Below are 56,912 nucleotides of genomic sequence, written 5' to 3'. Positions count from 1 at the left end.
TCGAGGCCATTGCCGCGAAGGCCGCGGCGCCGACGGTAGGCAATCCGCCGCCGCAGCCCAAGGACGTGCCGATCGACAAGGAGACGACGAAGGCGCCGCCTCCGAAGTCGGCTGAGCCGCCGCCGTCGCCGCCAACTCCCAAGCCGCCCGAGGTCGCCGAGCCGCCCAAGCCGCCGGCGCCGCCGAAGCCGGAGGAGAAACCGAAGACGGAGGCCGCGAAGCCGGTCGAGGATCTCGTGGCGCTGAAGCCCAAGGAGCCGGAACCACCGAAGGTGGAGAAGCCGCCGGAGCCGCCGAAGCCTGCGCCCGAGGTGAAGAAGCCTGAGCCGCCCAAGCCGCCGCCGCCGAAGCCGACGCCGCCCAAGCAGAGCGTCGATTCGATGATCGACGACATCCTCAAGAACAAGCAGTCGCCGTCGAAGGTGCAGACACCCGAGCAGCAGCCGAAGCCCGTGCAGCAGGTCACGCGCCAGGCCCCGGCCGCGCCCAACCTTGCCGCCGTGGTAACGGCCAGCGAGATCGAGGGTGTGCGCCAGAAGATCCGGCCTTGCTGGAATACGCAGGGCGGTGCCCGTGACCAAGCGATGATCATTACGCTCGTCGTGGAAATGAACCAGAACGGCACACCGGTGAAGGCTGAACTGCGCGATCCCGGCCGCTACAATAGCGATCCGGTCTATCGCGCCGCCGCCGACGCCGCCCACCGTGCAATCATGAATCCGCGTTGCCAGCCTTGGCCGCTTTCGCCAGAAAAGTTCACCAGCTGGAAGACCATCACCTTCAATTTCGACCCACGCGACTACTAGGCCCCTCCACCCTATAGAAACCTTGAGATGAAGAGGTCCGACATGATGCTTCCCCGACGGACGACCCTGCTGGGCGGCGTTGCGCTCGCCGCGGTTGGCACTGCGAGCACGGCTCGCGCACAGCTTACTATCGACATGACCCGACCGAGCTTCGAGCCGGTGCCGATCGCCGTCGTCGATTTCAAGGGCGACGCGGTCGGTGCGCAGATGGCGGGGGTCATCCGCAACAACCTGCAGAACTGCGGACTGTTTCGCGTCATCCCCTCGAGCGCCTACATCCAGAAGGATGTCGACGCGACCTCGCCGCCGCGTTTCCAGGACTGGCGAATCGTCGGTGCCGCCGGCCTTGTCGTCGGTCAGGTCACGTCGGTCGGCGGCAACATCAAGGTCGATTTCCGGCTCTGGGACGTCGTGACGAGCCAGCAGGCCACTGGCCTTTCCTTCACCAGCCAGCCCAGCAACTGGCGGCGCCTCGCGCACATCATCTCCGACGCGATCTACAAGCGCGTGACCGGCGAGGAGGGCTACTTCGACACCCGCGTCGCCTATGTCTCGGAGACCGGCCCGGCCAACGCCCGCGTCAAGCGCATCGCCATCATGGATCAGGACGGCGCCAACAATCGCTACATCACCGACGGCAGGACCATTGCGCTGACGCCGCGTTTCTCGCCGACGCTGCAGGAAATCGTCTACATGGCCTATGGCGAGAACAACGGCCCGCCGCGCGTTTATCTGCAGAACGTCGACAGCGGACGCCGCGAACTGCTGGGCAATTTCCCCGGCATGAGCTTCGCGCCGCGCTTCTCGCCGGACGGCAGCAAGGTCGTCATGAGCATTGCGGAGAACGGCCGCACCAACATCTACGAGATGGACGTGCGCGGCCGGCAGCTCCGCCGCCTGACCAACTCGCCGGCGATCGATACTTCGCCCTGCTTCTCCGCCGACGGTTCGCAGATCGTCTTCAACTCCGACCGCGGCGGCGCCCAGCAGCTCTACATCATGAGCGCCGGCGGCGGCGGTGAGCGGCGCATCAGCTTCGGCGAGGGCCGGTATGCCACGCCGGTCTGGTCACCGCGCGGCGACTTCATCGCCTTCACCAAGATCTCGGCCGGCAGCTTCGGCATCGGCGTGATGCGGTCGGACGGCAGCGGCGAGCGCATGCTGGCCAACGGCTTCCTCGTGGAAGGCCCGACCTGGGCGCCCAACGGACGAGTGCTGATGTTCTTCCGCCAGCAGCCCAGCTCGGGGGGGCGTGCGGGTTCGGCGTCGCTGCACCAGGTCGACATCACCGGTCGCTTCGAGCGGCAGGTGCCGACGCCGACCGACGCCTCGGATCCGGCCTGGTCGCCCTTGATTCCGCAGTAGCGAAATATATGATCTTTTCTGTCGACCCGTGCGTACCCTGCGCCCGGGTCGATTCTGTCAGGGAGTGGATCGAAAGATGAGCATGATCAAGGCCTTGTCGGCCCTCGCGGCGATGTTCCTCATCGCGGCCTGCAGCAACAACGACAACCAGACCGCCTCTGCCGCCAGCACGTCCGTAACGCCCGGCTCGGTGGGCGACTTCCGGCAGAATGTCGGCGACCGCGTGTTCTTCGACACCGACTCCTCGACCGTCCGTGAAGACGGCCGCCAGACTCTCAACCGTCAGGCCGAATGGCTGAAGAAGTACACGAACTACCAGATCACCATCGAGGGCCATTGCGACGAGCGCGGCACGCGCGAGTACAACCTGGCGCTCGGTGAGCGCCGCGCCAACGCTGCGCGCCAGTACCTGATCGCGCAGGGCATCCCGGCCGCGCGCCTCAAGACCGTCAGCTACGGCAAGGAACGACCGGATCCGGTCGGCTCCGATGAGGCTGCCTGGGCACGCAACCGCCGCGCCATCACCGCGCTGGAGTAGGGACCCGCCTCACCCCGAGGCGAGCAGGAGACGCCGGTCGCATGCGACCGGCGTTTTCGTTTGGAGCCTTTTCGTTTGGAAGCAGGGCGGTCATGCCTGAAAATGGCCGCGTTTGATGTGAAGATGGCGTCACTCATGAAGATCCTTTCGCCCCGGTTTGCCTTCCTGTTGGCACTTGCCCTGCCGACCGCCGCCGCGGCGCAACGCGGCGGCGACGCCGTCTACATCGAGGACCGGCTGAACCAGCTGCAGCAGACGCTGACGATGATGACCGGCCAGATCGAGCAGCTTCAGCATCGCAACGCGTCGCTGCAGCAGCAGATGGAGAAGATGCAGGCCGACTACGAGTACCGCATCGACCAGCTGGAGAAGGGTGGAGGCGGCAAGCCGGGCGGCGCGGGACCGCGTCCGGGCGGTCTCGCCGCCGCGCCTGCCGGTCCAGCCTCACCGACTCCGGCGCCCACACCGGGCGGGGCCGCGCCTGGCGGGGCGGCCGGCGAGCAACTCTACGACGAGGCTTTCAAGAAGCTTCAGGAGGGCGACTACGCCGCCGCCGAACGCGGCTTCAAGACCTTCGTGCAGCGCAATCCCCAGAACAAGCTCGCCGGCAACGCGCAGTACTGGCTGGGCGAGACCTATTACGCCCGGCGCGACTACAACAACGCGCTGACGGCGTTTGCCGAGGGCTACAAGGTCTACAAGACCAGCCCGAAGGGACCGGACAATCTCCTGAAGCTCGGGATCACGATGTCGAACCTGGGCCGCAAGTCCGACGCCTGCGCCGTCTTCGCCCGCTTCAACCAGGATTATCCGCGCGCGACGGACCTGCAGAAGCGCCGCATCGAACAGGAGCGGCAGAAGAACAGCTGCGGGTGAGCCACCATGCGATCACGGCGCCCGTCGACGGAGCGGCCTTCGCGCGCCTGATGGCCCCGTTCGGGCCGTTCGAGACCAATCCAGATCTTGCCGTCGCGGTTTCCGGCGGTCGCGATTCGCTCAGCCTGGCGGTGCTTGCGAAGGAGTGGGCCGCCGATCGCGGCGGTCGGGCCATCGCGCTGATCGTCGATCATGGGCTGCGGGTGGAGGCGGCCGAAGAAGCCCGGGCGACCGCCCGACTGCTCGCACGACAGGGACTCGACAGCGTCGTGCTGTGCTGGGACGGCCCCAAGCCGGTGACCGGCCTGCAAGAGGCCGCGCGCGAGGCCCGATACCGGCTGTTGCGGCAGGCTTGCCGTGAGCGGGGCATCCTTCACCTGCTGGTGGCGCATCACGCCGACGATCAGGATGAGACCATCGCGATGCGCGCGGCTCGGGCAAGCGGCCCGGATGGACTCGCCGGCATGGCGGCCCTCGTCGAATGGGCGGAGGTGCGACTGCTGCGCCCTTTGCTGGCGGTACGGCGGGCGAGGCTGACGGCGACGCTGGCGGCTCGCGGGATCGCGTGGATCGACGATCCCTCCAACGCCGACCCCCGCTTCGAGCGGGCCCGGTTACGGTTGGCCGGCGTGCCCGACAGTGCCAGAAGGGTTGCAGACCCTATGCGGACCGACCGCGAAGTGGCTGCTGCGAAGGCCGGAGTTGCGCTGATCGAGGCTCGCGACGACGGTGCCGTGACGCTCGATCCCGACGAGTTCGGACGGCTGTCCATCGGGCTGCGACAACGGCTTCTGAGCCATCTCGTCAGGTCCATCGGCGGCGGGCGCCATCCACCGCGGCGGGAGCGGCTGGACCGCGCGCTGGGCCGGTTGTCGGGCTCGCTGGAGCGCGGGAAGTCGGGCCGGGAACGGGATTTCACGCTGTCAGGATGTCAGTTCGCACTGCGTCAGGCGGCCGGCTCGCGGCGGCTTGTGTGGATTGTCCGCGCCGAAAGTGGCAGGAAAGGCGGGCAGCCCCTGATTCCCGCTGCATTTTTCGCTTGCGACCCGGCGGCCGCAACCCATCTTTGGACTTGGCCCTAGCTAACGGAAGCCCCTAAGTGAACCCGTTCAATCGTAACGCTGCCCTGTGGATCGTCATCGTCCTGCTGCTTGCGCTGCTCTACAGCGTGTTCCAGGGCGGCGCGACCCGGTCACCCGGAAACACGATCTCCTACTCCGATTTCGTCCGGGCGGTTGAACAGCGCCAGATCCAGGATGTCCGTATCCAGGGCAACACGATCAGCGGCACCTTCCGTGAGCCGCGTAACGGCATTCAGAAGTTCTCGACCTACGCGCCGAGCACCCCGCCCGACGACCAACTGATGCCGATGCTCATCAAGAACGTCGACCGGGTCGATGCCGGTCCGGCGGAGGAGGGCGTCAACCTCGGCAGCATCTTCGTCAGCTGGCTGCCGGTCCTCGTGCTGGTTGGCGTCTACATCTTCTTCCTCCGCCAGATGCAGAGCGGCACCGGCCGCGCGATGGGCTTTGGCAAGTCCAAGGCCCGTCTCCTCACGGAGAAGCATGGCCGCGTGACCTTCGACGACGTCGCCGGCATCGACGAGGCCAAGGGCGAACTCGAGGAGATCGTCGACTTCCTCAAGGACCCGCAGAAGTTCCAGCGGTTGGGCGGCAAGATCCCCAAGGGCTGCTTGCTGGTGGGTCCTCCGGGTACCGGTAAGACGCTGCTGGCGCGCGCCATTGCCGGCGAAGCGAACGTGCCATTCTTCACCATCTCGGGTTCGGACTTCGTCGAGATGTTCGTGGGCGTCGGCGCGAGCCGCGTGCGCGACATGTTCGAGCAGGCGAAGAAGAACGCGCCCTGCATCGTGTTCATCGACGAAATCGACGCGGTCGGCCGTCACCGCGGCGCCGGCCTGGGCGGTGGCAACGACGAGCGAGAGCAGACACTGAACCAGCTGCTGGTCGAGATGGATGGCTTCGAGGCCAACGAGGGCGTCATCCTGATCGCCGCGACCAACCGCCCCGACGTGCTCGACCCGGCGCTGCTGCGTCCCGGCCGCTTCGATCGTCAGGTCGTGGTGCCGAACCCCGATGTCGGCGGCCGCGAGAAGATCCTCAAGGTCCATATGCGCAAGGTGCCGCTGGCGCCGGACGTCGATCCGCGTGTGCTGGCTCGTGGAACGCCGGGCTTCTCGGGCGCCGACCTCGCCAACCTCGTGAACGAGGCGGCCCTGCGCGCCGCGCGCGTCGGCAAGCGTCTCGTGACCATGGGTGACTTCGAGTATGCCAAGGACAAGGTCCTGATGGGTACCGAGCGCCGGTCCATGGCGATGACCGACGAGGAGAAGACGCTCACCGCCTACCATGAGGCGGGCCATGCGCTGGTCGCCATGCATGTGCCGAAGAGCGATCCCCTCCACAAGGTGACGATCATCCCGCGCGGCCGCGCGCTGGGCGTGACCATGCAGCTGCCCGAGCGCGATCATCTCAGCCACACCAAGCAGTACCTCGAATCGCGTCTCGCCATCATGTTCGGCGGCCGGCTCGCCGAGGAGCTGGTGTTCGGGCCCGAGAACGTGACGACGGGCGCCGCCAGCGACATCCAGGTCGCGACCCAGACCGCGCGCGGCATGATCACCGCCTACGGTATGTCCGAGAAGCTCGGCCGCGTCCGCTATCAGGCCAACGAGCAGGAGGTTTTCCTCGGCCACGCCGTCACCCAGACCCAGAACGTTTCCGAGGCGACGTCGCAGCTGATCGATCAGGAGGTTCGCCGCTTGATCGAGGAGGCCGAGGGCCGTGCCCGCACGATCCTGACGGAGCATCTTGAGGACCTGCATACGATCTCCAAGGCGCTGCTCGAGTACGAGACGCTAAGCAACGACGAGATCGGCACGATCCTGCGCGGCGAGAAGGTCGTGCGCGACGATACCGGCGGCGCCGGTACCTCCGACCGCCGCCGCCGCGCCTCGGTGCCGACCAGCACCGGCCCGGCGCCGGGCGCCAACCCCGAGCCTCAGCCGGGCGTTTGACGCGACGCTTCGCGGGATTCGCCCTCGATCGCCCTCTTGTGATGGCGATCGTGAACGTGACGCCCGACTCCTTCTCTGACGGCGGTGAACGCTTCGACCCGGCGCGGGCCATCGACGATGGCTTGCGCTTCGTCGCGGAAGGCGCCGACATCCTGGATGTCGGCGGCGAATCGACGAGGCCGGGCTCGGTGGCTGTCTCTCCTGACGAAGAGCGCCGCCGCGTTCTTCCCGTGGTGGACGCACTCGCCCGTCAGGGCGCAATTGTTTCACTCGACACGCGTCGTGCCAGCGTTGCCGAGGCAGGGCTCGCCGCGGGTGCGCGGATCGTGAACGACGTCTCGGCTCTGCGGGACGACGCGGCGATGTTGCCGCTGATCGCACGGGCCGGAGCGGCCGTCGTGCTGATGCACCGGCGAGGGCGGCCGGAGGATCGATACGCGGGCTCGCCCTATGAAAACGTCGTCGAGGACGTCCGGCGCTTCCTGCTCGATCGGGCCGCCACCTGCGTGGGCGCTGGCGTCGATCGCCGGAGCATCGCCCTGGATCCCGGCCTGGGGTTCGGCAAGAAGGTCGACGAGGAACTGGCCTTGATCAAGGGCGCAGGACGGCTCGCAGATGCGGGCTACCCGGTGCTGATCGGCTCCTCGCGCAAGAGCTTCATCGGCCGTCTCACGGGAGTCGAGGCGGCGGCGGATCGCGATCCCGCTTCGGCCTTTCTGGCCGTCGAGGCCGTGCGCCACGGAGCTTCCATCGTGCGGGTGCACAATGTCCCGGCCACCCGCCAGGCTCTCGCCGTCTTCGAGGCGATGCGGTAAAACCGCCGTCATGGTTCGTTCACTTTTCGGCACGGACGGCGTTCGCGGTCGGGCCAACACCGCTCCGATGACCGCCGAGATGGCGATGCGCATCGGTATGGCTGCGGGCCAGGTGTTCCGCCGCGGTGCCCATCGCAATCGCGCCGTCATCGGCAAGGATACGCGTCTGTCCGGTTACATGCTGGAGCAGGCGCTGACGGCCGGATTCCTGTCGGTCGGCGTCGACGTCTTTCTCCTGGGGCCGATCCCGACGCCCGCCGTCGGCTTCCTCACGCGATCCATGCGCGCCGATGTGGGGGTCATGATTTCGGCATCGCACAATCCGTACGAGGACAATGGCATCAAGCTGTTCGGTCCGGATGGCTTCAAGCTGTCGGATGCCGTCGAGAGCCGGATACAGGCGCTCGTGATGTCGCCATCGAACATGACGCTTGCGGACGCCGCCGCCATCGGGCGGGCCAAACGCCTGGATGACGTTCAGGGGCGATACATTGAGGCCGTCAAGGCGTCGGCGCCGCGCGGACTGGATCTCAGCGACCTGAAGGTCGTCGTCGATTGCGCCAATGGTGCCGCCTACCGGGTTGCGCCGACCGTTCTATCGGAACTCGGTGCGGAGGTGGTTCGGGTCGGCGTGTCGCCCGATGGCTTCAACATCAACGGCAACTGCGGCTCGACTCACCCCGGCGTCCTGCAGGAGCAGGTGGTCGCCCATCACGCCCATATCGGCATCTGCCTCGACGGCGATGCCGATCGCGTCATCATGGTCGCCGAGAACGGCCAGGTGATCGACGGCGACCAGCTGATGGCGACCATTGCGGACCAGTGGATGCAGGCCGGCCGTCTGTCGGGTGGCGGTGTCGTTGCCACGGTCATGTCGAACCTCGGCCTCGAACGCTATCTCGACGCGCGCAAGCTGCGGCTCGTGCGCACCCAGGTCGGCGACCGCTACGTTCTCGAGCGCATGCGGGCCGACGGCTACAATCTGGGCGGTGAACAGTCCGGTCACATCATCATGACCGACCACGCCACCACCGGCGACGGGCTGATGGCGGCGCTTCAGGCGCTGGCCGCGCTGATCCAGACCGGCAAGCCGGCCTCCGAGCTGTTTCGGGCCTTCGAGCCGGTGCCGCAGCTTCTCAAGAATGTCCGGGTCGACGACGCGACGGCCGCCCTCGACTCGGCGCCGGTGGCCAGGGCGATCGCCTCGGGAGAGGCCAGGCTCGGGAAGAGCGGCCGGATCCTGGTGCGCAAGTCGGGCACGGAACCGCTGATCCGCGTGATGGCCGAAGGCGACGATTCGGATCTGGTTCGCAGCGTCGTCGACGAGATCATCGAGGCGCTGCCCCGGCAGGCCGCATGAACGGTCGGGTGCTGATCGTTGCCGGATCGGATTCCGGGGGCGGCGCGGGAATCCAGGCCGACATCAAGGCCGTCACCGCCATGAACGGTTTCGCCGCGACCGCGATAACGGCGCTGACGGCGCAGAACACCGAAGGCGTGCATGGGGTCGTCGGTATCGAGCCGGCCTTCATCGCGCAGCAGATCGAGGTGGTGCTCACCGACATCGGCGCCGATGCGCTCAAGACCGGCATGCTGCACAGCGCCGAGGTGATCGAGGTCGTGGCGGCGGCAATCGCCCGGCACGCCGCCGGTGCGCCACTGGTGGTCGATCCGGTGATGGTCGCCAAGGGCGGGCACAGGCTGCTGCTGACCGAGGCGGAAGCCGCCCTGCGTGACACGTTGCTGCCGATGGCGGCGCTGGTAACGCCCAACCTGCCCGAGGCAGAGGTGTTGGTGGGATTTCCCGTGCGTGTCGAAGCCGACATGAAGCGCGCGGCAGAACGGCTGGCGATTCTGGGGGCGGGGGCGGTGCTGATGAAGGGTGGCCATCTCGAAGGTGACCGCGTCGTCGACCTGCTGTTCCACGAGGGGCGCTTCGACCGTTTCGAGGATGCCCGCATCCCCAGCCGCAGCACGCATGGGACCGGCTGTACCCTGGCTTCGGCCATTGCCGCCGGGCTCGCCCAGAGGATGACGCTGCGTGATGCCGTGGCGCGGGCGCGCGACTACGTCCGCCGGGCCATCGAGACCGCGCCCGGTTACGGACGCGGGCACGGGCCGCTCAATCACGCGGTTACCGTCAGATGAGCCCGGCGCCCGCGGCGACCGGCAGCCGGCCGGTCCATTTGCCGGCCTCGCTCATGACGATGAAGTTCCAGAGCTCGCGGTTGAACGCATCGGGCTCCTCGATGTTCACCGCATGGCCGGTCTTGGCGAACATCGCCAGCCCGGCATTGGGCAGGACGCGCTTCAGGTAGAGGCTCGGCTGCAGGCAAGGATCGTCCTCGTCGCCGCAGATGATCAGCGTCGGGACGTCGAGGGTCTTCCATTCCTTCTCGAAGTCGTAAAGCGACGGCCGCTTGCCCTGGTAGTTCTCCATCGTGTTCGCTGCGCCGAGATTGGGATGCTCGGCAAGGTGCTTCGTGAATTCGGCGAAGCCGCGCGGGTCCTTCAGCTTGAAGCGCGAACGCGTGGGGTTGGTCGTCAGGCTCTCGGCATACCGTGCCATTCCGTCCTTGCGGATCAGCCCGGCCGTCGTCACCGCGTCCTTCTTGAACTGCTCGTGCCCATCGCGGCCGGCGCCGGAGCCGACACCCGCCAGGGTGAGCGACAAGGCGCGGTCCGCGTAGCAGCGGCCAAAATGTGCCGTCGCGAAAGCGCCCTGCGACAGGCCGACGATATGCGCCTTCGGAATCTGCAGGTGGTCGAGCACGTTCTTCGCATCTTCGACCGCATGCTGCTGGCCATACATGTCGGCCGCCAGCGGCACATCCGAGCCGGGATAACCTCGGAAGGAGTAGGTGATGCAGCGGTGCCTGCGCGAGAAAAAGCGCATCTGCGGCTCCCAGCTGCGCCAGTCACCACAGTATTCATGGACGAACAGGATCGGCGTCCCGCTGCCTGCTTCTTCGTAGTAGAGCTTCACGCCGTCGGGAGTGATTGCATGAGGCATGGTGCGAATCCTCGTCTGCTCGGTTGAAGGTGTTGGCCGATAGGCTAGCATCGCGCCCATGGCAAAGCACCGCATCTACACGATGAGCTTCGCGCGGGTTTACACGGCCTTGGTCGCGAAGGCTGAAGGAAGGGGCGGGGCAAGGCGGAGGTCGACCGCATCATCTCGTGGCTGACGGGCTACGGCGCCAAGGCACTGGAGGCCCAGCTGGCGAGGGATGCCGACGTCGAGACTTTCTTTTCCGAGGCGCCGAAGCCCAACCCGTCGCGCATTCTCATCAAGGGTGTCGTCTGCGGCGTGCGCGTCGAGGCCATCGAGGAGCCGATCATGCGTGAGATCCGCTATCTCGACAAACTGGTCGACGAACTCACCAAGGGCAAGCCGATGGAGAAAATCCTGCGGACGGCGTGACGCGGCCGCCGTCGACTTACACGCCGAACCGCTCCAGCCGCTCCAGCACGGTCGGGATCTTGTCGTCCGTGACGTTGGCGAAGGCGATGCGGATGAAGCGCTCCTGGCCCGCCCCGAACATGTCGCCGGGGATGGTGAGAAGATTCTCCTCGTCGGCCATGCGCTTCGATACCTCGGTTGATGGCGTGCCGGCGAAGGGATGCTCCACATAGGCGAAGTAGGCGCCGATGCTGACGAGGCGCCAGCGGTTGGAGCGTTCCAGCCCCTGGCCAAGCAGGTCCGCCCGCGCCTTCAGGCCGGCAGTGTTGTTCCGGGCCCACGGCAGGAGATGGCGCAGTCCATAAAGCGCGCCCTCCTGGGCGAGGCGGGGAGGACAGATCGAGACGCAGTCCATGGCCTTCTCGATCTCGGCCATCAATTCCGTTCCAGCGGTGACGGCGCCGACACGATAGCCCGTCAGCGCGAAGACCTTGGAGAAACTGTAGAGATGGACCAGCGTGCCGCGCCAATCCGGCCGGCTGAAGAGATCGTGCGGTCGCGTCCCCTCGGGAAGGAAATCCTTGTAGGTCTCGTCGAGCAGCAGGGCGATCCCGTGCTTCTTCGCCAGTTCGAAGAAGGCGTGGATCGTCTCCGGCGGATAGACCGCGCCCGTCGGATTGTTGGGCGAGATCAGGACGATGGCGCGGGTCCGAGGGCCGATCAGCTTCTCGGCATCTTCCGCGCTCGGCACGGCGCCTGACCCCGGACGGAAGTCGAGCGAAACCGGCTCGACGCCCTGCATGCGCATCCACATATCGTGGTTGAAGTAGTGTGGCCGCGGCAGGATCACCTGGTCGCCGGCCTTGGCGATGCTCATCAGGGCCAGGCAGAAGGCCTGGTTGCATCCCGATGTGATGCCGACCTCTGCCGGCGTGATCGGCGCGCCGTAGAATGCGGTGAGATGATCGGCGTAGGTCTCGCGCAGCACCGGCGTGCCGAGGATCGGCGTGTAGCCGTGCATGGTCGGATCGAGCAGCAGTTCGCCCAGGTGCCGGCGCAATTCGAGGGCCGGCGGGTAACCCGGCACCGCCTGGCTGAGATCGATCAGGGGACGTTCCGAGGGGAAGGTGCGGGCGAGGACCCAGCGCTTGGTCTCGCCGATGGGAGAGGGGGCGACGGCGGCGAGCCACGGATTGACGTTCGGAACGGTATGCATGAGGAGGCGTGCGCTTCTTTCGTTGAGCCTGGCGAACCTATTCTACAGTCGATTTTCGCAAGAGCGGCGAGGCCACTCCGGCGAAGAGCCGCGGAGCATCCAAGTCTCACCGCAGCCTGTCAAATCCGGCCTCCAACGCCCTTGCATGTCAAAATGAATTGCTTGCCCGGCGTCTTGTGCATAGCATCGCCCGCAAGGCCCCGCTGAGGGCCATCGCCTTGGCATCGATCCAGGCTGGTTCAATCGGCCGTTCGAAACGGCTCTGAGGAGGAAACATGATCTCGAGGAAAGTCGGTCGTCGTCGTTTCGTGGCTGGTACCGCTGTCGCATCGGCAGCCTTCGTGGCCGCCCCGTTCGTCCGTGGAGCCAATGCCGCCGGCAAGCTCTCCGTCGGTTTCTGGGATCACTGGGTGCCAGGCGCCAACAAGGCGACCGAGGCCCTCGTGAAGGAGTGGGGCGAGAAGAACAAGGTCGAAGTCTCGATGGACTTCATCACCTCGCAGGGCAACAAGCTGCTGCTCACAACCGCCGCGGAATCGCAGGCCAAGTCGGGCCACGACGTGCTCGCCTTCTCGACCTGGCTTCCCGCCCGCTACTCCGAGCAGCTCGTTCCGATGAACGATGTCATGGAGCCGCTCATCAAGGAGAATGGCGCGGTCAACGGCACCGTCGAGTATCTCGGCAAGCTGAATGGCAAGTGGCTTGCTGTCCCCGCCACTTCGGGTAGCCAGATCAAGGGCCCGTGCTCCCGGATTGACCTCCTGAAGAAGCATGCCGGAATCGACATCCAGGCGATGTACCCGGTCGGTGGTGCTCCGAAGGCGGACGCCTGGAACCTCGACAACTTCCTCAAGGCGGCCGAAGCCTGCCAGAAGGGCGGCAATCCCTTCGGTATCGGCCTTGGCACCACGTCGGATAGCGTCGATACAGCGGGCGCGCTGTTCCATGCCTTCGGCGCGCAGCTCGTCAACGCCAAGGGCGACATCGTCGTGAAGAACGACCAGGTCCGCCAGGTGCTGGACTACTACAAGAAGCTGATGCAATTCCTGCCGGCCGACGTGCCGTCGTGGGACGACGCTTCCAACAACAAGTTCCTGGTGTCGGGCCAGGGCTCGCTGATCATGAACCCGCCCAGCGCCTGGGCCGTCGCCAAGCGCGACGCGCCGCAGGTCGCCGAGCAGCTCTGGACGCACGGCTTCCCGGTCGGGCCGAAGGGCCGCTACGCGCCGTTCCTGCCGTATTTCTGGGGTATCTGGAACTTCAGCAAGAACCAGGCAGCGGCCAAGAGCCTGATCACCTTCCTCTCGCAGCCGAGCTCGGCGGAGAAGATGACGAATGCCTCGCAGGGTTACGACCTGCCGTCGTTCGAGAAGCTCACCACCTTCAAGGTTTGGGCGGAAGAGTCGCCCCCGAAGGGCACGCTCTATCACTACCCGAACCCGCACAACCACCAGACGCTCTCGATCGCCGCCGCGCCCGCGCCGCACAAGATCGCCGAGCAGATCTACACCCAGGCCATCCAGACCCAGATGGTCGTGCGCTACGCCAAGGGCGAGGCCATGGACAAGACGCTCGACTGGGCGGCCAAGGAGCTCGAGGGCTTCACCCGCAACTGAGCCGAGACGACCGCCGGACCCGTCAAAAGGGATCGGCGGTCGGCTTCGGGGTGGGCGTCCGGGCCGGTCCCATGGACCGGTCCCACGGACCCGGTGGCCCCGCCTTAAGGCGGGGCGCCCCTGGGTTCGACGTGACGGCCCGATCCCGGCGTTCTTCTTCTAGCGTTCTTCAACCTGGTGTTATCCGCTCGGCCCGACGGGCCTGGAGTACCCGATGGCAGATGTCGCCGCCCGCAACCCGGCCGCTCTTTCCGCACAGCCGCGCAGCGGCCTTCACAAGCTCATGCAGCGCAAGTCGACCATCGCCTTCCTGATGGCCCTGCCGCTGATCCTGCTGATCGCGATCCTGGTCGCCTATCCGGCGGGCTACGCGGTCTATCTCGCGACCCTCAACAAGGGGATGACCCGCTTCGTAGGCTTTGGAAACTTCGAGTTCCTGTTCGGCCGCGACACCTTCTGGCTGGTCGTCTACCAGTCCTGCCTGTTCGCCATCACCGCGGTGATCTTCAAGGCGATCATCGGCTTCGTGGTCGCCCACTTCGTCCACAACATTCCCTCGAAGGGCCAGCGCAAGTGGCGCGGCATGCTCCTCGTGCCGTGGGTCATCCCGCCGGCCATGAGCACGCTCGCCTGGCTGTGGCTGTTTGATCCGTCCTACAGCGCGTTGAACTGGCTCCTGGCGATCTTCGGCATCGAGGGCATTCCCTGGACCGGCGAGGCGGGATGGGCCCGCTTCTCCGTCATCCTGGTGAACGTGTGGATCGGCTCGCCGTTCTTCATGATCATGTATCTCGCGGCGCTGAAGTCGGTGCCCGACCAACTCTACGAGGCGGCCTCGATCGACGGCGCCACCTGGTGGCAGCGCATCTGGTACGTGACCCTGCCGATGATGCGCAACATCATCGCGATCACGGCCCTGTTCTCGCTGATCGTGACGTTCGCGAACTTCGACATCGTCCGCGTGCTGACGGCGGGCGGTCCGCTCAACAGCACCCACATTTTCGGCACCTGGGCGTTCCGCGTCGGCATCGAGGGCGGCGACATCCCGCTCGGTGCCGCCGTGTCGCTCTTCATGGTGCCCATCCTGGCCGTCGCCGCGACCTTCATCCTGCGCGACATCACCAAGCGGGGGAGTGAAGTCTGATGGCCGACGCATCGATCGCCAACGGGGCGCCGAGTCGCCCCAGGTACGGAAGCATGAGCCGGGACAGGGCCTGGGCGCTCCGCTGGTCCTATTTCTTCCTCGTGCTGTTCGCCATCTTCTTCCTGATGCCGCCGGTGTACATGCTGATCACCTCGCTGAAGACCAGCGCGGAGATCTCGGCCGCGACCAACCCGTGGTGGATCAGCAATCCGACCCTGCAGAACTACATCGACCTGCTCTCGCAGAACCAGTTCCTGGTCTTCTTCCGGAACTCGGCGATCGTGTCGATCTGCGTCGTGATCCTGACCATGATGATCAGCGTGATCGCGGCCTTTGCGCTCGCCCGCATGAAGTTCTGGGGATCGGCCACGCTGGCCACCGGGGTCTTCCTCACCTACCTGATCCCCGAAACGCTGCTGTTCATCCCGCTGTTCAAGATGTTCGCCTGGGTGAACGAGACGTTCGGCGTCCAGCTGATGAACCATTGGTGGACGATGATCATCCTCTACCCGACGCTGACGGTGCCGTTCGCCACCTGGATCATGATCGGCTACTTCGCGTCGATCCCGAAGGAGCTCGACGAGGCGGCGCTGATCGACGGCGCGACCTGGATGCAGACCCTGACCAAGATCTTCATTCCGGTGGCCCTGCCGGGGATCATCGCGGCCACGATCTTCACCTTCACGGTCGCGTGGGCACAGTTCCTCTACCCGCTGGCCTTCACCACCTCGACCAGCGAACTGGTGCTGCCGGTGGGCATCATCACCACTCTGATCAAGGGCGACGTCTTCAACTGGGGGCAGATCATGACCGGCGCGCTGCTGGGCGCCGCGCCGCCGCTCATCATCTACGCCTTCCTCATGGATTACTACATCGCGGGTCTCACCGCGGGCGCGACAAAGGGATAGTCGACACATGGCTCAGGTAACGTTGCGTAAGGTCGTCAAGAAGTACGACGAAGTCCTCGCTGTGCGCGGCATCGACCTCGACATCGCCGACAAGGAGTTCATCGTCCTGGTCGGACCGTCGGGATGCGGCAAGAGCACCACGCTGCGCATGATCGCCGGTCTCGAGGAGATCAGTGGTGGCGACATCGCGATCGGTGGCGACGTGGTCAACGACGTGCCGCCCAAGGACCGGGACATCGCCATGGTGTTCCAGAACTACGCGCTCTATCCGCACATGAACGTCTACGAAAACATGTCGTTCGGCCTGAAGCTCAAGAAGACGCCGAAGGACGTGATCGACCAGCGGGTGAAGCAGGCGGCGCAGATCCTGGACATCACCGAACTACTCGACCGCAAGCCCAAGCAGCTCTCGGGCGGCCAGCGCCAGCGCGTCGCCATGGGCCGCGCCATCGTCCGCGATCCCAAGGTGTTCCTGTTCGACGAGCCGCTGTCGAACCTCGACGCCAAGCTGCGCGTCCAGATGCGCACGGAGATCAAGAAGGTGCACCAGAAGGTGCGCACCACTACGGTCTATGTGACCCACGACCAGGTCGAGGCGATGACGCTCGCCGATCGCGTCGTCGTCATGAACGGCGGCCTGATCGAGCAGGTCGGCTCGCCGAACGATCTCTACCACTCGCCGGCGACGAAGTTCGTCGCAGGATTCATCGGCTCGCCGGCCATGAACTTCATCACGTGCCAGCTCGAACAGACGGCAGGTGCCCTGCGCGTGCGCCTGAACGACACGTTGTCCTTCCCGGTACCGGCTGACCGCACGGCCCGTTACACGGCCCATGTCGGCAAGCCCAGCCTGATGCTGGGCCTGCGCCCCGAGCACATCACCGAGACCAAGCCGCATACCGAATCGAACCAGCACGATTTCGATATGGTGATCGACGTCGTCGAGCCGATGGGCATGGAGACGCTGGTCTATTTCACGGTGAACGGCCGGGAGGTCTGCGGTCGCGTCAATCCCAACGCGGGAGCGGAAGCGGCGCGGTCCATGAAACTGAGGGCTGACCTCAGCAACATGCATCTGATCGACGACAGCACCGGCAAGGTGCTTTAATCGCCGCCTTTCGGCGTTGAGGAGAAATTCATGGGTGCGTTGACGGGCAAGGTCGCTTGGGTGACCGGTGCGGGCTCGGGTATTGGTCAGGCGGCGGCGGTGGCCCTGGCGAAGGACGGGGCGACGGTCATCCTCACCGGCCGTCGACGGCAGCCGCTCGAAGAGACGGCCGAGATGGTCCGTAAGGCGGGCGGCACGGCCGAGGTGAAGCCGGCGGACCTCATGAAGTCCTCCGCGGTCGAGAAGACCGTCGCGGCGATCGCCAAGAAGCACCGCCGCATCGACATTCTGGTCAACAATGCCGGCCTCAACATCCAGAAGCGGAGCTGGAAGCAGCTGACGCCCAAGGGTGTCGACGAGGTCGTGCACGGCAACCTGTCGAGCGCCTTCTACTGCACCTCGGCGGTGCTGCCGCTGATGCGCAAGAACAAGGGCGGCGTTCTGATCCACACCTCCTCGGTCGCCGGCAAGGTGCCGAGCCTGCTCTCGGGCCCGGCCTACTCGGCGGCCAAGCATGGCGTGGTGGCGATGAGCCACACGATCAACATGGAGGAATGCGTCAACGGCGTCCGCTCCTGCGTGGTTTGCCCGGGCGAGGTGGCGACGCCCATCCTGGACAAGCGGCCGATCCCGATCACGCCGGCCGAGCGCAAGCGCATGGCGCAGTCGGAAGATGTCGGCGACCTGATCCGCTACATCGCCTGCCTGCCGCCGCACATCGTCATCAACGAGGTGATGATCAACCCGACGTGGAACCGCGGCTACGTCGCGAGTCTGCAGCGCGGCAAGTCCTGACATGGGCAACGTGACGATCAAGGCGAAGGAACTGGAATCCTTCGTCGCGGACATCTTTGCCGCCGCCGGTTGCTCGAAGGATGAGGGCGGGCGCATCGGCCGCTATCTCGTGAGCGCCAACCTGTCGGGCCATGACAGCCACGGCGTCGTGCGCGTGCCGCGCTACGCCTCGCAGAAGAAGACCGGCACCGTGATCGCCGACGTGAAGGTCGATGTGCTGGTCGATACGCCGGTGATCGCCGTAGTCGATGGCAAATACGGCTTCGGGCAGACGGTGACGCCGCAGGCGGTACAGATCGGCATCGAAAAGTGCCTGAAGAACGGTCTGTCGGCGGTGACGCTGCGCAATGCCGGTCATGTCGGCCGGGTCGGCGACTGGGCGGAGATGGCGGCCGAGGCGGGTCTCGTCTCGGTACACTTCGTCAACGCTTCCGGCAGCGTCCTTGTGGCGCCGTTCGGCGGCGTCGAGCGGCGCTTCTCGACCGCGCCGTATTGCGTGGGCGTGCCGAGGCCGGGCGAGGATCCGCTGGTCCTCGATTTCGCGACGTCGATCGTGGCTGAGGGCAAGGTGCTGGTGACCAGCCAGGGCGGCAAGAAGCTGCCGGACGGCGCGCTGATCGGCCCGGACGGCAAGCCCAGCGCCGATCCGCACCTGCTCTACGGCGACTACACGCCGACGGGTCCGCGCGACCACAGCAAGGGTACCGGCGCCATCCGGGCCTTTGGCGACCATAAGGGCTCGGGCCTCGCCTTCATGTGCGAGATCCTGGGCGGATCGCTCTCGGGCACCGGCGCGACCGATCCCAAGCGCGGGCGCTTCGCCAACGGCATGCTGTCCTTCTACGTCGATCCCAAGGTGTTCGACGCCGAGGGCTTCTTCCCGACGGACATCGCCAAGTACGTCTCGTTCGTGAAGGGCTCCAAGCCTGCGACTCCGGGTGTCGAGATCCTAGTGCCGGGCGAGCAGGAATCGCGCACCCGCACGAAGCGTCTGGCCGAGGGCGTGCCCCTGCCGGACGATACCTGGGCCGCCATCGTGGAAACGGCGCGCTCGGTCGGACTCGACGAGAGGCGCATCCAGCAGGCCACGATGTAGCTCGTCAGCGACCGGCTGTTCGCTGCAGCCGGTAGATGGACCCGGCGACCGGATCGACAGAGACCGGCGTCGCGACATAGTCGGTGCGCAGCATGCGTTGCAGCGCACTGAGGCGGGCGGAATCGGCCACCATGCCGGTCTCGGTCAGCAGTTGAGCCTCGGGAATGTCCCAGAGGCGCACCACAACCACCTCGTAGCCGAGCTCCAGCGCGCGGTCGATCTGCTGGCGCAGTGCTGCAACATGCCGCTCGGTGCTCCAGTCTGGATGGCGCAGCACGTTGCCGGTGAAGCCGATCCACTTGAACTTCGGCTGTGCCTGCGGCGCCGGTCCGAGCTGCGATACGCCAGGCTCCGCCGTGCCCCAGTGCAGGGAGGCATAGACCATCGTCCAGTCGAAATCGTGCAGCAGGAACACGGTGCGGGTCGGGTCGCCCTGCTGCTCCAGCCGCTCGATGGCCTGCCGCCATTTGCTGTCGAGCCCGCGCAGGGGGGCGATGCTCCAGACGTTGTAGGCGAACAGCACGACGGTCAGGCCGACCATCGTGGCGAGGCCGCGTGCCGGCCATCGCCGCCCGACCGCCACCAGGGTCAGGGCCCAGGCGGGCGTGACCCATGCCATGACGTTGATCTGCATCTGTGGATCCTGTGGCTGGGAGTAGAGGTTGAACACCTCGCCCGCGACGAACGTGACGCCGAATACGGCCGCAAGCGCGCGCGCCCGGCTGCCGTCCCGTGTGCGCCACAGGATCGAGCCCGCGATCCAGGCCATGCCGATCAGCCAGAAGCTGGTGGCGAAGCGCCAGAGGTCCCAGCCGGGGAGAGCATCGAACGTCGTGATACCGGTGCCCAGCAGGTAGGCCACGATGCCGTCCCACAGATAGCCGACCTTGGGCCAGGTGAAGCCGGCCCACACCGAGCGCACCGCCTTGCCCGTCCAGATCAGATCGAATGGCCCAACGGCGCCTGCATGGCCCTGCCAGGCGAGCGCCACGAGCGTCGCGGTCGCGACCACGGTGGCGCAGAACAGCGTGATCCAGGCCAGGCGCAGCGCCCAGCGCCGCTCGCACAGCCACAGGGCGGCCAGCATTGCGGGCAGGGTGGGGAACATCAGCCGCCATTCGAACAGCCAGCCCAGGGAGAAGAGGACCGAGACGGCGATCACGCGCGGGGCGGTGGGGCGTGCGAGCCAGACCGCGCCCAGCGCCATCGCCGCGAACATCACCGTGTAGCTCGGCATGATGTCCTCGTTGACGATCGCGAGGAACATCACGTGGCTGGTCGCGAGATGGAACCCCCCCGTGAGCACGGCGATCGGGCGGTTGCCGGTGATCGCCCGGGCCAGCAGATAGGCGACGCCGACCGACAGGCTGGCGCTGAGCGCGTTCAGGATCGTGAGCTGCCGGCGGGGATCGCCGGCGAAGACGCCCAGCAGGTCGAGCAGGCGGCAGAGCGCGCCATAGACCGGATAGAAGAGATAGTTCGAGGCGTAGAGGGGCGCGTTTGCCGGATCGAGCACCCACGGCTTCAATTCGAGGCTCTTGAAGACGCCGTTGCCCGTCAGCCCGCCCTGCGCATTGTCGAACCACAGGATGATCCCGATGAGGACCGCGCTGCTGCCGATCACGAGCAGGGCGAGATCGACAAGGCGGCCTGTCGGCCGTTCTTCGGTCACTGGGAGGAAAGCGGATAGGGCCAAAAGTGACAGCCGATCGACACAGGCCGCAAAAGGCGGTCAGGCGGCCGGCTGGCGCTCCCTACGGGATTCGAACCCGTGTTTTAGCCTTGAGAGGGCCACGTCCTAGGCCTCTAGACGAAGGGAGCCAGGGCCAGAAGCGGGGTTGATAGTCGAATGGCCGCTCCAGCGCAACCCCGCTGATTTCGGCCGCAATCCCGCATCAGAATCGCGCCCGCGCAGCCAGCGGCGGTCGGGCTCATGCGGCTCGACTCTTCCGGTATCTGTGGCAGACTTTCTGCGGCTCTCGACAGCCGTCCTGCATATGGAATTGCGTATGAAGCGCGTCTGCGCCCTAGCCATCGCCCTGGTCGCCGTCTGCTCCTGGCAGACGCCCGCGAAGGCAGATTTGATTCCGGGGTCGCGCACCACGGTCGGGGGCTGGTCGCTCAGCGCCCATGATCGGGCGGGCAAGTTTTCCCATTGCGCGATCTCGGCGCCCTACAAGAGCGGCATCCGCATGCTGTTCTCGGTCTCCGGCGACCAGAGCTGGCGCGTGGGCTGGACCCACGAATCCTGGCGGTTCACCAAGGGGCAGACCGTCGATCTCACGCTGCTCGTCGACAATGCGGGCCCGTTCCCGTTGAAGGCCGTGGCCGCGACCGAGAACCTCGCGCTTGCCGAGTTGCCGGCGAAGGAGGAACTGTTCGATGTGATGCGCCGGGGCAACCGGATGACCGTGCGCGCCATGGGCAACACCTACGCCTTCAATCTGGACGGGACCTATGCGGCTCTCTCCGAGGTCCTGAACTGTACTGCGCGCTACGGCGGTGGCTCCGGCACGCCTCCGGGCACGTCGACGTCCGCCGTGACGTCGCCTCCCGCGCCCCCGGCCCCCGCCCCGACTCCGTCGGCCCCGCCGCTCATGCCGTCGCAGCCCCAGCCCCAAGCCTCGGCGCCGCAACCGCGGCCACCCAGCGCGCCGAACGTCGCCGATCGGTCGGGCAAGACCAGTGCGATCCGGCTGATCCTTGGCGACGGGACCGAACTGAAGCCGCACCAGGTGTTCGAGAAGTCGAGCGGCGCCGTCTACATCGTGAAGGCAGAGAGGTCGCAGGGGTCGGCGATCGCCGTGGGCGAGCGCGATCTGCTCACCAACTGCCACGTCGTCGAGAGCGCCACCACGGTAACGCTGGAGCGGGAGGGCGTGCGCTTCCCGGCCAACGTCGTTTCGGCGAACGCGAACGCCGACCGCTGCGTGCTGAGGATCGCCGCGACGGCGCCGCCGCTGCCCAATTGGGTGCGCGTGCGCCCCTATGCCGACGTCAAGGTCGGCGAGCGCGTGTTCACGATCGGCACACCGCGCGGGCTGGAGCTGACCCTCGCCGAGGGCATCATCTCCTCCAAGCGCGTGAAGGAGGGCGAACGCCTGCTGCAGACCTCTGCGCCGATCTCGCGAGGATCGTCGGGCGGCGGCCTGTTCGATGCCCAGGGCAACCTGATCGGCATCACGACCTTCATGATCCGCGACGCCCAGAACATCAACTTCGCCATCGCGGCCGAGGAATACGCCCGATAGGCTGGGTTAAAATCCTGCTGGAGGACAACGCCATGGACATGCCGCTCGCTTCCGAACTGCCGCTGACCGGCATCGACGTGAACTCGCTGCCGCCGGCCGACGGCGAGTGGGTGCTGCGCCGGCAGCTCGCGGCGGCCTACCGGCTGGTCGACCATTTTGGCTGGACCGAGCTGATCTACGGCCATCTCACGGCGCGCGTGCCGGGCGAGGCGCCGCACTTCCTGATCAATCCCTACGGGCTCAACTACGATGAGGTCACCGCTTCGAACCTGGTGAAGATCGATCTCGACGGCAACATCGTCGAGCCGAGCCCGCATCCCGTGAACTACGCCGGCTTCGTCATCCACTCGGCCGTCCACATGGCCCATGCCGACCGCCACAAGGTCGTGATGCATACTCATACGCGGGCCGGCATGGCGGTGTGCGCGCTGAAGGACGGGCTGCTGCCGGTGTCGATGGTCTCGACGGCGTTCCACGGCAAGCTCTCCTATCACGACTATGAAGGCCCGAGCCTCGATCTCGACGAGCGCGAAAGGCTGCTGAAGAACCTCGGCGACAACCAGGCGATGATGCTGCGCAACCACGGCCTGCTGACGACCGGGCGTTCGGTGCCGGAAGCCTTCCTGCGCCTCTACCGCCTGGAACGCGCCTGCCAGATCCAGCTCGATGCCGCCGCCGCGGGCACGCTCAACGTCATGGGTGACAATCTGGCCGCCAAGTCGGGCGCCGACATGGACCGCTTCTCCGAGATGGAATCCGCGGTGGGCATCGGCGATCTCGAGTTCGCGGCGCTGGTGCGCAAGCTCGACAAGACCGACACGAGCTGGCGGCACTGACCTCTACTTGAGTCTGTAGAGCGCCTTCAGCGAGCCGCTGGGCGCCTTGATCTCGGCGATGCGCCAGCCTGCGGGTGTGCGCACCAGTTCGAGGACGACTCGCTTCGGTGCTCCGGCGTTCTGAAACGAGACCCGCGCCGTCGCCGTGTCTGCGTTTGTCGTGACATCGATCGCCAGTTTCGCGATCTCCCAATCCTGCGCGTCGACGAAGGGATCGCCATTCAGAGTGGGCGGCTCGCTCCGGCGCTTGGCCTCGCGAAAGTCGCGCTCCATGGCCTGCGCCAGCGCCGGCGCAAAGAAGCGCGCCGTCTGTTCGTAGGGCTGCCCCGCGAAGCCCTGCTGCAGATAGGGCCGGTAGATGCCCTCGACGAAGGCCTGCGCCGTCGGAGCCTGCGCCGCGGCCTGCGTGGCGGTGAAGGCCACGAGGAGGGCGGCTCCCACGAAGAAGCGACGGCCCGATTGTTTCAAATCCAAGATCTGCTCCTGCCGCGTCAGGCCCGGAAAGCCGTACGGTCGGTGCCCGAATAGAGCGCCTTGGCCGAGCGTTCGACTGCCTCGCGATGCGCAATGAGAGCTTCGGCATCGAGATCGGCCTTGGGCGCCGGCTCGGGATCGAAATTCCCGAACGGATCGCGGCCGCGGACGAGGGTCGCGGAATCGCGCACCTTGAGTTGGCGCACATGCGGCGGGATGTAGCGCAGCGCGAGCCCAATGCGCCGGTCGTCGGTCGTGTTGGGTCCGGAGGCGTGGGCCAGCAGTACGTGGTGCAGGGACATTTCGCCCGCGCGCAGCGGGACGTCGACGCCGGCGCCCTCCGGCACGTCGACCGCGATCTCCTGGCCGCGGCTCAGCAGGTTGTTCTCGTCGAACGTATCGCGGTGCTCGAGCTGGTTCCTGAGATGGCTGCCGGGCCAGAACCTCATGGCGCCGCTTTCGACCGGTGCATCGGCGAAGGCGACCCAGGCGGTGACGACCTCGTCGGTGCTTAGTCCCCAGTAGGTGGCGTCCTGGTGCCACGACACGAAGGAGGGCGAGCGCGCCTCCTTGATGAAGAAGGTACTGCTCCAGCACAGGATGTCCGGGCCGATCAGGTCCTCCACCGCGTCGAGAATGGCGGGATGACAGGCGAGATTGTTTGCCCAGGTGAAGAGAAGATGCACCTTGTGGCGCATGTTGCCGGCGATCGGGCCGCCCGTGGTCCGCTCATGCTGCTCGAGCCGGTCGCGACAAGAGCGGGCTTCCTCGGCCGACAGTACGCGGACGGGGAAGTGGAAGCCGTCGCGGCGATAGCGGTCGACCTCGCCTTCCGTGAGACGCTTTTTCATGGCGTTTCCCTTCCTGGATGCACAACTGTGGCGGCCGTGCAGGACGGGCGCAAGACGGTGGGCCTCAGCCCGGCTTGCGCCCCGTAATCCGCGACAGCACGCCCGGCACGAAGGGATGGACGGTCACATCCACGAAGCCAGCGTCCTCCAAGTAGCCCTTCACCTCCGACTCGGTGTGGGCGCGCCCCGTGCTGTTCTGGATCGCTTCGTTCAGTCCCCACAGGGCGGCCGAGAGCGGGCCCGTCCGGTCGTCGTGCAGCGTCTCGCCGATCAGGTGCATCTCGCCCCCCGGCACGAGGGCGGCGAACGCCTTCGCCACGACCAGGCCGATCAGCGCCGGCTCGTATTGCGGCAGGTTGCTCGCCATCACGACCACGTCGACGCCCTGCGGAAACGCCGTCTCGGTGAAGTCGCCGGGAAGCGTGCTGACGCGCTCCGCTGCGCCATTGGCTGAGATGTACTCGTCGGCCACGACCGTGACAGGTGGCAGATCGAGAACGATGGCCTTGAGCCCCGGAAAGGTCCTGGTCGCGACGATGCTGTAGGCCCCCGAACCGCCGCCGAGATCAAGCATCAGTTTTCGGCCCGAAAGGTCGACGCTGCGGCTGAACAGGCGGGCGGCGCCCATGCCGATCGAGTAGGTGGCGGCGTGATAGCGTCGCGCATCCTCGACCGTGAAGTTCACGTAGGCGCCGAGCCTGTTCTCCTGCGGGTCGCGCAGTCGTTCCGAGAGTTCACCGAAGGCTTTCCAGCGCGGCTTGGTGAACAGGATCCAAGGACCGGCGTAGCGTTCGCCGTCCTTCACGAGGAAGCGCTGGACGTCTGCAGCATTTGCGAAGTGCTCGCCCTCTCGCGTCAGCAATGTCATGGCGGCCAGCACCGTCAGCAGTCTCTCGGCGTTACGCTCCGATATGCCGGTGGCCTGCGCCACGGCGGGGATCGTGTCGTGGCGATGCGCGATGGCGGTGAAGACCTCGAGCTCGACCGCAGCCATCAGGGCGGCACTCTCCCAATAGGCCTGGGCGATCTTCTGCAGCCGCGTCGTATCGAGGCGCTGGGGTTCCGGCATTCTGCGTCTCCTCTCCGTATTCCTGACAATAGCGCACGGCCGCGCCGCCCGCTGGCTTTCCGTCAGGATCAGAGTAGGCGCAGGAAAATCAGGACCATGGCCCCATAGGCCGCCAGGAGGAGAGCTGCGCCCTGGAGACCGACCCACCGTTCGCGGCCCGTCGCCGGCCGCAGCCACCAGCGGAAATGGCCGGCGACCCAGGGAACCAGGGCCCCTGTGATGACGACACTGACCACGTTCCCGAGGAAGAGCGACACGGCAAAGGGGAGATGGAACATGCGGTCGAAGACGGGGGTGCCGACGAAGACGCCGAACAGCATGACGACCGGGTACAGCATGAGGAGGACGAGCATGTTCATCTTCCAAGCTGGTAGCGACGCGCCCGCAGCGTCGTCGTCGCGGAACCATTGCTCGAACCCGGAGCTGGCGATACGGGAGTGGAATTCCTCGGTGAGGGGCGCGGCTTCCGCGACCAGCGCCTTGCGGACGGGCGAGTCCAACCACGCCTTGAGGTTGGTCTCGGTGTCGAACCGCAGGATGGCGACGTAGTCCTCCTGGATCCCCGGCACGGGTGGCTCGAACCGGTAGCCTTGGAGGCCCGGCGCCTTCGACTGGGCCGCCGCGATCTTGTGCTCCCAGGCTCGATAGGCGGCTTCGTGGCCGGGCTTCACCCGCGTGGAAATGATGGCCGAGACTGGCGCCGGCTTGATGCCGCTGGTTTCGTCCTGGACGATGTGGACGTCGTCCCGGCCGACCAGCATGGGGGCGGCGCCGGTGATGCGCTTCTGCCGCTCGGGCGAACCCAGCCAGCGCTGGGCATCGGCGAGCGTGGCGAAGCGCTGCAGGATCACCCAGTCCACCTGCAGCGGCGGATCCGGCGGCAGGAGGCGCTGCTCGATGAAGCCGGGGAAGTCATGGATGAGGCTGCTGGTCTCGCCCTGCCAGCGTGCGAAGTCTTCGGCGCACTCGGGTCGCACGCAGGTCTGCGTCACGATGCTGATGCTGCGCGCCGAAGTCGCCGTGCTCGTGCTCATGGCTTTTCCGCGAGCTCCGCGAAGATCCTGTCCGGCGTGAAGGGCAGATGGGCGAAGCGGATGCCGGTGGCGTCCGCGAGAGCATTCGCGACCGCGGGGGCGACCGGGTTGATGCCGCATTCGCCCTGGGATTTGGCGCCGAGCGGCCCGATCGAATCGACCGTGTCGGCGAAGAAGATGTCGGTGTGGGGGGTGTCGGCGTAGGCCGGGATGCGATAGTTGCGAAGCTGCGGGTTCACCATGTGGCCGGCCTCGTGAACCATGTTCTCGGTGAGGGCCCAGCCGTATCCCATCGCCACCGCCCCGTCGAGCTGGCCGCGGCACTGCATCGGATTGATCGGCCTGCCGATGTCGGCGGCGTGCACGCTGTGCAGGATGCGGATCTCCCCGGTGACGCGATGGACCGCGAGCCGTACGCCCTGCACGTTGAAGGCGATCGTGCGCGGCGACAGGTAGGCCTTGCGGCTTACCGCGAAGTGATGATCGGTCTTCGCCCCGGCGGCGTGCAGAGCATCGAGCGGGATCCGCTTGTCGCCGCAGACCACCGCATCGTTCTCCAGGCGACATTGCACCGGATCCATTCCGGTATGGCGCGATGCGAAGGCCAGGATGTCGTCGCGCATCGCCTCCGCAGCAATATGGACCGCCTTGCCGGCCACGACCGTGCCCGTGCTGGCGAATGTGCCGGTATCGTAGGGCGTACGGTCCGTGTCGGCATTGATGATCGCGATGTCGGTGGCGCGCACGCCGAGGACGGCGGCGGCCATCTGCTTGTGCGCGGTGGTGATGCCGTTGCCCATCTCCGACGAGCCGACGGCCAGATGATAGGTCCCGTCGGCCAGAAGCCGCATCTCCGCGCCGGAGCGATGCTCGGTGGGCGGGCCGCATTCCAGCATGGCCAGCGCCACGCCCGTGCCCTCCGCCCAATGGTCTCCGCCCGGCTTCGCGACGCCGTTGCCCTTGGCCAGCTCGCGCTCGACGATCTCCAGGCACTCCAGAATGCCGTAGCTGCCGAAGCTGGCATCGCTCGGCTCCTGCCAGATCGATTCGATGTTGTCGCCGGGGCGAACGACGTTCCTGCGGCGCATCTCCATCGGATCGATCGCGAGAAGGCGTGCCAGTTCGTCGATGGCGCATTCGATGGCGAAGGTCGTCTGGGACGCGCCGTAGCCGCGAAAGCCGCCGCCCGGCACCATGTTGGTGTAGACCGCGTAACCCGCGCCCCGCTTGTTATCGCAGCGATAGGCGGCGATCGGGCTGCCCATGGCCGCCGCCAGGGTCTCACTTCCGTGATTGCCGTAGGCGCCGGTATTGGAGACGACCCGCACGTCCATGGCGGTCAGCGTACCGTCCTTGCGGGCGCCAAGCTTGACGTGCGTGGTCATCTGATGTCGCGTCGTGCCGCCCAGGAACTCGTCCTCGCGCGTCCATTCCCATTTGACCGGTCGGCCGAGCTTCATGGCGGCGAACAGGACGAGATCCTCCGAGATCATTTCCTGCTTGCCGCCGAAGCCGCCGCCGACTCGCTCGGTGAACACGTGGAGGTCGCGGGCCTTGAGGCCCATCAGGTAGCAGAGCTTCTTCTGGGCGGCGAACGGCCCCTGCGAACTGGTCCGCACGTGCCAGCGATTGTCCTCGCCCCGCCAGGCGATCGACCCGTGGGTCTCCAGATGCACGTGCTGCACGCGCGACGTCGAGTAGGTCAGCTCGTGAATCGCATGCGCCTCCTCGAATCCCCGCGCGATGTTTCCAATCTCTCCCTTCAGGTCGCAGTAGACGTTGCCTTCCTTGGTGAGCACATCCTTGTCGTGGAGCAGGGGAGCCCCCGGTTCCATCGCCTCCACCGGATCGAAGACTGCAGGCAGCACTTCGTACTCGACATGGATCGCCCGGCACCCGGCTTCCGCTGCGCCCTCGCTCTCGGCGACCACGGCGGCAACGCGCTGTCCGGCGAAGCGGGCGACGTTGTCCAGCATGTAGGTATCGTCGGGATCGACCAGGTGATCCTCGTGGAGCGCCGTACTGTAGAGCCGGCGCGGCACGTCTTCCCACGTATAAACGGCGACCACGCCCGGTACGGCGAGTGCTGCGGTCCTGTCGATGCCGACGATGCGGGCATGGGCGTGAGGCGACCGCAGCACCTTGAGGTGAAGCATGCCGGGCATTGCCACGTCCATCGTGTACCGTGCCTTGCCGGTCAGGATGTCGTCGGTGAAGGGATTGGGCAGGCTGGCGCCGCACGCCTTGCCCGCGACGTCCGACTCGATGTTGCACTTGCCGTTCAGCGCATCCGTGATCGAGCGATAGCCGGTGCAGCGGCAGAGGTTGCCCTTAAGCGCATGTGGCAGGTCGGCCTTCTGATTCGCGCCCATGCTCGCGACCGTCATCACCATGCCGGCGGCACAATAGCCGCACTGGAAGGCCTGGGCGTCGTGGAAGGCCTTCTGGACCGGGTGCATCTCCCCGGAGGAAGCGAGCCCCTCGATGGTCGTGACCTTGCGCCCTTCGGCGCGAAACGCGGGCACGAGGCAGGAATGGAAGGGCTTGCCATCAATCCACACGGTGCAGGCGCCGCAGTCGCCCGCGTCGCAGCCCTTCTTGACACCGAAGACCTCGAGGTCGCGGAGGAAGGTGCGGAGGCATTGCCCGGGTTTGGGCTCCGCCGCGAAGAGGTGCCCGTTGATTTCGTATCTGCTCATGCGAGCTCCGCGCGGATCTGTTCGGCGAAGTAGGCGGTGACGTGCTGCTTGTAGGCGGCCGAGCCATGAACGTCCTGAAAGTAGCCGTCGGCCGGCAATCTCTCGTCGATGGCGTGGCGTAGCTCGGCCGCCGTCGGAATGCGCTCGAACCGCAGATGGATGGGCCGGGGTGTCGATGCGGTGATGGTCAGCAGGAAATCCCGTCCGTCGTCGTCGACGGTCGCGACGATCAGGGCGGCCGACTGGCCAAGACGGGTCAGGGACATCTGGCGCATGGCGTATCGCTTGGCAAGCGCCGTCGCCGGCAGATGGATCGAGCGCAACAGTTCTCCCGGCTGCAGGACATTCCTGTGGTTGCCGGTGACGAAGTCGACGATCGGAACCGTCCGGGGGGCACCGTCTCGCGGCCACAGCGTGCAGACGCCTTCGAGGGCGGCCGTCAGGGAGATCATCGCGCCGGCCGGCAGCGACATCACGATGTTTCCGCCGATCGTGGCGGCGTTCCATATCTTGAAGGACATCAGAAACGCATCGATGCAGTCGCGAAAGAGAGGCACCGCCTTCCATTCGGGCGGACCCTTGAAGGCATGCAGGTCGGCCACCCGGCAGGTGGCGGCGATCTCGAGCCCGTCCGGCGTTGCCGTGAGCGGAGTCCAGCCCAGCGAATCGAGGTCGATCAGCGTATCGGTCGCGATCTGCGGCTCGGAAAAGAGCCATGTCCCTCCCGCTAGCCACGCATAGCTGGGCCGCCATGAGCCGATCTCGTCGAGGGAGCCCGGCCGCCTGATCTTGGTGACGGTGTTTAGATTCATCGGACCATCATTCCTTGTAGACCTCGACGGTCTGCATCATGCCCATCTCTTCATGGTTCATCATGTGGCAGTGGAGCATGAAGATTCCGGTGTAGTCCAGAAACCGGGAGCGGAAGACGACACTGCCTCCCTTCCGCTCCACGATGACCGAATCCCGCCACAGCGGTTCCTTCTGCGGCACGCCGTTGATCTGCGTTACCTGAAACGGGTTGGTGTGGATGTGGAAGACGTGGTCGTCGTGCTCGTGGGTGTTGATGATCGTCCATTCCTCGACCGCGCCGAGCTTCACCCGCTGGTCTATGCGGTGGGGGTCGAAGGACTTGCCGTCGATCAGGAAACTGAATTCCTGCCAGTGGCCCGCCGCGTCGGCTTCCGGCGCGGTCGCCGACAGCACCAGCGTGCGGCCGCCGGTGAGTTCGCTGTCCTTGATATCCTCCAGCGGCGGCTTGGGCAGGCGTGCCGGCAGCTTCATCGGCATGGAGTCTCCGGAGACCACGACCCGTGCCAGTGGACCGACCGGGGAAGGATGACCCTGGTCATGGGGCAGCGCACGGAACTCGTACGTTCCGGGCGCACCGGCCTGCACCAGGATGTCGGCCCGCTGTCCGGGTGCGAACAGGAGCTTCTTCATCGACTGCATGTTGCGCACGGGAATGCCGTCGTATGCGATAACGTGGAGGTCGTGCCTCTCCAACTCCAGCATCATGTCGTCCTGGTATTGCGAGCCGATCAGCCGCCAGCGCTGCACCTCGCCCGGGCGCATGTCGATCGTCGGGCGCCGCTGGCCATTGATTGCGAGGAAGCGCGTCGCCGTCTCCGGAAACAGCGTGGAGAAATTCTCGATCATGCCGAAGGCGTCGAAGACCACCTGGGCCATCAGCATGACGCGCTCCCGTGCGGCGGTGATCTCCGGGACGTCGGCGAAGTCCCCCTCGACGATGATGGCACCGGACATGCCGCTCGCCATCTGCACATCTGCGCCGCCATGGTGATGCGGGTGATACCAGTAGGTGCCGCAGGTATGGTCCTTCGGCAGCGTGATCTCGATGTCGTACTTCTTGCCCGGTACCATCGAGCGCATGACATTGTCGGCGATGCCGCTCGGACTGCAGTGCGCGCCGTGGAAATGGAAGTTCGTATTGTTGAACTGGTGGGGGATCGCCATGTTCGCCGGCATGGGATCGCGATTCGGCGGAAAATCGTTCGTCAGCCGGATTTTCAGCGTCTCGCCCGGCTTCATCCGCAGGGTGGGGCCGAACGGCGCTCCTTCGTAGCTTCTCAGGTAGAGCCGCTGGCCGCCGATGTTCTTGTAGGCGTAGCGGCAGGCCAGCGTCGTTTGCAGCACGCCCTTGACTGACTGCCTCACCTCCGGCTCGACGAGCGGCTGATCCATGGCCGGCGGGGCCGGCTCGACGACCGGTCCGGGGTCCAGTCCCATGGCCGCATGGTCATGCGGGTGCGATGTCGGGCGGGGTTGCGCCTGCGTTTGCTGGAGCGGTGGAGGTGGTGGCGCGGGATGCTGATGTTGTGCTTCCGCCCCGCGCGAGAGGATCAAAGTGGCGCCCAGGGCGGTCCCGCCGTTCAGCAGGTATCGCCTCGGCAAGCCCGTCGCGGACGAACGGGAGGGTCCGCGCCCATCCTGTCGTGATTTGCTATCCATTCATGCCCCCAAGCGAATTTGCGAAGACCGGCGCCCCTTCGACGACCGGGTTGCCGTACCCGCGCTGCCTCATCCGATAACCTGTGTTGCGCGAGCGGCGAGCGATTCGGGTATGGCCAGCCCGAGGGCGCGTGCCGTGGCGCGGTTGATGATCAGTTCGACTTTCGTCGTCTGGTCGAACGGCATGACGGCCGGCTTCTCGCTCTTCAGGATCCTCGCGACGTACTGGCCTGCATGCCGGAAGCCCTCGGCATAGCTCTCGCCGTAGCTCATGAGGCCGCCGGCATTCGGGAAGGCTTCCTGGATGAAGATGGCCGGCAGCTTCGCGCGAAGCGTGCGAACGGCCAGCCCGGCGATGGTGGCGTCGTCGTCGAAGAAGGGGTGGGCGGCTATGTCGAGCGCGCCGATCTTCCGGTCGACTATTGCCGTCATCGCTGCATCGATCTCGGCGCGACTGTCGACCTTGAAGGGCACGAGTTGCCGCCCCAACGCGCGCGCCGCAGCATCGACGTTGGCGGTCTGCTGCTCGGTCACGGCATTGGAATGAGCGGGGCCTGTCCGTAGGTAGCCGATTGTCCTGACCTGAGGGGCCATCGTCGTCAGCAACCTGACGCGCTCGGCGGCGTACTGACCGGGGAAGATCACCCCTGTGATGTTGCCGCCGGGCCGCTCCAGGCTTGTAGCAAGTCCGAGTTCGACCGGATCGGAGCCGAAGGCGAGAACGATCGGGATGGTCGAGGTTGCGCTCTTTGCAGCCACCGCGGCGGCCGAACCGCCCCCGACGACGATGACGGCAGGGCGCAGCGCAACCAGCTCGGCCGCCAGAGCTGGCAGACGGCTGAAGTCGTTTTCGGCCCAGCGATAGTCGAATGTCACGTTCTGCCCGTCGACGAAGCCCGCCTGCCTCAAACCTTCCTTGATGCCGACGACCGCGCCGGCATCCCCATCCCGTTTGTTGCCGTGCAGGAACGCGATTCTCGGCACGGACCGGGATTGGGCTCGTGTCGCCTGCGGCCACGCGGTTGCCGCGATGAAAGGGGAGGCGAGGAGCAGTCTTCGTTTCACGGGAGCATCTCCATGGGCGGGCAATTCACCGGCTAGAAAAGCACCGTGAGCCGCATCGTCGTCGCCAGCGCGCCCGGCAGGTCGGGCGCCAACGCGGGCGTCGGGATGTAGGTGACGGTGGGTTGCAGGAAGGTCGAGGCGAACAGATGCGCCTGGTAGTACGCCTGGACCATGACCTCACTCGGTCTCTGGAACAGGAGCTGGTTCATCCGGGACAGTCCCGCGCCAATGCCGAAGGAATCCTGGGCACGCCGTGGAATCAGGCCGAAGAAGGTGGCGCCGATGCCGTAGTACTGAGTGATCGGCAGTGTGACTGAGGCGTTCGCGCCGAACTGGAAGAACACCGAGATGGATGAGTCGGGTGCAGCTGAATGGACGGCGCGAACGATGCGCTGCGATCCGAACAGATAAAAGCCACCGGTGCCGTTTTCGGTGACACCCTGGACGGCCAGCTCACCGGTTTGCCGCCATAGGCCGATGCCCAATTGGCCAGGATGGCCGCCAGGGCCGATCTGCCAGTCGACCCCGACCTCGGCAATATTGAACCAGTATCCGTTGAACTGGGGCGGGCTGACGCCGGTCTGGACGCCGCGCGCGCGGTTGCCGTCGTAGACGCCAATGTTGAGGTAGAAAGAGGAACTCGGCGTGAAGTTCACGGTCACGCCATTGCCTGGATTGTGGTAGCCCATCATGGCGCCGATCATCGATGCATTGACGAAGATCGGGGTCCACAACAGGCCACTGACGGCCGGGATGTTCTGGTTGGCGTCGGACATGACGACGGGCCGCAGGACATTGCCGAAGTCGTACGTCGGGATCGTCCGGCCCATCCGGATGGAGAGCACCTCCTTGATCATTTCCTGGAGATAGTAGGCCTCCAGCAGCTCCGTACGGCTGTAGGGGGTGTGGCCGACGATACCGTTGTAGCCGGCGACGCTGCCGGCCTGTTCGTTCGTGTCCGCGCCATTGAACTGGAGGAACTGAAAGCCGAAGGAGGCTCCGCGCCATCCGACCAGCTTGTTTGCGTCAATGGCGAGGCCGAGGAAGAACGCCTGGTTGTTGGTCCAGCCGCCAGGCACCGAGCCGCCCGCGACCACGAGGTTGGTGTCGGCCAGCCAAAGGCCGCCGAGTTTCAGGCCCCAGTCGTCCTTCAGGCCGAGTTGCCGGCCGAGCCAGCCCGTGCCGACGACCGAATAATCCGTTGCGGAGGGATTGCCGCTGATTGCTGGCGAGGCCTGCGCATGCGCTCGTCCTGCCGAGATTGATAGGGCAAGGCCAATGACCATGAGGGCCAAGGCGACCAGCCGAGTACCTTCCGACGGGCGATGCACATCGACTGCACTGGAAGCGCCCTGCCGGCGAAATTCCTTTTGGGACGGGCCCACCTTGAATTGCATTTGCTGAACTCGCGCTCGCGCAACCAAGCTTTCACTGGCATTATTGCAGTGGGGAAAGAGCGTGCGGTATTGCCGTACGTCTCAATCGGTATGGTGGATGCTTGACCCGGCGTCTCAGGAACACGGTCGTCTTGTCGACCTGACGACAGACAATGTCGCTGCACGCGACCGGTTCGGTTACTGGCGCGACGCCGTTCTGCGCCGTACCAGACCCGAGGCCGTGCCAGCCACAGGCCCGTTCACCGCGCGCCTGCGACGCATCGTTCTTCCTGACGTCGAACTCATCGAACATGCGTCCGAAAGCATCGTCTCAGGTCGCGCGTCGGGACGCACGCGCTTCGAGGGGGGTGATGACATCGCAATCGAATTGATGCGCAGAGGTACGTCCAATCTCACCCACAATGGCGAGCATCGGCTTAAGGCCGGCGACATGTGGCTGGTCGACTACGCGCTGCCCTTTCGAACCGAACGCTCGCGACACAGGGCCTGCGGCGTCGTGCTCTCGCGCCGTAGCGTGAAAGAGGTGTTCGGAGCAGATCTTTCGAGGCTGGGCGGGCATCGCCTGTACGCACGTGGGCTCGGCGCGGTGGTACGTGCGCACATGACCGTCGCGCTGGATGAGGCTCCCTACATGTCCACCGAGCAGCGCATCGGCGCGGTAAGGACGCTGGCCGATATGATGTTGGTGGTGCTGCAGAACATGCGTTTCGGGGCCGCTGATCCCGATCAGTTGGGCGAGGGGCTCTACCGGTCCGCGTTGGCCGTCATAGAACTGCACTGTGCCGATCCGGACCTGTCGCCGGAGCGGATCGCACTCATGGTCGGCTGCTCGCGCGCATCTCTCTATCGACTCTTTGCCATCCGCGACCAGGGTGTCGCGGAAGCCATCTGGCAGGCCCGTCTGGAGCGCGTGCATCGGGAACTGAGCACCGCCGCAGGGGTGGGAATGACGATCGGCGAACTGGCGCTGCAGTGCGGCTTCTCGGATTTGTCGTCGTTCGGCCGCATGTTCAAGCGGCGGTACGGTATCGGTCCGCAAGAGGCCCGCCGCGCCGGGTTGGAGGCGGGTGCTCGTTCGACGCCACGGGCTCGGGCCGCCGCCGGCGCAGGCAGGTTCACTTCGTCAGAATGAGCTTCTCGGAAGCCGTCACGCGCAGCCGGTAGGTGCTGGCGCCGTGGCGGATGAGGAGTTCGCGGCGGCCGGCCATGAGCTGGCTGCTATCGACGCTGGACGCATCGCGCTCCGGCTTCACCCGGGAGGACTCACCGGTGGAATGCAGCATCATCGTCTGGTCCATCTTCGCCTCGCTTGGTTAGTTGCAAGTCACTCGCATTTGCAAATAAAGAACACGTCTTGTCAACACCGAAGCGACGATCGTAACGCCGCCTTCCTCAGCGTTGCGAGAAAGCGGGGAGCTGGTGCGCCGTGATCGGAGGAGCCGGCCCATCGAAGCGCTCGATCTCGACCAGGCAGGTCTGCGCGATGCAGCCCTGGCTGAGCTTCGACGACCCGATGTCGAGCGTCAGGGCGTTCGGGTTGCCGTGCTTCTCCAGTGGCGTGTTGGAGCCGGAGTCCTGCGGATCGAACCAGGCGCCGGTGGACAGCCGCACGACGCCGCGCCGGATGCGATCAGACAGCCGCGCGGAGGCGAGGCAGGCGCCGCGGTCGTTGAAGACGCGCAGCAGGTCGCCGTCGGCGATGCCGCGCGCGGCGGCGTCTTCCGGATGCATCGTGACCGGCTGGCGGCCCTTCACCTTGGTGGCCTTGGCGTGCGGGCTGTGGTCGAGCTGGCTATGCAGCTTGTCGGTCGGCTGGTCCGACAGCATGTGCAGCGGATAGCGCTTGGCCGTCCTGGAGCCCAGCCACTCGATGGGCTCCATCCACACGGCGTGGCCGGGGCAGTCGTCGTAGCCGAACGAAGCGATCTTCTCCGAGAAGATCTCTATCTTGCCGGAGGGCGTCTTGAGCGGATTCGCGGCCGGATCGGCGCGGAACTTCGCCAGCATCACCGGCTCGGTGTTGGGGCCGGGCACCTTGGCGATGCCGGCTTCCCAGAAGGCATCGAATGGCGGCAGGTCCACACCCATGCGAGCCGACTTCTGGCGGCCTTCCTCATACATGTGGGTCAGCCACTGCATGGCATCCCGGCCTTCGGTGTAGACGTCGTCGGCGCCGAGGCGGCGGGTGATCTCCGAGAAGATCCAGTAGTCGTCGCGCGCCTCGCCGATCGGCTCGCGCGCCTTCTTCATGGCGATCAGGAAGGGCTCGCGCCGCGCGTAGCCGATGTCGTCGCGCTCGAGGCCTGTCGTAGCGGGCAGCACGATGTCGGCCATCTTCGCCGCCGGCGTCCAGAACTGCTCGTTGAAGATGATCGTCTCGGGCTTCGCCCAGGCCATCCGGAGTCGGTTGAGATCCTGATGGTGATGGAACGGATTGCCGCCCGCCCAGTAGATCAGCTTGATGTCGGGATAGGTGAGCTCCTTCCCGTTGTAGTGAACCTTGCCGCCGGGATTGAGCAGCATGTCGGTGAAGCGCGCGACGGGGATGAAGTCGGGGACCTGGTTGGTGCCCTGCGACAGCGTCGGACCGGCGAGCAACGGCGCGTCGCTGCCCATGCCATTGGTCGGGCCGTAGCTGGCGCCGAACCCGCCGCCCGGCAGGCCGATCTGGCCCAGCATGCAGGCGAGCGTCACCAGTGCCCAGAAAGGCTGCTCGCCGTGATGCGAGCGCTGCAGCGACCAGTTGATGTTGACCGTCGTGCGGGTCGCCGCCATTTCACGCGCCAGGGCGCGGATGCGCACGGCGGAGATGCCCGTGATCTTCTCGGCCCATTCCGGCGTCTTGTCCGCCAGAGACGGCGCGAACCTGTCGAAGCCCACCGTGCAGCGGTCGAGGAAGTCACGGTCGTAGAGCTTCTCGGTGTAGAGCACGTGGCAGAGCGCCAGGATCATGGCCGCGTCGGTATTGGGCCTGATCGGCAGCCATTCGATGTCGCCGCCGGTGTCGAGATCCTCGGCGGTCGGCGTGATGTTGATGAAGCGTACGCCCTTGGCGCGCATGCCGTAGAGCCCGTCCTTGAGGCGGTGCACCATCGCGCCGCCGGCGCTGATCTGGGCGTTCTTGTGCGGCGCGCCGCCGAAGGTGACGAACAGCCTGCAGTGGTCTGCCAGCACGTCCCAGGTCGTGTGCATGGCCATCAGGTCTTCCATGCTGGCCAGGATGTGCGGCATGAGCACGCGCGCCGCACCCAGGCTGTAGGAATCCTGGTGGCGGACATAGCCGCCCAGCGCATTCAGGAAGCGATGGACCTGGCTCTGTGCATGATGGAATCGGCCCGCGCTCGACCAGCCGTAGGAGCCGCCGAAGATTGCGCGATTCGAGTATGCGTGCTTCACGCGCTTCAGCTCGGCAGACACCATGTCGAGCGCCTCGTCCCACGGCACTTCGACGAAGGGCTCCTGGCCGCGCTTGTCGCTGTTCGATCCGGGGCCGTGCTCGAGCCAGCTCTTGCGGAAGGAGGGGCGCCGTACGCGCATCCGCGCAACCTCGTCGGACAGCATGTGCAGGCCGATCGGCGATGGATCTGGATCCTTCGAGAAGGGATGGAGTTTCGTCGCCTGGCCCTTGTCGTCGTATTCGACTTCGTAGACGCCCCAGTGGGCGGCGGTCAGGGTGCGCTGATGGATCATGGAACGCTCACGCTGCTTTCTTGGCGATGCTCAGGAAGCGGTCGACGGTCGTCTGTTCGGTGTCGAAGGCCGTGACGAGGCGGTACGCCCGCTCGCCCGGCCGGTCCGAAGGCCAGGGATGATACTGCGCCCCCGCGGCCTGGAGCGCATCATGCATGCGCGGCGGCAGGATGACGAAGATCTCGTTGGCGTCGACCGGGTAGAGCAGCTGCGTCCCCTTGAGCGTCGTCAGGCCTGCCACCAGGCGGCGCGCCATGGCATTGGCGTGATTGGCGTTGGCGAGCCAGAGACCGTCGGTCAGGTAGGCTTCGAGCTGGGCCGACAGGAAGCGCATCTTGGAAAACAGGTGCCCGGAACGCTTGCGGCGGAACTCGAACTCGCGCGCGAGGTCGGGGTCGAAGAAGACGACGGCCTCGGCGGCGAGCGCGCCGTTCTTCGTTGCGCCGAGGCTGAGGACGTCGACGCCGGCCATCCAGGACAGTTCGGCAGCCGAGCAGCCGACGAAGGCGAGGGCGTTGGCGAAGCGTGCGCCGTCCATGTGCAGCTTGAGGCCGTGGCGATGCGCCGTCGTGGCGATCGAGGCCACTTCGTCGGGATCGTAGACGGTGCCGCACTCGGTGGCCTGCGTGATGCTGACGGCCGCCGGCTGCGGGTGGTGGACGACGCCGTACACCGGCTGGGCCAGTGCCTCGGCCAGCTTCTTCTGGTCGATTTTTCCAGCCGGTCCGGGAATCGTCGAAAGCTTGGCGCCCGAGGTGAAGAATTCCGGAGCGTTGGCCTCGTCGACGACGATGTGGGCCTCGGCGTGGCAATAGACCGATCCCCAGGACGGGGTGCAGCAGGAGAGGGCCAGCGAGTTGGCGGCCGTGCCGGTCGCGACGGGAAAGGCCACGAGGTCGGGCTTTTCGAAAATGTCGCGCAGCCGCCGCTCGACCCGGTGTGTCCACTCGTCGGCGCCATAGGACGGCGCGGTACTGCCGCCGGAGAAAGCCTTCGTGACCGCTTCGAGAATCCCGGGGTGCGCGCCGACTTCGTTATCGCTGCGGAAATTCATTCCTTGTCCTTGTCAAACGAGAGGGCGCCGGAGACTGAAATGCCTAGCGGCTGGCGCTGGGCGGAAACTCGATTTTCCCCAGCAGCGCGCCATTGCGCGGGTCGACGACATAGGCCGAGGACGGGCCGCCCTGCGATTCGACATGCACCACCAGACGATCGCCGACGGCGGTCATGGACACCACCCGGGCTCCCGAGGGCAGGGCGATGCGTTCGGCGAACCCGCCAGCGCCGCCCGATGCTGGCGAATAGGCGGCGTTGGGCGTAGAGATGCGCCGGGCGATTTCGGCAACCGCCACGACGAAGCCCACCACGATCAGCAGGCCCATTCCGATCACGAGCACCTTGAGCCAGAGCGGTGCAGAGGCCTGAGCAGGGGACGCCAAGAAAACTCCATGAGCGACACCGGTCGCCACACCGTGACCTTCGACGAGAGCGCCGCCGGCGAACGGCTGGACCGCGCGCTGGCTGTTGCCTTGCCTGCCCTGACGCGAAGCCGCGTGAAGGCGCTAATCGAGGGCCGCTGCGTAGCGCTGGCGGGAGGCCAGACGATAGAAGAGCCGTCCCGCAAGGTCAAAACGGGCGATGTCTTCGTCGTCGACATTCCGGAGCCAGAGCCGGCCGTCCCGCAGGCCCAGGACATGGCGCTGGAGATACTGTTCGAGGATGCGGATTTGCTGGTCTTGAACAAGCCGGCCGGGATGGTCGTCCATCCCGCGCCCGGCAATCCCGACCGGACCCTTGTCAATGCGTTGCTGGCCCATTGCGGCGACAGTCTCTCTGGGATCGGCGGGGTGCGGCGGCCGGGCATCGTCCACCGGCTCGACAAGGACACGTCCGGGGTGATGGTCGCGGCGAAGAACGACGCGACCCACCATGCCCTTTCCAAGCTGTTCGCTGCCCATGACCTCGAGCGCATATACACGGCGCTGGTCTGGGGGGCGCCCAAACCCCAGCGGGGAACGGTCGAGGCGGCGCTGGGGCGGCATCCGGTCGACCGCAAGCGCATGGCCGTCCGCAAGAGCGGCGGGCGGGCGGCGCTCACCGAGTATTGGCTGGAGAAGCGGTTCGGACCGGCGATCGCGCCCATCGCCAGCCTTGTGGGCGCGAAGCTCGGAACCGGGCGTACCCATCAGGTCCGCGTCCACATGGCCCATCTCGGCTGCCCGGTGGTCGGAGACCCGGTCTACGGCCGCAAAACCCGCAACGGGAGTGCGCCGGAGTCGTTGAGAAGCTTCCCAAGGCAGGCACTTCACGCATCTGTGCTCGCTTTCCGGCACCCGACGACAGGGAAGGACATGCGATTTGCCACAGAATTGCCTCAGGACTTCCTGAAGTTGTTGGGAACGCTGAACGGCGTTAAGTGAAGTCCCCAATACCTGAGGGGAGTACTCGGAATTGTATTGACCAAGGGACTATCCGACTTCTAGAGTCGGATTTAGCAGTCGAGTGACGAGAGTGCTAAATGATCGTTCACCGGCCATCCCGCGTAGAAAGAGGGATATCCCGCGTAGAAAGGGGGAGAAACCATGAGTACAGCCACCGCAAACCTTCCCGCCCTGCCGTCGTCCCTGACGCCCGAGGGCAATCTCAGCCGCTATCTGGCGGACATCCGGAAGTTTCCGCTGCTGGAACCCCAGGAAGAATTCATGCTGGCCAAGCGCTGGCGCGAGCATGGTGACTCGAAAGCCGCACACCGGCTCGTCACCAGCCATCTGCGCCTCGTTGCCAAGATCGCCATGGGCTATCGCGGCTACGGCCTGCCCGTCGCCGAGCTTATTTCCGAGGGCAATGTCGGCATGATGCAGGCCGTGAAGCGGTTCGATCCGGACCGTGGCTTCCGCTTGGCGACCTATGCCATGTGGTGGATCCGCGCCTCGATCCAGGAATACATCCTGCACAGCTGGTCGCTCGTGAAGATGGGCACCACGGCGGCGCAGAAGAAGCTTTTCTTCAATCTGCGCAAGCTCAAAGGGCAGATGCAGGCCATCGAGGAGGGCGACCTGACGCCCGAGCAGGTGAGCAAGATCGCCACCCGCCTCGGCGTGCCCGAAGAGGAGGTGGTCAACATGAACCGCCGCCTCGCCGCGCCGGACTCCTCGCTCAACGCCCCAGTGAAGGCCGAGGGCGACATGGAGTGGCAGGACTGGCTGGTCGATGATGCGCCCAACCAGGAAGCGCGCCTCGGCGAGAGCCAGGAGCTGGGCCAGCGCAAGGGCATGCTGGCCGCCGCGCTGAAGCAGCTCACCGACCGCGAGCGTCACATCATCGTGGAGCGTCGCCTGGTCGACGAGCCCAAGACGCTCGAGGACCTTTCGGCCAAGTACGGCATTAGCCGCGAGCGCGTGCGTCAGATCGAGGTTCGCGCCTTCGACAAGCTGCAAAAGGCCATGAAGAACATGGTCGTGGAAGCCGCCGGCCGACCCACGACCCAGCCGTCCCGCGCCTGAGGGACGGGACGCGTTCGATTGGGTAGGCTCCCGGAAAAGCTCCGGGAGCCCGCCATGACGAATTCACCGATTCTCTACGAGACACTGCCGGACGGCATCGCCCGGATCGTTCTCAATCGCCCCGATACGCGCAATGCCCAGGACACCGCGTTCCTCTATGCGCTGAACGAGGCCTTCGACCGCGCCGCTCACGACGACGCGGTCAAGGTGATCGTGCTGTCGGCCAACGGTCCGCACTTCTCCTCGGGCCACGATCTGCGCGAGGTCGACGGCCACGGCAACATGGCCAGGCACGAGACCGTCGGCACCTGGGGCGGCTTCGGAAAGCCAGGTGCGGAGGCCCAGTACGCCCGCGAGCAGGAGATCTACCTCGGCTTTTGCGAGCGCTGGCGCAACATCCCCAAGCCGACGCTGGCGCTGGTGCACGGCAAGGTGATGATCGGCGGCCTTATGCTGATGTGGCCCTGCGACCTCATCGTCTGCTCCGACGATGCCGAGTTCCTCGACCATTCGGTCGCCATGGGGGTGGGTGGCGCCGAGTTCTTCGCGCATCCGTGGGAGATGGGCATCCGCAAGGCCAAGGAGTTCCTGTTCACCGCCGACTGGATCAACGCGGCCGAGGCGCATCGCCTGGGCATGGTGAACCATGTCGTGCCGCGCGCCGAGCTCGAGACCTTTGGCCTCGCTATGGCCGAGCGCATCGCCCGCAAGCCGCTGTTCGCGCTGAAGCTCGTGAAGCAGGCCATCAACGCGGCGCAGGATGCGCAGGGCCGCGTCGGCGCCATGCAGACCTCGTTCGCCCTCCATCACCTGGCGCACGCCCACAACATGCTGGCGCACGGCAAGCTGGTCGATCCGACCGGCCTGATGCCGGCCATCAAGAAGCACGAGAAGGCGACCTAGCCCGTACCTGCACATGGTTGCCCGGCGAGGGTGCCGCGGAAGTCCGCAGCCTTCACGGCCGCTTCAGACGAGGCCCGGATCAACGACGAGAATGGTCTTGCCGGCTCCGTCACCGGACAGCGCGTATTCGAGTGATTCGCGGTATTTGCCAAAGGAGAAGGTTCTTCCAACCGGCACGTCGAGGTCGCCCTTCGAGACCCAGGCGAGCAATTCATCGAGTTCGCGGGCGGCGGCTCCGGCCTCGAACACCGCGCCGAACTGGCGATAGTCCACGCCGATCAGGGCTGCTCCCTTGAGGAGCGGCAGGTTCACCGGCAAGGCCGGGATGGCGCCGCCAGCGAAGCCTATGACGAGGTAGCGTCCACCCCATCCGAGCGACCGGAACGCCGGCTGCAGCAGAGGGCCGCTAACCGGATCGAAAACGACGTCGATGCCCTTCGGGGCCAACGCTTTGAGCCGATCGCGCCATCCGTCGACGTCCCGGTCGAGGGTGGCACCCGCACCCGCGCCTGCAACGACGGCGCGCTTCTGTTCGGTCGAGGCGACACCGATCACGTTCGCGCCGAGCAACCGACCGACCTGGACCGCCGCCAATCCGACTCCACCGGCAGCGCCGATCACCACCAGGGTTTCCCCCGCCTTGAGGGCAGCGCGATCGCGAAGCCCATGCAGGGCCGTGCCGTAGTTGACCCGAAAGCCGGCAGCCTGGTTCATGCTCATGCTGTCCGGCACGCGGCTGATGGCCCGTTCGGGAGCAATTGCGTACTCCGCAAAGCCGCCGCGCACCTGCGCGAGCACACGCTCTCCGATCGCGTATCCGGTAACCCCTGGTCCCAGCGCATCGACCAGGCCCCCGATCTCCGCACCGGGCACGTGAGGCAGGGGTGGCTTGACCTGATAGCGGCCGAGCGCAACCAGGGCATCGACGAACCCGACCCCGCAGGCCGCGACCTTGATGCGAACCTCACCCTCGCCTGGCTGGGGCATGGGCAGGTCCACCGGAGCATAGTTGTCGATGGAGCTGAGATCAGCGGTCTGTATGGCCTTCATTCGGATTAACCTTCGCTCCTTACGCGCGGTAGCCGATCCGCTCGAAGAACTTCGCGATCTCCCGTGATGCGAGATCGGGCTGCTCGTAGTGAACGAAGTGGCCCGCATCCTCTGCGATGCCGGCCTCGACGTCCTGGAAATACTCCCCAACGACATCGATCCACGACGACTTCAAGACGGGATCGTGACGGCCCCACAGGACGCGCGTCGGCTGCGTTATCATCGGCGGCTTGGGTGCGGTCCCCGCCATGACGGCGAGCCGGCCGGCATTCTGCGAGATGTACCAGTTGAAGCCGCCCTGGAGGTTGCCGGGGCGCATGAAGTTGTCGACCCAGCGTTCCAGCACGCCGTCGAACGCGTCCTTGCGATGGCACCAGTGGGTCAGGAAATGCCGGAAGTAGGCCCGGCACGAATCGCGTGAGGCGCCGACGATGCCGGGGGCGAACGGCATCTGGTGGAAGGTCTGGTACCAGATTTCGTTGATCTGCTCGGGCGCCCGCCAGCGCGCGCCGACACCGTGGGTGCCGCAGTTGAAGAAGAACAGCCCCGCCACGCGGTCGGGATGCCGGATCGCCAGACGCTGCATCACGTAGGCGCCGACGTCGTGACCGACGAAGCCGGCCTTGGCGATTCCCAGCCGGTCGAGCAGCGTCACGATGTCGTCGGCCAGCACGTCGGGACCGGCCCGGTCGGAGGGGCCGGACGTCGGGTTGCCGCTTTCGCCGAAGCCGCGGAAGTCGGGCGCGATCAGGCGGAAGCGATCAGCCAGGCGCTCGAACACCGGCTCCCAGGTCGCCCAGAATTCCGGCCATCCATGCAGAAGAAGCAGCGGCAACCCAATGCCAACCTCGGCCACGTGGGTCGGGAAGCCGCGGGTTTCGACGAAGGAATGCCTGACGCTCGACACCATGCGCCGCTCCGTCAGCCCTTCTTCACCATTGCCTCGATCAGCGTCGGCCCGTCCGTGCGGGCCAGCGCCCGGTCGAGGGCGGCGTCGAAGCCCTCCGCGGTGTCGACCCGCTCGGAGGGCAGGCCGAAGCCTTCGGCGATCTTGGCGATGTTCATCGGCGGATCGTTGAAGTCCATGCCGATCGGCGTGTCGTTGCCGTGGAACAGCTTCAGGCGGTTCTTGAGGATCTGGTAGCCCTCGTTGTTGGTGATCAGGAAGATCACCGGAAGCTTCTGGTTGGCCGCGCTCCACAGCGCCGAGATCGAGTACATGGCGCTGCCGTCGCCGATCACCGCCACGACGCGGCGCTTCGGCTCGGCGATCTGCACGCCGACGGCGGCGGCGATTCCCCAGCCGATGCCGCCGCTGACATTGCCGAAGAAGCTGTTCCGGTCGCGAAAGGCGAAGTAGCTCGGCAGCGTCGCGGTGCTAGTGAGCCCTTCCTCGACGACGATGGCGTCCTTCGGCAGCTTGTCGCTGAGGCGCATCATCACCCATTCGGCCGGCAGCGGGCTGGTCGTGGGCGTCGCGACCTTGGCCGCCTTCTGGGCGCGCTGGGTGCTCCAGTTGCGCGCAGAAATCTCCGCCAGAGAGGCCTTGGCCTGCTCGGCGAGCCTGCCGCCGCCGAGCTTCCTGAGGAGCGGGATCAGCGCTTTAAGTGTCTCCTTAACGTCGGCGCGCAGCGCGATCTCGGCCGGGAAGTTCTTGCCCATCTCCCAGTCGCGCAGGCCGATCATCGCGACCTTGGTGGTCTCGGGCAGTGGCTCGGTCTCGCTCCACACCGACATCTTGAGCACGTCGGCGCCGACACAGAGCATCAGGTCGTAGTCGGAGAGGACGCGGCGCACATACTTCTGGTCGCGGTTCAGCGCGCCCAAATAAGCGGGATGCTCCGAGGGGAAATGCGCGCCCCAGGCCACGGTCTGTTGCAGCACCGGCGCGCCCAGCGTCTCGGCCAGTTCGGCGGCCTCGGCGAAGGCGTCGGAGGTCGCGATCTCGTGGCCGGCCAGGATGACGGGCTTCTTGGCCGACAGCAGGCGCCTGGCGAGCTGCTCGAGGGCGGCATCGCTGGGGCGCACCGCCGTGTCGACGCGGGTCACGTCGCCCATGTCGATGGCGGCCTCGTTGTTCAGGATGTCCCCGGGCAGCGAGATGAAGACCGGACCGGTCGGCGCCGTCAGCGCGACCTTGGCGGCGCGGCGCAGGATGCGCGGCAGATCCTCGATGCGGCTGACCTCGGTTGCCCATTTCACGACCGGTTGCGCAATCGGCACCAGCGGCGCGTAGAGGAGGGGCTCGGTCAACCCGTGGCCCTGTTCCTGCTGGCCGGCCGTCACGATCATCGGCGTTCCCGACATCATCGAGGTGTAGATCGAGCCGATGGCGTTGCCGAGGCCGGGCGCCACATGGACGTTGCAGGACACGAGCTTGCCGGAGGCACGGGCGTAACCGTCCGCCATGGCGATCACCACGGCCTCCTGAAGCGCCAGCACGTAGCCCATTTCCGGCGCCGAGGAGAGCGCATGCATGATCGGCAGTTCGGTCGTGCCGGGATTGCCGAACATCTTGGTGACGCCTTCGTCCTTCAGCACGCGCAGAAAGGCATCGCGGCCGGTAATCGTATTGGGGACGGGTGCGTCTGGCATTTGTTTCCTCCGTTGGGCGGGCGAGGGTAGCGCGCCGTCGTGCCGCGTGAAATGATCCAGTGCATGACGGTTGGAAGACCACGCGCGGTGCGAAAAAGCCGTGACTGAACTCGAACGAAGGATTGCGGCGCTGTCCTGCTGGCGCGGCCCGGTGACGATGGTGCCGCTGACAGGCGGGCTCACCAATCTTTCCTACGTGGTCGACGACGCCGGTGAAAAATTCGTGGTGCGTTGCGGCGACGATATTCCCGTCCATCACGTCTTCCGCGATCGCGAACGGGCCGCCTCGGTGGCCGCGCACGCCGCCGGCCTATCGCCCGAAGTGATCTATGGCGAGCCGGGCCTTCTCGTGATGCGCTTCATCGATGGCCGCACCTTCGCCGAGGCGGATCTGCGGGCCAACATCCATCATCTCGCGTCCTTGCTTCGCAAGTGCCATCGCGAAGTCGGCCAGCACCTCGCGGGGCCGCCGAACTTCTTCTCGGTGTTCCATGTGATCCGTGACTACGGACGCACGATCACCGCTGCGGACGGTCCTTTCGCCGCCGACGTGCCGCGCTTCCTCGAAGCCGGTCGGGTGCTCGAGGCGGCGCAGGTGCCGATGCCGATCATCTTCGGCCATCACGACCTTCTGCCGGGCAACGTGATGGACGACGGAAGGCGCCTCTGGCTGATCGACTGGGAGTATGGCGGCTTCGGCACCGCGATGTTCGACCTTGCGAATCTGTCGGCCAACGGCGCCTTCGGAGAGGCCGAGGACACGATGCTTTTGGATGCCTATTTCGAGGGCAGGGTATCGGCCGAGCTGCGGCGCTCCTTCCAGGCCATGAAGGCCGCCAGCGCCTTGCGCGAGGCGATGTGGGCGATGGTCTCCGACACTCACTTGCGGCTCCCCGGTGCCGACTACAAGGCGCACGCCCGGGACTACCTCAATCGCTTCGAGGAACTGATGGCCCGCTGATTGCATGTTGTTCCTGGGGAGCAGACCTCAGGAGCACTTGCATGAGCCTTCGCCGATTCCGCCTAGCCGTGGCACTGGCCGCCGCATCCTTGCTGCCGCTGTCGGCGGCGCAGGCGCAGGAGAAGACCCTCCGCATCGCCATGACGGCGTCGGATATCCCCACCACCACGGGCATGCCGAACAACGGCTTCGAGGGCATGCGCTTCCTCGGCTTTCCGATCTTCGAGGGCCTGATCCTCTTCGACCTTTCGAAATCCGACCAGCTCGCCACCTTGCGGCCCGGCCTTGCCGAGAGCTGGAAGCAGGCAGCGGACGACAAAAAGACCTGGATCTTCACCCTCCGGAAAGGCGTGAAATTCCACGACGGCACTGATTTCAACGCCGACGCCGTGATCTGGAACCTGGAGCGAATCTTCAACAAGGACAGCCCGCAGTTCGAGGCCGCGGCGACCGGCATCATGCGTTCGCGCGTGCCGATCCTCGCCTCGTGGAAGAAGATCGACGACTACACCGTCGCGCTGACAACCACGCAGGTCGCGTCCTATTTCCCGTGGATGGTGCCGTACATCCTCACTTCGTCGCCGACGCAATGGGAGAAGCTCGGCAAGGACTGGGGCAAGGTCGGCGCTGCGGGCGGCGCCGGTACGGGCCCGTTCAAGATCACCAAAGTCGTGCCGCGCCAGTCGGTCACGCTCGGCCGCAACGACGAGTATTGGGATCCGAGCCACAAGGCGAAGGTGGATTCGGTTCTGCTGATGCCGATCCCGGAGGCCAATACACGCCTTGCCGCGTTGCGTTCCGGCCGCGTCGACTGGATTGAGGTTCCGCCGCCGGACGGTATCCCCTCGCTGAAGCAGGCGGGATACGTGATCTCGACAAATTCCTACCCGCATGTCTGGCCGTGGTTCTACAACATGGCCGCCAAGAACAGCCCGCTGGCCGACGTTCGCGTGCGTCAGGCGCTCAACTACTGCATCGACCGCAAGGCCATCGTCTCAATGCTGAATGGCACGGCCGAGCCCTCCGTCGGATGGCTGAAGCCCACCGACGCCGCGTTCGGAAATCCCGAGAATCGTTACACGTTCGATCCGACCAAGGGAAAGAAGCTGCTGGCCGAAGCCGGGTTCACGCCGCAGAAGCCGCTCTCCTTCAAGGTCATGATCTCGACGTCGGGGTCGGGCCAGATGCTTCCCTTGCCGATGAACGAGGCGCTGCAGGAGAACCTCAAGCAAGCCTGCGGCGTCGAGATCCAGGTCGATGCCGTCGAATGGCAGGTACTGCTGAACGCCGGCCGCGCCTTGCCCGACGCGCCGGCGCTGAATGGCGCCATGGCGCTGAACGTGAGCTCGCCGTCGAGCGACGTCGGCATGATGTTCCGCTACTTCGCGGCGGCGAACTCCTCGCCGACCGGCTCGAATTTCCAGCAGTGGAAGGACGACAAGTTCGAGGCCGCGCTGACGACGCTCGCGGAAGCGACGGACGAGACGATCATCCTCGAGAACTTCAAGAAGGCGCACGAGCGGCTGGTCGACAATCCGCCGTGGCTCTACATCGTGCACGACCTCAACCCGCGCGCCTTCAGCAAGAACGTCCAGGGCTTCGTCCCGGCGCAGTCCTGGTTCGTGGATCTGACGAACGTCAGCTTGAAGTAGGACACTACCGTCGTTCTGAGCGGAGCGCCGTAGGCGCGCAGTCGAAGAACCTCTTTTCCGGCGCACGATTTGTCGAAAGGAAAAGAGGCCCTTCGGCTACGCTGGGCTCCGCTCAGGGCGACGGATAAGACAACTCAGCGCGCGCAGATCCTCGGGATCTTCGACAGCATCTCGATGGAGCAGACCTCGGTCGGGAAGAGAGCCCAGACTGCGGCGAGGATGATCGCGAGGAAGATGAACGGGCGCAGCACGCGCAACACCACCGGCAGGAGCACCTGGAGCGCCCAATAGGCCAGCAGCAGCCCGATGACCACCGCGAGCACGCGATACTGCATGCTCCAGGTGTCCCAGGTGCCGAGATTGGCCCGCGTCAGGAGTTCGTTGATCTGTTCCACGGTCAGTCGCGGAACGGATCGGTCATCAGGATCGTGTCCTCGCGCTGCGGGCTGGTGCTGAGCAGCGCCACCGGGCAGCCGACCAGCTCCTCGACTCGGCGTACATACTTGATGCAGGTCGCCGGCAGTTCGGCGAAGGAGCGGGCGCCCTGGGTGCTTTCGCTCCAGCCCTCGAATTCTTCCCAGATCGGCTTCAGCTTGGCCTGCGCGCCCATCGTGAAGGGAAAGCGCTCGATGCGCTTGCCGTCGAGCTCGTAGCCGACGCAGACCTTGATGACCTTCTCGCCGTCGAGCACGTCGAGCTTGGTGAGCGCGATGCCGTCGATGCCGTTCAGCTTCACCGCCTGGCGCACCATCACCGCATCGAACCAGCCGCAGCGGCGGCGGCGCCCGGTGTTGGTGCCGAACTCCTTGCCGCGGTCGCCCAGTCCCTGGCCGATCTCGTCGGTCAGTTCGGTGGGAAAGGGACCGTCCCCCACGCGCGTCGTGTAGGCCTTGGCGATGCCCAGGACATAGCCGACCGAGCCGTTGCCCATGCCGCTGCCGATCATCGCCTGCGCCGCCACGGTGTTCGACGAAGTGACGTAGGGATAAGTGCCATGGTCGATGTCGAGCATCGTGGCCTGCGCGCCCTCGAACAGGATGCGCTTGCCGGCGGCGCGCAGCCCGTCCAGCCGCTCCCATACATCTTCCGCGAACGGCAGGATCTTCGGCGCCAGTTCGAGCAGCTCGGCGGTCAGTTTGGCGGCATCGATCTCCGGCTGGCCCAGCCCTTTGCGCAGCGCATTGTGATGTGCAAGCAGCGTGTTGACCTTGAGCGGCAGCATGTCGGGTTCGCCGAGATCGCCGACGCGGATGGCGCGACGCCCAACTTTGTCCTCATAGGCCGGGCCGATGCCGCGGCGTGTCGTGCCGACGCGGATGACGCCCGGCGCATCCTCGCGCCAGCCGTCCAGGTCGCGGTGCAACGGCAGGATGAGGACGGCGTGGTTGGCGATCTTGAGGCTCGCCGGTGTCACCGACAGGCCCTGCTCGTTGACCTTGCGCACCTCCTCGAGGAAGTGCCACGGATCGATCACGACGCCGTTGCCGATGATCGACAGCTTGCCTTCGCGGACCACGCCCGACGGCAGCAGCGCCAGCTTGTAGGTCTGGTTGCCGATGACCAGTGTATGGCCGGCATTGTGACCGCCCTGGAAGCGCACCACGACCTCGGCGCGCTCGCTCAGCCAATCGACGATCTTGCCTTTGCCTTCGTCGCCCCACTGGGCGCCGATCACTGCCACGTTGGCCATTTCATTTTCCTTCGGCCGGTTCCCTTCACACACGAAAACGCCTCCCCGGGGCCGGTTCCGGAGAGGCGTGATGTCGGATAGCACTTCCCCTCGCTCCGAGCGAGGCGAAATGCATCCTCAGAGAGGAACGGCGTCGCCGTCGATCAGCGCATGGCTGCAGCGCAGGCGTTTTGCTTCGGCACGCGGGTCCGGGGCTGCGACGACAGCGCGCACGACGGCGTAGCCTTTCGACTGCCACGGCGCGCAATCTGCCCACGGCGTTCCGAGGCCGACATACAGGCGCGGCCGCTCGGGCGGGGCTGCGGAAGCGGCCAGAACGGCGTCCATGTAGACGGTGAAGCCGGTCGCCGATTCGCTGACGCCATCCTCCGGATAGCCGGCCGAATAGCGGCCGCCGCGTGCGAGTTCTTCCCGTCCCTTGAGCGCGAAGACGGAAAATGAGACGCCGGTCTGATATTCGAGGCCACGGTATTCGACCGGATCGATCGTAAGCGGCAGGCCCTCCTCGGCCGCCGCCACCAACTTGACGACCTCGGCGAGGCGTGCGGCCTCGGCGGCGGCGGCCTCCGGCAACTCGAGCTTCGCGAGCTGGGCGAGTCCCTTGTCGGCGGGCCCGGCGGCACGCAGGAGGCCCGCGAAGAGATCGGCCGCCTTCCTGTCGGCGCCAGCCTTGGCGATACCCCCTTCGTCCTTCCGATCGAGCGCCCGGCGCAGCCGGCTCATGGCCTCCTCCGGCTGGTTCACGCCCCCGGCCACCGCGGCGACCAGAGTCGGCAGATTAAGGTCGACCGAGAGGTCCGACACGCCGATCGCGCGCAGCGTATCGACCGCCAGCAGGACCGCTTCGGCGTCGGCCTCGGCACTGTCGACCCCGATCAGTTCGGTCCCGACCTGAGCGAACTGGCGCTCGGGCTTGAGCGCGCTGCCGCGAACGCGGATCACATTGCCGCCGTAGGATAGGCGCAGGGGGCGGGGTTCGTGCTTCAGGCGGGTCACCGCGATGCGGGCCACCTGGACCGTCATGTCCGGCCTCACGCCCATCATGCGCTGGGAAACGGGATCCATGAGGCGGAAAGTCTGCTGCGACAGGGCGGCGCCGGGGCCGCCGAGGAGGGACTCCTCGAACTCGACCAGCGGCGGCTTCACCCGCTCGTAGCCGAACGCGGCGAAACGCTCGATGGCCAGGTCGATGGCGCGCGCCTCCCGCGCCGCGTCGGGAGGCAGCAGGTCGGCCAGGCCTGCCGGCAGCAGGCCGCGATGGTCGTTATCGTTTGAGCTCATGGTGGCGCTTGATAGCCCATTGCGCTGCCAAAGGGGAGGCGGGACGCGTCCCCTGCCGGGTGGCTCGTTTTCCCGGTCGGCATGGGCTATTGCTCCCGTGCATGAATTCCGCCGCCCCACGCCCCGCCGTTTCCGTCGTGGTGCCCTGCTTCAACGAGCAGGACGCCTTGCCCGAGTTCCTGCGCCGGGCCTGCAGCGTCCTCGACGGCATCGGCGTCACCAGTGAGTTGGTGCTGGTCGATGACGGCTCACGCGATCGCACATGGGATGTGCTGGCCGAGGCGGCCGCGCGCGACTCGCGCATCGTGGCCGTTCGGCTGATGCGCAACCACGGCCACCAGCTCGCGCTGACGGCCGGCCTGTCCGTGTGCCGGGGCGAGCGCATCCTGATCATCGACGCCGATCTCCAGGATCCGCCCGAACTCCTGGTCGACATGATGAGGATGATGGATGAGGGCGCGGACGTGGTCTACGGCCAGCGCCGGCAGCGCGACGGCGAGAGCCTGTTCAAGCGCGCGACGGCGGCGGCCTTCTATCGCCTGATCGGCCGCCTCACCGACGTGCAGATCCCGCCTGATGCCGGCGATTTCCGCCTGGTCACACGGCGGGTCCTCGACCTTCTGCTCGCCATGCCGGAGCGCCACCGCTTCATTCGCGGCATGGTGGCGTGGATCGGCGGCCGGCAGGTTCCGCTGGTCTACGACCGGCACGCCCGCGTGGCCGGCGAGAGCAAGTACCCGCTGGCCAAGATGATTCGCTTCGCCGCCGATGCCATCACCTCCTTCTCGGTGGTGCCTCTGATGCTCTCGATGACGATCGGCTGGATCATGGCGGGATTGGGCTTTTGCTTCTTTCTCTACTCCATCGTGGGTTGGCTGAACGGCCACACGATGCCGGGCTGGACCTCGCTGATGGCCGCCGTCGGTCTGCTGGGTGGCATGCAGTTCCTCATGCTGGGCGTCATCGGCGCCTATCTTGGCCGCCTGTACGACCAGAGCAAGGGTCGCCCGCTGTTCATGATCCGCGACATCGTCGGAGGCCCGAAGTGACCGCCGCGGATCCGCAATCCTGGTCGGGCGAACCGGCCGAGTTCGACGACTACGCCGCCGAGTATCAGGGCGGCCTCGACAATCCGATCAAGCGGATGCTCGGCAGCTCGCCCGACCAGTTCATCGCGGTCAAGGCCCGTTGGCTGCTGCGTCGCGAGCCCGGCCTGCGGACGGGCGGCTTGTCGATCCTCGACTATGGCTGCGGCGTCGGCAGCTTGATGCGGGTGCTGATCGGGCATGGCGCAAAAGGGTCCTTCACCGGCTGCGACATCTCGACGGGCATGCTGCGGCAGGTCGAGAAGCGTTGGCCGCGCGAACTCGGGGAACCGCCGGCGCTGGCACCGCAGCAGGGGGCCAGCACGCCCTTCGCCGATGGGCAGTTCGACATCGCCATGATCAGCGCCGTGCTGCATCACGTGCCAATAGGGGACCGGCCGGCGGTCTATGCCGAGCTGGGGCGTGTCCTGAAACCGGGCGGGCGGCTCTACGTCTTCGAGCACAATCCGCGCAACCCGCTGGTCCGCCACGTCATTGCCCGCACGCCGATCGACCGCAATGCCATCCTGCTCGACGCCAACGAGGTGAGGCACGGGTTGCTCGACGTGGCGCGCTATGAGCTTGAAACCGACTACCTCATGTTCATGCCCCCGGGTCTTGCCTTCCTGCGGGGCGTCGATCGCCTGCTGACATGGCTGCCAATGGGCGCGCAATATGCCGTTGCGGCCCGCAAAGCGGCCTGAGGAGGGGTGGATGGATCGCCAGACTTTCGAGGCGGAGCTGAAGCGTGACGGCTACGACGAGATCCTCACCGGCAATACGCAGGGCCCCAAGCACAACGGCGAGCACAGCCATCCCTATGATGTGAAGGCGATGGTGATCGACGGTGCGATCACGCTGGCATGGGAAGGCAGGACCCAGACCTTCCGTCCCGGCGAGATCTTCACGATGGCGCGCGGCTGCCCGCACACCGAGACGTTCGGTCCCGAAGGCGCCGTGACCCTGATCGGCCGCAAGCACTAGTGACACGGACGGCGCCTGCCTGGCAGCTTCTGCTTGCCTTCGCGCTGTCCCTGCTGGTGCTGTGCGGCCTGATCGGGTGGCTGCAGAACGTCCACATCATCAGCGCCAACGGCATGTACAAGAGCATCCAGGCCGAGCCCTGGATTGCCTCGCCATCGACCGCGCGCCTCGACCCGTCGAACTATCTCTTCTTCCCGCTCTACGGCGTGAGCGCGCGGCTGCTCGACGCGCTCGGCATCCTGCGGGGCGTGGCGTGGAAGCAGTTCGCCTATCTCAACGCTTTCTGGGCCAGCATCGGCACGGTCGTCGTCTATGCGTTCGTCCATCGCCTGACCGGCAGCGCGCGGGTCGCCGCGTTCACCTCGGTGTTCCATCTCGGATGCGGCTTCGTGCTCCTGCTGTCGGTCATCAGCGAAGACATCATGCCGGGCTACGTGCTCGTCCTCGCCTCGATGGCACTGGCAGGACTTTGGTTCGACCGTCCGAACTGGCGGCGTGTCGCAATCGTCGGTGCGGTCTTCACCCTCGGCTGGCTGATCGAATGGCGCCTGCTGTTCCCGACCTTGCCGGCTTTCGTCCTGGCCCTGCTGATCGCACCTGGGCGTCCCAAGGAGCGCGCAGGCCATTTGGTCGCGCTGTTGGTCTCGATCCTGGCGGTATCGGGGATCGTCCAGCTCCTGTGGGAAGGCCACAACGGAGCGATCGGGCTGCACGACATCCTGTGGACGGGCAAGGGCGTGGCCACCGGCTGGGCAGGCATCACCTGGGACAAGGCCTGGATGATGCTGTCCGGCGTTGGCAACTATTTCCTGCTGGTCGGGGGCTATGTCGATCCCGGGTCGGCGAAAGCAGCGATGGGACCGCTCGCGATCTCGGTTCTTCTCGAGGTCGCTATCTTCATCGCCGCCGTCTTGCTCCTCTGGCCGCGCCGGGGCGAGCCGCGGCTGCGGGTGGTCGCCATTGTCTTCCTCGGAACGCTGGGGGCGGGGCAGGTGCTGAACTTCTACTCGCAGCCGCAGGACCCGCAGATGCAGATCAACGTCATGCCTTGGCTCGTCGTGGCGTGGGCGCTCCTGCTCGCCAGCCTGCTGCCGACACGGCGCGGGCTGACGATCGTACTGGCGGTCCTGTCGTTCGCGCCGTTCGCGTGGAACGTTTCGGCCCTCGCCAAATGGCGTGGTGACGACACGCGCTGGCTCGCCGCGACCGCGGCGCTCGAGAAGCGCTTTCCGCCGGACTCCACCGTGTTCCTTTATTTCGGTTACGAGCCCGTCACGACCTGGAAGTACGCGCTTTGGAGCCGCACCTGGGACTGGGACAACCGAGTCGCCATCCCGCCGGCACCCGCCGCCGATCCGAAGTTCAAATGGATCGCCGTGAACGCCGGCGCCATCCGGCATCCCGACTGGACGGCGGCCGAACATGCCGCGGCGATCAAGCGCGACATCGATCTGGCGTTGGATCGTGGCTATCGCGTCGTGGTTTCGGACATGTGGTCCTGGCCGCCCGATGTACTGGCGGCGTATCTCGGGACGGTTGCCGCATCGGGCCGCACCGATGCGATCTACCGGATGCTGCACGATGATTTTAGGGCGACCGAGGCGTTCCACGATCCGATCGCCGGTACCTACTTCGAGTTGCAGCGGCGCTGAACCCGCAGCGCGACAATCTCTCCACATTGACGGCGCAGCGGTACGCCCGTATACGACGCGCGGGCCACGCTCCCCCACCGGAGTGCATTTCTTCTGTAAGGGAGAATGACAATGACGAAGCCGTCACTACGTCCTGCGCGTCCCGATTTTTCTTCGGGCCCCTGCGCCAAGCGTCCGGGTTGGACACCGGAAGTTCTCAAAGATGCCGCCGTCGGGCGGTCCCACAGGTCGAAGCTCGGCAAGAAGAAGATCGTCGAAGCGGTTGATCGCACGCGTGCGATCCTCGGAATTCCGGCCGACTATCGCATCGCCATCGTTCCTGCGTCGGACACCGGCGCCGTCGAAATGGCGCTGTGGTCGTTGCTAGGCGCCCGCCCGGTCGACATGCTGACCTGGGAGAGCTTCGGCGAGGGCTGGGTCACCGATGTGGTGAAGCAGCTCAAGCTCAAGGATACCCGCACGCTCAAGGCGCCCTACGGACAGATCGCCGATCTCAAGGCGGTCGACTGGACGCATGACGTCGTCTTCACATGGAACGGCACGACCTCCGGCGTGAAGGTGCCGAATGGCGACTGGATCGCCGGCGATCGCCAAGGCCTCGCGATCTGCGATGCGACCTCCGCCGTGTTCGCGATGGACCTGCCGTGGGCCAAGCTCGATGTCGTCACCTGGTCCTGGCAGAAGGTCATGGGCGGCGAGGGCGCGCACGGCATGCTCGTGCTGTCGCCGCGTGCCATCGAGCGGCTCGAGAGCTACACGCCGGCCTGGCCGATGCCGAAGATCTTCCGCCTGACCTCGGGCGGCAAGTTCTCCGAGGCCATCTTCAAGGGCGACACGATCAATACGCCGTCGCTGCTCTGCATCGAGGACGCGATCGACGGTCTCAAGTGGGGCGAGAGTGTCGGCGGGCTGAAGGGCCTGATGGCGCGTTCCGAGGGCAATCTCGGCGTGCTGGAAAAGTTCGTCGAGTCCCGCGCTTGGGCCGCTTTCCTGGCCGCCGACAAGGCGATCCGCTCTAACACGTCGGTGTGCCTCGTCATCAAGGCGCCGTGGTTCACCGCGCTGCCGGCCGACAAGCAGGCCGCGGCCGCCAAGAAGATGGGCGACCTGCTCGAATCCGAGAAGGCAGGCTACGACGTCGGCTCCTACCGCGACGCCCCGCCAGGCCTGCGCATCTGGTGCGGTGCCACGGTCGAGAAGGCCGATCTCGAGGCGCTGCTGCCCTGGCTCGACTGGGCCTACGCCGAGATCGAGCGCGATTTTTCGTAGCTGGGAGCGCGCCGCTCCCGTGGCGCGATCTTCCTGCTGCCCTATCGCATGACGCGCCGCTTGAGTGGCGCGACCCCAGCACAACAATTGGAGTCATCCCATGGCAAAGCCCAAGGTTCTCATTTCCGATGAACTGTCCCCGCGCGCCGTCGAGATCTTCTCGGAACGCGGCTGCGACGTCGATTTCAAGCCGGGCCTCAAGCCCGCCGAGCTGCGTGAGATCATCGGCAGCTACGACGGGCTGGCGATCCGCTCGGCCACCAAGGTGACGGCCGAGGTCCTTGCCGTAGCCAAGAAGCTGAAGGTCGTCGGCCGCGCCGGCATCGGCGTCGACAATGTCGACATCAAGGCCGCAACCTCACACGGCGTCGTCGTCATGAACACGCCGTTCGGCAACGCCATCACCACGGCGGAACACGCCATCGCGCTGATGTTCGCCGTCGCCCGTCAGGTGCCGGAGGCCAATGCCAGCACGCAGGCCGGCAAGTGGGAAAAGAACAAGTTCATGGGCACCGAGCTCAGCTTCAAGACGCTGGGCCTGATCGGATGCGGCAACATCGGCTCGATCGTCGCCGAGCGCGCCATCGGCCTCAAGATGCGCGTGGTGGCCTACGACCCGTTTCTGAGCGACCAGCGAGCGGCCGAGCTCGGCGTAGAGAAGGCAACGCTGGAGCAGGTGCTGGCGCGCGCCGACTTCATCACGGTGCACACGCCGCTCACTGAGCA

Annotated in this window: 51 protein-coding genes, 1 tRNA gene and 1 pseudogene (2 of these 53 cut by a window edge); 30 read left to right on the top strand and 23 right to left on the bottom strand. The window is 66.1% G+C overall.

Translation table 11 applies throughout. The features are described 5' to 3' along the window. The 9 genes from LJ725_RS04125 to thiD form a co-directional block, all read left to right on the top strand. Positions 1 to 806: the 3' portion of a hypothetical protein gene (locus LJ725_RS04125; protein ID WP_230549339.1), read on the top strand. The gene continues 151 nt to the left of window position 1, outside the view; only the last 806 of its 957 coding nucleotides appear in the window; the start codon falls outside the window, past its left edge; its stop codon occupies positions 804 to 806. A 42-nt stretch (positions 807 to 848) separates the two neighbouring features. Next, entirely contained in the window at positions 849 to 2,171 is a 1,323-nt protein-coding gene (gene tolB / locus LJ725_RS04120) for a Tol-Pal system beta propeller repeat protein TolB (protein ID WP_230549338.1), read from the top strand. Positions 2,172 to 2,247: 76 nt separating this feature from the next. Beyond that, a complete protein-coding gene (pal, locus tag LJ725_RS04115; protein ID WP_408015716.1) occupies positions 2,248 to 2,709 on the top strand; it encodes a peptidoglycan-associated lipoprotein Pal in 462 nt (153 codons plus the stop codon). Between the two features lie 135 nt (positions 2,710 to 2,844). Continuing rightward, complete coding sequence (gene ybgF / locus LJ725_RS04110; RefSeq protein ID WP_230549337.1) at positions 2,845 to 3,585, top strand: tol-pal system protein YbgF; 741 nt, start codon at positions 2,845 to 2,847, stop codon at positions 3,583 to 3,585. Beyond that, positions 3,582 to 4,667 carry a tRNA lysidine(34) synthetase TilS gene (tilS, locus tag LJ725_RS04105; protein ID WP_230549336.1) on the top strand — a complete coding sequence of 362 codons (1,086 nt, stop codon included), beginning with the start codon at positions 3,582 to 3,584 and terminating at the stop codon, positions 4,665 to 4,667. Before ybgF ends, tilS begins: the two co-directional genes overlap by 4 nt. A 17-nt stretch (positions 4,668 to 4,684) precedes the next feature. Further along, a complete protein-coding gene (gene ftsH / locus LJ725_RS04100) occupies positions 4,685 to 6,622 on the top strand; it encodes an ATP-dependent zinc metalloprotease FtsH (RefSeq protein WP_230549335.1) in 1,938 nt (645 codons plus the stop codon). Between the two features lie 41 nt (positions 6,623 to 6,663). Further along, positions 6,664 to 7,437, top strand: a complete 774-nt coding sequence (folP, locus tag LJ725_RS04095) for a dihydropteroate synthase (RefSeq protein WP_230549334.1) — start codon at positions 6,664 to 6,666, stop codon at positions 7,435 to 7,437. A 10-nt stretch (positions 7,438 to 7,447) separates the two neighbouring features. Next, a complete protein-coding gene (gene glmM, locus LJ725_RS04090; protein WP_230549333.1) occupies positions 7,448 to 8,797 on the top strand; it encodes a phosphoglucosamine mutase in 1,350 nt (449 codons plus the stop codon). Next, positions 8,794 to 9,585: a bifunctional hydroxymethylpyrimidine kinase/phosphomethylpyrimidine kinase gene (gene thiD / locus LJ725_RS04085; RefSeq protein WP_230549332.1), complete on the top strand. Its 792-nt coding sequence runs from the start codon at positions 8,794 to 8,796 to the stop codon at positions 9,583 to 9,585. The genes glmM and thiD overlap by 4 nt, the downstream gene beginning before the upstream one ends. On the opposite strand, the gene LJ725_RS04080 is transcribed toward thiD, so the two are convergent. Continuing rightward, on the bottom strand, positions 9,578 to 10,450 hold the full coding sequence (locus tag LJ725_RS04080) for an alpha/beta fold hydrolase (protein ID WP_230549331.1): 873 nt from the start codon (positions 10,448 to 10,450) through the stop codon (positions 9,578 to 9,580). The two genes, thiD and LJ725_RS04080, sit on opposite strands and share 8 nt — an antisense overlap. A gap of 58 nt (positions 10,451 to 10,508) precedes the next feature. On the opposite strand from LJ725_RS04080, the pseudogene LJ725_RS04075 reads away from it, so the two are divergent. Continuing rightward, positions 10,509 to 10,861 (top strand): annotated as a pseudogene (locus LJ725_RS04075) (DUF2200 domain-containing protein). A 16-nt stretch (positions 10,862 to 10,877) separates the two neighbouring features. Here the strand turns inward: LJ725_RS04075 and LJ725_RS04070 are convergent. Next, positions 10,878 to 12,056 carry an aminotransferase gene (locus tag LJ725_RS04070; protein ID WP_230549330.1) on the bottom strand — a complete coding sequence of 393 codons (1,179 nt, stop codon included), beginning with the start codon at positions 12,054 to 12,056 and terminating at the stop codon, positions 10,878 to 10,880. Positions 12,057 to 12,331: 275 nt separating this feature from the next. On the opposite strand from LJ725_RS04070, the gene LJ725_RS04065 reads away from it, so the two are divergent. The 6 genes from LJ725_RS04065 to LJ725_RS04040 all read left to right on the top strand — a co-directional run bounded on the left by LJ725_RS04065 (position 12,332) and on the right by LJ725_RS04040 (position 18,723). Then, positions 12,332 to 13,672, top strand: a complete 1,341-nt coding sequence (locus LJ725_RS04065; protein ID WP_230549329.1) for an ABC transporter substrate-binding protein — start codon at positions 12,332 to 12,334, stop codon at positions 13,670 to 13,672. A 214-nt stretch (positions 13,673 to 13,886) separates the two neighbouring features. Next, positions 13,887 to 14,816: a carbohydrate ABC transporter permease gene (locus LJ725_RS04060; protein ID WP_329958337.1), complete on the top strand. Its 930-nt coding sequence runs from the start codon at positions 13,887 to 13,889 to the stop codon at positions 14,814 to 14,816. Beyond that, positions 14,816 to 15,724: a carbohydrate ABC transporter permease gene (locus LJ725_RS04055; protein WP_230549328.1), complete on the top strand. Its 909-nt coding sequence runs from the start codon at positions 14,816 to 14,818 to the stop codon at positions 15,722 to 15,724. The genes LJ725_RS04060 and LJ725_RS04055 overlap by 1 nt, the downstream gene beginning before the upstream one ends. A gap of 7 nt (positions 15,725 to 15,731) precedes the next feature. Further along, positions 15,732 to 16,832, top strand: a complete 1,101-nt coding sequence (locus LJ725_RS04050) for an ABC transporter ATP-binding protein (RefSeq protein ID WP_230549327.1) — start codon at positions 15,732 to 15,734, stop codon at positions 16,830 to 16,832. Positions 16,833 to 16,862: 30 nt separating this feature from the next. Then, positions 16,863 to 17,627 (top strand): SDR family oxidoreductase, encoded by a 765-nt coding sequence (locus tag LJ725_RS04045; RefSeq protein ID WP_230549326.1) that lies wholly within the window; start codon positions 16,863 to 16,865, stop codon positions 17,625 to 17,627. 1 nt (position 17,628) lies between these two features. Continuing rightward, positions 17,629 to 18,723 (top strand): malate/lactate/ureidoglycolate dehydrogenase, encoded by a 1,095-nt coding sequence (locus LJ725_RS04040; RefSeq protein WP_230549325.1) that lies wholly within the window; start codon positions 17,629 to 17,631, stop codon positions 18,721 to 18,723. 4 nt (positions 18,724 to 18,727) lie between these two features. Here LJ725_RS04040 and LJ725_RS04035 read toward each other — a convergent pair whose 3' ends face one another. Then, positions 18,728 to 20,395 carry a hypothetical protein gene (locus LJ725_RS04035; protein WP_230549324.1) on the bottom strand — a complete coding sequence of 556 codons (1,668 nt, stop codon included), beginning with the start codon at positions 20,393 to 20,395 and terminating at the stop codon, positions 18,728 to 18,730. A 73-nt stretch (positions 20,396 to 20,468) separates the two neighbouring features. Then, a tRNA-Glu gene (locus tag LJ725_RS04030) sits at positions 20,469 to 20,544 on the bottom strand. A 188-nt stretch (positions 20,545 to 20,732) separates the two neighbouring features. On the opposite strand from LJ725_RS04030, the gene LJ725_RS28875 reads away from it, so the two are divergent. Both LJ725_RS28875 and LJ725_RS04015 read left to right on the top strand, forming a co-directional pair. Next, a complete protein-coding gene (locus LJ725_RS28875; RefSeq protein WP_268990383.1) occupies positions 20,733 to 21,974 on the top strand; it encodes a S1C family serine protease in 1,242 nt (413 codons plus the stop codon). A gap of 32 nt (positions 21,975 to 22,006) precedes the next feature. After that, positions 22,007 to 22,810 (top strand): class II aldolase/adducin family protein, encoded by an 804-nt coding sequence (locus LJ725_RS04015; protein ID WP_230549321.1) that lies wholly within the window; start codon positions 22,007 to 22,009, stop codon positions 22,808 to 22,810. 3 nt (positions 22,811 to 22,813) lie between these two features. Here the strand turns inward: LJ725_RS04015 and LJ725_RS04010 are convergent, their stop codons facing one another. The 9 genes from LJ725_RS04010 to LJ725_RS03970 form a co-directional block, all read right to left on the bottom strand. Further along, positions 22,814 to 23,284 (bottom strand): DUF3828 domain-containing protein, encoded by a 471-nt coding sequence (locus tag LJ725_RS04010; protein ID WP_230549320.1) that lies wholly within the window; start codon positions 23,282 to 23,284, stop codon positions 22,814 to 22,816. Positions 23,285 to 23,301: 17 nt separating this feature from the next. Then, entirely contained in the window at positions 23,302 to 24,135 is an 834-nt protein-coding gene (locus LJ725_RS04005; RefSeq protein ID WP_230549319.1) for a phytanoyl-CoA dioxygenase family protein, read from the bottom strand. Between the two features lie 64 nt (positions 24,136 to 24,199). After that, entirely contained in the window at positions 24,200 to 25,204 is a 1,005-nt protein-coding gene (locus LJ725_RS04000; RefSeq protein ID WP_230549318.1) for an acetylserotonin O-methyltransferase, read from the bottom strand. 68 nt (positions 25,205 to 25,272) lie between these two features. Further along, on the bottom strand, positions 25,273 to 26,238 hold the full coding sequence (locus LJ725_RS03995; protein ID WP_230549317.1) for an antibiotic biosynthesis monooxygenase: 966 nt from the start codon (positions 26,236 to 26,238) through the stop codon (positions 25,273 to 25,275). Continuing rightward, the gene (locus tag LJ725_RS03990) at positions 26,235 to 28,937 is read right to left on the bottom strand and encodes a molybdopterin-dependent oxidoreductase (protein WP_230549316.1); all 2,703 of its coding nucleotides are present in this window, start codon (positions 28,935 to 28,937) and stop codon (positions 26,235 to 26,237) included. Before LJ725_RS03990 ends, LJ725_RS03995 begins: the two co-directional genes overlap by 4 nt. Then, positions 28,934 to 29,749 carry an FAD binding domain-containing protein gene (locus LJ725_RS03985; RefSeq protein ID WP_230549315.1) on the bottom strand — a complete coding sequence of 272 codons (816 nt, stop codon included), beginning with the start codon at positions 29,747 to 29,749 and terminating at the stop codon, positions 28,934 to 28,936. Before LJ725_RS03985 ends, LJ725_RS03990 begins: the two co-directional genes overlap by 4 nt. 7 nt (positions 29,750 to 29,756) lie before the next feature. Beyond that, positions 29,757 to 31,304 carry a multicopper oxidase family protein gene (locus LJ725_RS03980; protein WP_230549314.1) on the bottom strand — a complete coding sequence of 516 codons (1,548 nt, stop codon included), beginning with the start codon at positions 31,302 to 31,304 and terminating at the stop codon, positions 29,757 to 29,759. Positions 31,305 to 31,478: 174 nt separating this feature from the next. Then, a complete protein-coding gene (locus LJ725_RS03975; RefSeq protein ID WP_230549313.1) occupies positions 31,479 to 32,393 on the bottom strand; it encodes an ABC transporter substrate-binding protein in 915 nt (304 codons plus the stop codon). A gap of 113 nt (positions 32,394 to 32,506) precedes the next feature. After that, positions 32,507 to 33,871: a carbohydrate porin gene (locus LJ725_RS03970; protein WP_230549312.1), complete on the bottom strand. Its 1,365-nt coding sequence runs from the start codon at positions 33,869 to 33,871 to the stop codon at positions 32,507 to 32,509. A gap of 97 nt (positions 33,872 to 33,968) precedes the next feature. On the opposite strand from LJ725_RS03970, the gene LJ725_RS03965 reads away from it, so the two are divergent. Then, the gene (locus tag LJ725_RS03965; RefSeq protein ID WP_230549311.1) at positions 33,969 to 35,003 is read left to right on the top strand and encodes a helix-turn-helix domain-containing protein; all 1,035 of its coding nucleotides are present in this window, start codon (positions 33,969 to 33,971) and stop codon (positions 35,001 to 35,003) included. Here LJ725_RS03965 and hemP read toward each other — a convergent pair. From hemP to LJ725_RS03945, 4 genes are all read right to left on the bottom strand, one after another. After that, positions 34,987 to 35,169 carry a hemin uptake protein HemP gene (hemP, locus tag LJ725_RS03960; protein ID WP_230549310.1) on the bottom strand — a complete coding sequence of 61 codons (183 nt, stop codon included), beginning with the start codon at positions 35,167 to 35,169 and terminating at the stop codon, positions 34,987 to 34,989. The genes LJ725_RS03965 and hemP overlap by 17 nt on opposite strands. Before the next feature lie 94 nt (positions 35,170 to 35,263). Beyond that, complete coding sequence (locus LJ725_RS03955) at positions 35,264 to 37,561, bottom strand: molybdopterin-dependent oxidoreductase (RefSeq protein ID WP_230549309.1); 2,298 nt, start codon at positions 37,559 to 37,561, stop codon at positions 35,264 to 35,266. A 7-nt stretch (positions 37,562 to 37,568) separates the two neighbouring features. After that, positions 37,569 to 38,615, bottom strand: a complete 1,047-nt coding sequence (locus LJ725_RS03950) for a threonine aldolase family protein (RefSeq protein ID WP_230549308.1) — start codon at positions 38,613 to 38,615, stop codon at positions 37,569 to 37,571. Between the two features lie 43 nt (positions 38,616 to 38,658). Next, complete coding sequence (locus LJ725_RS03945; protein WP_230549307.1) at positions 38,659 to 39,000, bottom strand: DUF6476 family protein; 342 nt, start codon at positions 38,998 to 39,000, stop codon at positions 38,659 to 38,661. Between the two features lie 9 nt (positions 39,001 to 39,009). Here LJ725_RS03945 and LJ725_RS03940 point away from each other — a divergent pair, with 9 nt between their 5' ends. From LJ725_RS03940 to LJ725_RS03930, 3 genes are all read left to right on the top strand, one after another. Continuing rightward, entirely contained in the window at positions 39,010 to 39,981 is a 972-nt protein-coding gene (locus LJ725_RS03940; protein ID WP_230549306.1) for an RluA family pseudouridine synthase, read from the top strand. Between the two features lie 162 nt (positions 39,982 to 40,143). Next, a complete protein-coding gene (rpoH, locus tag LJ725_RS03935; RefSeq protein ID WP_230549305.1) occupies positions 40,144 to 41,064 on the top strand; it encodes an RNA polymerase sigma factor RpoH in 921 nt (306 codons plus the stop codon). A 54-nt stretch (positions 41,065 to 41,118) separates the two neighbouring features. After that, complete coding sequence (locus LJ725_RS03930) at positions 41,119 to 41,967, top strand: enoyl-CoA hydratase (protein WP_230549304.1); 849 nt, start codon at positions 41,119 to 41,121, stop codon at positions 41,965 to 41,967. A gap of 63 nt (positions 41,968 to 42,030) precedes the next feature. On the opposite strand, the gene LJ725_RS03925 is transcribed toward LJ725_RS03930, so the two are convergent. From LJ725_RS03925 to LJ725_RS03915, 3 genes are read right to left on the bottom strand one after another with little or no spacing between them, the layout of a single operon-like run. After that, positions 42,031 to 43,017, bottom strand: coding sequence for an NADPH:quinone oxidoreductase family protein (locus tag LJ725_RS03925; RefSeq protein WP_230549303.1), 987 nt, complete (start codon positions 43,015 to 43,017; stop codon positions 42,031 to 42,033). Between the two features lie 19 nt (positions 43,018 to 43,036). Continuing rightward, positions 43,037 to 43,927 carry an alpha/beta fold hydrolase gene (locus tag LJ725_RS03920; RefSeq protein WP_230549302.1) on the bottom strand — a complete coding sequence of 297 codons (891 nt, stop codon included), beginning with the start codon at positions 43,925 to 43,927 and terminating at the stop codon, positions 43,037 to 43,039. Between the two features lie 11 nt (positions 43,928 to 43,938). Further along, positions 43,939 to 45,612 (bottom strand): thiamine pyrophosphate-binding protein, encoded by a 1,674-nt coding sequence (locus tag LJ725_RS03915; protein WP_230549301.1) that lies wholly within the window; start codon positions 45,610 to 45,612, stop codon positions 43,939 to 43,941. A 100-nt stretch (positions 45,613 to 45,712) separates the two neighbouring features. On the opposite strand from LJ725_RS03915, the gene LJ725_RS03910 reads away from it, so the two are divergent. Beyond that, positions 45,713 to 46,573, top strand: coding sequence for a phosphotransferase (locus LJ725_RS03910; protein WP_230549300.1), 861 nt, complete (start codon positions 45,713 to 45,715; stop codon positions 46,571 to 46,573). Positions 46,574 to 46,614: 41 nt separating this feature from the next. Then, entirely contained in the window at positions 46,615 to 48,225 is a 1,611-nt protein-coding gene (locus tag LJ725_RS03905) for an ABC transporter substrate-binding protein (RefSeq protein WP_230549299.1), read from the top strand. Between the two features lie 134 nt (positions 48,226 to 48,359). Here the strand turns inward: LJ725_RS03905 and LJ725_RS03900 are convergent, their stop codons facing one another. The 3 genes from LJ725_RS03900 to LJ725_RS03890 form a co-directional block, all read right to left on the bottom strand. Beyond that, on the bottom strand, positions 48,360 to 48,620 hold the full coding sequence (locus tag LJ725_RS03900) for a hypothetical protein (protein WP_230549298.1): 261 nt from the start codon (positions 48,618 to 48,620) through the stop codon (positions 48,360 to 48,362). 2 nt (positions 48,621 to 48,622) lie between these two features. After that, positions 48,623 to 49,915, bottom strand: coding sequence for an adenylosuccinate synthase (locus LJ725_RS03895; protein ID WP_230549297.1), 1,293 nt, complete (start codon positions 49,913 to 49,915; stop codon positions 48,623 to 48,625). Positions 49,916 to 50,032: 117 nt separating this feature from the next. Beyond that, entirely contained in the window at positions 50,033 to 51,196 is a 1,164-nt protein-coding gene (locus tag LJ725_RS03890) for an ATP phosphoribosyltransferase regulatory subunit (protein WP_230549296.1), read from the bottom strand. Between the two features lie 101 nt (positions 51,197 to 51,297). Here LJ725_RS03890 and LJ725_RS03885 point away from each other — a divergent pair, with 101 nt between their 5' ends. From LJ725_RS03885 to serA, 6 genes are all read left to right on the top strand, one after another. After that, entirely contained in the window at positions 51,298 to 52,245 is a 948-nt protein-coding gene (locus tag LJ725_RS03885; RefSeq protein ID WP_230549295.1) for a glycosyltransferase family 2 protein, read from the top strand. Next, positions 52,242 to 52,985: a class I SAM-dependent methyltransferase gene (locus tag LJ725_RS03880; protein WP_230549294.1), complete on the top strand. Its 744-nt coding sequence runs from the start codon at positions 52,242 to 52,244 to the stop codon at positions 52,983 to 52,985. The genes LJ725_RS03885 and LJ725_RS03880 overlap by 4 nt, the downstream gene beginning before the upstream one ends. 10 nt (positions 52,986 to 52,995) lie before the next feature. Continuing rightward, a complete protein-coding gene (locus LJ725_RS03875) occupies positions 52,996 to 53,265 on the top strand; it encodes a cupin domain-containing protein (protein ID WP_230549293.1) in 270 nt (89 codons plus the stop codon). Then, positions 53,265 to 54,917 (top strand): hypothetical protein, encoded by a 1,653-nt coding sequence (locus tag LJ725_RS03870; RefSeq protein WP_230549292.1) that lies wholly within the window; start codon positions 53,265 to 53,267, stop codon positions 54,915 to 54,917. Before LJ725_RS03875 ends, LJ725_RS03870 begins: the two co-directional genes overlap by 1 nt. 105 nt (positions 54,918 to 55,022) lie before the next feature. After that, complete coding sequence (locus LJ725_RS03865) at positions 55,023 to 56,186, top strand: phosphoserine transaminase (RefSeq protein ID WP_230549291.1); 1,164 nt, start codon at positions 55,023 to 55,025, stop codon at positions 56,184 to 56,186. Between the two features lie 100 nt (positions 56,187 to 56,286). Beyond that, positions 56,287 to 56,912: the start of a phosphoglycerate dehydrogenase gene (gene serA / locus LJ725_RS03860; protein ID WP_230549290.1), read on the top strand. Its footprint extends 958 nt past the window's final position; only the first 626 of its 1,584 coding nucleotides appear in the window; it begins with the start codon at positions 56,287 to 56,289; its stop codon lies beyond the right edge, outside the window.

Origin of the sequence: Reyranella aquatilis (assembly GCF_020880995.1) — a bacterium.
In the GTDB taxonomy this organism is placed as follows: Bacteria; Pseudomonadota; Alphaproteobacteria; order Reyranellales; family Reyranellaceae; genus Reyranella; species Reyranella aquatilis.
This window is presented reverse-complemented; position numbering and strand designations above follow the sequence as displayed.

What these genes read in the sequence shown, in the direction of transcription:
- tolB (WP_230549338.1), top strand. Translation starts at nt 849, where the DNA reads ATGATGCTTCCCCGACGGACGACCCTGCTGGGCGGCGTTGCGCTCGCC.
- pal (WP_408015716.1), top strand. Translation starts at nt 2,248, where the DNA reads ATGAGCATGATCAAGGCCTTGTCGGCCCTCGCGGCGATGTTCCTCATC.
- ybgF (WP_230549337.1), top strand. Translation starts at nt 2,845, where the DNA reads ATGAAGATCCTTTCGCCCCGGTTTGCCTTCCTGTTGGCACTTGCCCTG.
- folP (WP_230549334.1), top strand. Translation starts at nt 6,664, where the DNA reads ATGGCGATCGTGAACGTGACGCCCGACTCCTTCTCTGACGGCGGTGAA.
- glmM (WP_230549333.1), top strand. Translation starts at nt 7,448, where the DNA reads ATGGTTCGTTCACTTTTCGGCACGGACGGCGTTCGCGGTCGGGCCAAC.
- thiD (WP_230549332.1), top strand. Translation starts at nt 8,794, where the DNA reads ATGAACGGTCGGGTGCTGATCGTTGCCGGATCGGATTCCGGGGGCGGC.
- LJ725_RS04080 (WP_230549331.1), bottom strand. Translation starts at nt 10,450, where the DNA reads ATGCCTCATGCAATCACTCCCGACGGCGTGAAGCTCTACTACGAAGAA.
- LJ725_RS04070 (WP_230549330.1), bottom strand. Translation starts at nt 12,056, where the DNA reads ATGCATACCGTTCCGAACGTCAATCCGTGGCTCGCCGCCGTCGCCCCC.
- LJ725_RS04065 (WP_230549329.1), top strand. Translation starts at nt 12,332, where the DNA reads ATGATCTCGAGGAAAGTCGGTCGTCGTCGTTTCGTGGCTGGTACCGCT.
- LJ725_RS04060 (WP_329958337.1), top strand. Translation starts at nt 13,887, where the DNA reads ATGGCAGATGTCGCCGCCCGCAACCCGGCCGCTCTTTCCGCACAGCCG.
- LJ725_RS04055 (WP_230549328.1), top strand. Translation starts at nt 14,816, where the DNA reads ATGGCCGACGCATCGATCGCCAACGGGGCGCCGAGTCGCCCCAGGTAC.
- LJ725_RS04050 (WP_230549327.1), top strand. Translation starts at nt 15,732, where the DNA reads ATGGCTCAGGTAACGTTGCGTAAGGTCGTCAAGAAGTACGACGAAGTC.
- LJ725_RS04045 (WP_230549326.1), top strand. Translation starts at nt 16,863, where the DNA reads ATGGGTGCGTTGACGGGCAAGGTCGCTTGGGTGACCGGTGCGGGCTCG.
- LJ725_RS04040 (WP_230549325.1), top strand. Translation starts at nt 17,629, where the DNA reads ATGGGCAACGTGACGATCAAGGCGAAGGAACTGGAATCCTTCGTCGCG.
- LJ725_RS28875 (WP_268990383.1), top strand. Translation starts at nt 20,733, where the DNA reads ATGAAGCGCGTCTGCGCCCTAGCCATCGCCCTGGTCGCCGTCTGCTCC.
- LJ725_RS04015 (WP_230549321.1), top strand. Translation starts at nt 22,007, where the DNA reads ATGGACATGCCGCTCGCTTCCGAACTGCCGCTGACCGGCATCGACGTG.
- LJ725_RS04005 (WP_230549319.1), bottom strand. Translation starts at nt 24,135, where the DNA reads ATGAAAAAGCGTCTCACGGAAGGCGAGGTCGACCGCTATCGCCGCGAC.
- LJ725_RS04000 (WP_230549318.1), bottom strand. Translation starts at nt 25,204, where the DNA reads ATGCCGGAACCCCAGCGCCTCGATACGACGCGGCTGCAGAAGATCGCC.
- LJ725_RS03995 (WP_230549317.1), bottom strand. Translation starts at nt 26,238, where the DNA reads ATGAGCACGAGCACGGCGACTTCGGCGCGCAGCATCAGCATCGTGACG.
- LJ725_RS03990 (WP_230549316.1), bottom strand. Translation starts at nt 28,937, where the DNA reads ATGAGCAGATACGAAATCAACGGGCACCTCTTCGCGGCGGAGCCCAAA.
- LJ725_RS03985 (WP_230549315.1), bottom strand. Translation starts at nt 29,749, where the DNA reads ATGAATCTAAACACCGTCACCAAGATCAGGCGGCCGGGCTCCCTCGAC.
- LJ725_RS03970 (WP_230549312.1), bottom strand. Translation starts at nt 33,871, where the DNA reads ATGCAATTCAAGGTGGGCCCGTCCCAAAAGGAATTTCGCCGGCAGGGC.
- LJ725_RS03965 (WP_230549311.1), top strand. Translation starts at nt 33,969, where the DNA reads ATGCTTGACCCGGCGTCTCAGGAACACGGTCGTCTTGTCGACCTGACG.
- hemP (WP_230549310.1), bottom strand. Translation starts at nt 35,169, where the DNA reads ATGGACCAGACGATGATGCTGCATTCCACCGGTGAGTCCTCCCGGGTG.
- LJ725_RS03955 (WP_230549309.1), bottom strand. Translation starts at nt 37,561, where the DNA reads ATGATCCATCAGCGCACCCTGACCGCCGCCCACTGGGGCGTCTACGAA.
- LJ725_RS03950 (WP_230549308.1), bottom strand. Translation starts at nt 38,615, where the DNA reads ATGAATTTCCGCAGCGATAACGAAGTCGGCGCGCACCCCGGGATTCTC.
- LJ725_RS03940 (WP_230549306.1), top strand. Translation starts at nt 39,010, where the DNA reads ATGAGCGACACCGGTCGCCACACCGTGACCTTCGACGAGAGCGCCGCC.
- rpoH (WP_230549305.1), top strand. Translation starts at nt 40,144, where the DNA reads ATGAGTACAGCCACCGCAAACCTTCCCGCCCTGCCGTCGTCCCTGACG.
- LJ725_RS03930 (WP_230549304.1), top strand. Translation starts at nt 41,119, where the DNA reads ATGACGAATTCACCGATTCTCTACGAGACACTGCCGGACGGCATCGCC.
- LJ725_RS03925 (WP_230549303.1), bottom strand. Translation starts at nt 43,017, where the DNA reads ATGAAGGCCATACAGACCGCTGATCTCAGCTCCATCGACAACTATGCT.
- LJ725_RS03920 (WP_230549302.1), bottom strand. Translation starts at nt 43,927, where the DNA reads ATGGTGTCGAGCGTCAGGCATTCCTTCGTCGAAACCCGCGGCTTCCCG.
- LJ725_RS03915 (WP_230549301.1), bottom strand. Translation starts at nt 45,612, where the DNA reads ATGCCAGACGCACCCGTCCCCAATACGATTACCGGCCGCGATGCCTTT.
- LJ725_RS03905 (WP_230549299.1), top strand. Translation starts at nt 46,615, where the DNA reads ATGAGCCTTCGCCGATTCCGCCTAGCCGTGGCACTGGCCGCCGCATCC.
- LJ725_RS03895 (WP_230549297.1), bottom strand. Translation starts at nt 49,915, where the DNA reads ATGGCCAACGTGGCAGTGATCGGCGCCCAGTGGGGCGACGAAGGCAAA.
- LJ725_RS03890 (WP_230549296.1), bottom strand. Translation starts at nt 51,196, where the DNA reads ATGAGCTCAAACGATAACGACCATCGCGGCCTGCTGCCGGCAGGCCTG.
- LJ725_RS03885 (WP_230549295.1), top strand. Translation starts at nt 51,298, where the DNA reads ATGAATTCCGCCGCCCCACGCCCCGCCGTTTCCGTCGTGGTGCCCTGC.
- LJ725_RS03875 (WP_230549293.1), top strand. Translation starts at nt 52,996, where the DNA reads ATGGATCGCCAGACTTTCGAGGCGGAGCTGAAGCGTGACGGCTACGAC.
- LJ725_RS03865 (WP_230549291.1), top strand. Translation starts at nt 55,023, where the DNA reads ATGACAATGACGAAGCCGTCACTACGTCCTGCGCGTCCCGATTTTTCT.